The organism is Georgenia sp. Z2081 (genome assembly GCF_055326445.1).
Map to the genome: position 1 here is coordinate 1 of NZ_JBUZNK010000004.1, position 51,968 is coordinate 51,968.

Here is a 51,968-nt window from a genome sequence, read left to right on the forward strand (position 1 = left end):
GACCGTCCGCGATCTCCTTCTGCCGCCGTCTGCGTTCCGCACGCTCCGGACTCTCCTTGGTCATGGTCACAGCATGTTCTCCTTCGAACGCTGACCCCACCCCTTACACAAACCATCTGACACGCCCGCTCCGCCGGGTCGGCCCGAACCTTCCACGCCGCGACCAGGCGGGCGAAGTCCTGGGCGTGCATGACCTGGGCCTGACCGACCAGGAACCCCTCACCCATCACCGTATCCGCGAGCTGGGTGCGCAGCCGGCTGGTGGACAGGGTCTCGCGGACCAGGACCTGCACATGCTCGACACTGATCCGCCCCGCGGACAGCGCCCCATGCGCCAGGGGCAGATCGTCGCGCAGCGCGCGGGCCTGCCGGGCCTGCCGACCCGCCACCGCCACGCTGGTCCCGGTCCGGTCCCGCAACCAGGTCCGGAACGACCGCTGCCCCTCCAACGCCCACACACCATCGGCCTCGACCTTCGCGGTGGCGGCGGCCCGGAGCGCGGTCAGTCGTCGTTCGGCGGCCTCGATGCTCTCCAACACCTCGATCGCTTCCTGCCCCGACAGGCCCCCCACACGGGCACCGCTCAGCTCGTCGAGCTGAGCCACGATCTCCCGCACCCCACCGACCACACCCACCGACAACACAGGCTCACGAACGTGCCCGACGACGCCCCGCTCGACGGCACCCTCGCCCTCGCTGTCGGAGACGCTCTGCGCGCGCTCGTCAGCAACCGAAAGATCGGTCGACGGGTCGCGCTCCAGGACGTCGAGTTCAGCCACGTCGACGTCGACGTCAGTAGCCGTCCCGGCGCCCGTGCCGGTGGAGTGGGAACTGTCGAGCTCACGGTCGCCGACGTCCGCGAGGCCCGCATCGGCATCGGCGGCGCTGACAGCCTCAGCAGCGTCAGACTCGGCTTCGTTCTCGGCGTCGCATCCGACGGCGTCGCTGACCTCCCCGGCCCCGGCGACATCGGAATCAGGGTCGGTCTCAGAGGCGGCGTCGTTCTGGGTTGCCTTCGTGGCGAGCCAGGCCTCGACCTGCGCGGAGAGCAGCTCCTCCAGAGCCGACCACTCCTGGTCCACGCTCACGTCCTCAGCCACTGCCCCCGCACCTCCTCGTGCCACTCGAACCGACTACCCCGATTCTACTCGAACACATATTCGAGAACAAGCGAAATGCCCGAATCTGTGGACAACTACGCCACATCCACCACCCACCCTGACCTGGGGAAAAACCGCGCCCCCGACGACCACCACCCGCACGCACCGCGTCACGGAAGCTCGCCGGACCGCAGCCTCTCGAGCCCGTCGAGGACGATCGCGAGCCCGACGTCGAACGAGTCCCCGAAGTCGTACCCCGGCTGCAGAACGTGCTCCCGAGCGAGCTCCGCCATCCGAGGAACCCGTTCGAGCGGAATGCCGGCGAGCGTCTGCTCCGCCTCCCCCAGGCCGGCCGCTGCGAGCTCGGCCTCCTGCAGGGCGAAGCCGTAGACGAAAGCGTCCACCACCGCATAGGCGTGCGCCGTCGCCACCACCGAGAAGCCCGCTGAGCGCAGCGTCTCAAGCACGTTCTCGTGGTGCTCGAGCGTGGCGGGCCCCGGACTGCTGCGCGTCTCCATGAGCGCAAGCGCCCACGGGTGCCGCCCCAGCGCGGCCCGCAGCGAGCGACACCGTTCCGTCAGCTCCGCGCGCCACGCGCCATCCGGGTCCATGAGCACGACCTCGTCGAAGACCGAGTCCACGAGCGAGTCGAGCAGCTCCTCCTTGTTCGCCACGTGCCGGTAGAGGGCCATCGGTCGCACCCGGAGGTCGTCGGCGAGCGATCGCATGGTCAGCGCTGCCAGCCCGTCGCGATCCGCCAGCGAGACGCCGGCACTCACCACACGCTCCCGGGTCAGGCGCGCCCGGGGGCGCCCCTCGGACCGCCGTTCGCTCATCTCACCCTCCTTCACCACGCATCCCTTCATCCTGTGCACACCACGCCGCGCACGTGCCTCTTGTCGCCGACCTCCGACTAGTGTACTAAGTACACATGCCCTCGCGCACCCCGCCTCCGCCGGCGTTCGAGCCCCTCGTCTCGATCGAGCCGTCGCTCTCCCACGCACCCGACCACGCCGTCGCTCCCGCGCGCACGGCACCGACCACGCCCACGGCGCCCACCACACGCACCGCAACGGCCGCCACGGCCGCACGCACGGCGCGGGCGGCTCTCACCGCCGCCGCGGCACTCACCGCGATGGCCGTGCTCGCGCCGCTCGCCGCGTTCGTGGCGCTGCCGGACGGCCGCACCACCACCGCGGGTGCGATCATGCTCGCCGTCGCCGTCCTGGACGTCGTCGTCGCACTCGCGCTCCTGCCCGTGCTCGCTCCCGCCGGTCGCACGCTCTCCCGTACGGCCGCCGCCCTGCGTCTCGGGTACGGGATCGCGCTCGGCATCGCCGCGGTCCAGCTCGCTGTCACCGCCGACGCCGGCCGGTTCGACCGGACCTGGGAAGCCGCCCTCGGCGTGTTCGGGCTCTCCCTCGTGGCGGTCGGTGTCCTGCTCTGGCGCCTCGCCGGGGCGCCGCGCTGGTTGGGCGCGCTCGTCGTCGTCGCGGGCGTGGGTTACGTCGTCGACGCCGTCGTCGCACAGGCGGGCCCGCCGGACGCCTTCGAGGTCAGCACCGTCTCCTTCGTCGGGGAGGTCGCCCTCATCGTCTGGCTCGTCGTGCGCGGGCTGCGCGGGCTGCGCGACCTGCGCGGCGGGCGCACTCGTCACGGGCACGCGGGCACCGACGTCGAGCCGGAGGAACGACGCGCGTCCACTCGACGCTCCAACGTACCCTCGACGCCGTGACCACTCCCGACACGACACCCCACCAGGACCCGGCACGGGACGACGCGGAACGGGACACGACGGCGCAGAGCTCCTCCGACGTCGCCGCCGAGGTGCTCGCCGGAGACGATCGCACGAGCCGTCAGCGGATGCTCGCGGGCGACCTCTACATCGCCGACGACCCCGAGCTCGACCAGCTCCAGGAGCAGGCCCGTACGCTCCAGGACGCCTACCTGCGCGCCCACCTCGCGGCGGACGGGACCGCGCCCGATCTTCTGCGCCGGCTGCTCGGGCACGTCGGGGACGGCGTCGAGGTGCGCCCGCCGCTATACGTCGACTACGGCACGAACATCTCCGTCGGCCCCGGCACGTTCATCAACTACAACCTCGTGGCCCTCGACGTCGCCGCGGTGACGATCGGGGCCGACTGCCAGATCGGCCCCGGGGTCCAGCTGCTGACGCCCACCCACCCGATCGACCCCCGGCCGCGCCGGGCGAAGCTCGAGGCGGCACGACCCGTGACGATCGGTGACAACGTGTGGCTCGGCGGCGGCGTCATCGTGTGCCCGGGCGTGACGATCGGAGACAACACGGTCGTCGGCGCGGGCGCGGTCGTCACCAAGGACCTCCCCTCCGACGTCGTCGCCGTCGGCAACCCTGCCCGGGTCACCCGCCGGATCTGACCGGCGCGCCCCGAAACGGGCGCATGCTGCTCACCATGTCCACACTCCCCACGGGCCCAGGCGTCCGGGACCGCCTCCCGGGCCTCGCCGTCGCGGTGGCGATCGCCGTCGTCGCCACGCTCGTCGGGCGCGCTGTGCCGGTGCTCGGCTCCGCGGTCGCGGGCGTCGTCATCGGCGTCGTCCTCGGCCAGGTGCGGCGCCCCGGTCCCGTGCTCGCCCCGGGCCTGAGCTTCTCGGCCAAGCGCGTCCTGCAGCTCGCCGTCGTGCTCCTGGGTGTGGGCATGTCCCTCGGGCGCGTGTGGGAGGTGGGCGTGGACACCCTGCCCGTCATGCTCGGGACGCTCGCGGCCTGCTTCCTCGCCGCCGTCCCGCTCGGCCGGCTCCTCGGGGTCGACGGCGAGCTGCGCACGCTCATCACGGTCGGCACCGGCATCTGCGGCGCGTCGGCGATCGCCGCGACGGCCCCGGTCATCCGGGCCAAGGGCGCGAGCATCGCCTACGCCGTGTCGACCATCTTCCTGTTCAACGTGGCCGCCGTCCTGCTCTTCCCGCCACTGGGTCGAGCTCTGGGCATGTCCGACGACGCGTTCGGGCTCTTCGCGGGCACGGCGGTCAACGACACGTCCTCCGTCGTCGCGGCAGCGAGCGTCTTCGGCGCGGCCGCGACCGGGTACGCGGTCGTCGTCAAGCTCGCCCGCACGCTGATGATCATCCCCGTCTCCGTCACGCTCGCCGTCCGGGAGCAGGTCCGGGAACGACGTGCCGCCGGACGCGCCGGCGTCGAGGTCCAGCGCCTGACCGTGCGCAGCGTCGTCGGGCTCGTCCCGTGGTTCCTCGTCGGGTTCCTCCTCATGGCCGCGCTCACGACGATCGGTGCGGTCCCGGAGTCCGTGCAGCCGTACGCGGGCCACGTCGCCACGTTCCTCATCACCATGGCGCTCGCGGCGATCGGACTGCAGACGGACATCCAGGCGTTCCGCCGGGCGGGCTGGCGCCCGCTCGCGTTCGGTGGCCTGCTGTGGGTCGTCGTCGCGGTGTCCAGCCTCGCGATCATGCGGGTGACCGGCGCGTTCTGACGGCTCTCGCGGGCGACCGGGGTCCCAGGACCGAGGGCCGGCGCTGGTGTGACCTCGGACGTGGAGGAGCCCGGCGGGCCCGGGCGGGCGTCGGCCGGCCCCGGCAGGCCCGGCGGTAGGCTCGTCCGCGGCCCGCGGGAGACCCCGCGCGCGTCGACCTCGGCGGTCGGGAGGGTGGAGCTGGTGCCTCGTCCCGTCGATCTCGACCGCGTCCGCCGGCTCATCCGCTCCCGGGAGCTGACGTCCCTCGCCGAGGAGGTGAGCCCACTTCCCACGCACGACGCCACCGAGCTCGTCGACTCGCTCCCGGGCCGCGAGGCGGCCGTGGTGTTCCGGCTGCTCGCCAAGGACACGGCCGTCACGGTCTTCGACCGCCTGAGCACGGGCGTTCAGGCCGAGCTCGTCGGCGAGCTCGGAGAGGCGTCGACGGCCGAGGTGTTCACGTCGCTCGACCCGGACGATCTCGCGCGGCTGCTCGACGAGCTCCCGGCGCGGGTCGCCAGGCGGATCCTCGCCGCGGTCCACGACGACCGCGTCGGCGCGGCGATGCTGCTGCTCGGGTACGACCCGGGCTCGGTGGGACGGCACATGTCGCCGGTGGTGCTGCGCGCGCAGGAGGGCGAGACGGTCGGCGCCGTCCTCGAGCGGCTGCGGTCCGCCGACCTCGACGTCGGCGCCGTCGCCACGATCCCCGTGCTCTCCTCGGAGCGGGTGCTGCGCGGCGTCGTCGACCCGCTGGCGCTGCTGCGGCGGCCGGCCGACGAGGCGGTCGACGCCGTCATGGACACCACGCCACGCTTCGCGAGCACAGACGACGACGCGGAGCGGGTGGCGCGCGGCGTGCTCGACCGTGGCGAGGTCCTCCTGCCGGTCCTCGACAGCGAGCAGCGCCTCGTCGGCATGCTGGAGATCGCCGACGCCGCTCTCATCGACCGCTCGGCCGCGGCCGAGGACCACGCCCGGGCCGGTGCCCGGGAGCCGCTGCGCCGGAGCTACCTGCTCACGCCGGTGCGGACGATCACGCGCTCCCGGATCGTGTGGCTCCTCGTGCTCGCGATCTCCGCGGTGCTCACGGTGCAGGTGCTGGAGATGTTCGAGGCCACGCTCGAGCAGCAGGTGGCCCTCGCCCTGTTCATCCCGCTGCTCACCGGTATCGGGGGCAACACGGGCTCCCAGGCCGCCACCACGGTCACCCGCGCGCTCGCGGTCGGCGACGTGGGGCCGCGGGACATCCTGCGCGTGGCCGCGAAGGAGGTGCGCACGGGCCTGCTGCTCGGACTGCTACTCGGCGCGGTCGCCCTCGGGGTGGGCTCGCTGATCTACGGCGCCGGGATCGGCACGGTCCTCGGCCTCACCCTGCTGCTCAACTGCCCCGTCGCCGCGACGGTCGGGGGCGTCGTCCCGCTCGTCGCCCGCGTGTGCCGCGTCGACCCGGCGGTCTTCTCGACCCCGTTCATCTCCACGTTCTGCGACGCCAGCGGCCTGCTCCTGTACTTCACCGTGGCGATCTCCGTGCTGGGGCTGTGAGCAGGCACCGCCGGCGGCGTCGCGTCGTCGCGCGGCCCCGGGCGTCCTCGCGAGGGCCGTGGGGTCATCGCGAGGGCCCGAGCATTCGCGCGTCCGGGCCGGACGCGCGTCCGGACCGCCCGCGCGTCCGGGCCGCCCGCGCGTCCGCGCGTCCGGGCATGGGACGACGCCCCGGCGGACAATGGCGGAAATCCGCCGGGGCGTCGCGTTCGTGCGGCGAGGCTCTGGACGGGAACGGACCGTCCGGGCACCTGGCCGCGGTCGGGAGGGGGCGATGAGGCCCTCCCGGGCTGGGGTCAGGCGCGGGGGTTCCACTCCCCGCGCGCGACGGCGGGCACGTAGTCCGTCAGCTCGAACGGGAAGCGCACCGTCTGGCCGGTCTCGGCCGAGTGGTAGGCCGCCATGAGCAGGCGGACGACGTCGAGGCCCGTGCGGAGGTTCTCCACCGGCTGGCGACCCGCGAGGAAGTCCGACGCGAACGTGGCGTTCTCCCCGGTGTAGCCGTAGGTCATCGACTCGTCGGAGACGATCGGCATGAGGCCCTGCTCGGCGTTCTGCTTCTCGACCATGTCCTCGCCCTCGGCCTGGATCAGCGCGCGGGAGAGGAAGATCTCCGACTCGGTCGACAGGGTGTCGGACTTCATCGAGTACTCCGGGCCGAGCAGCTCGAACGACAGCCGCAGCCCGGCGCCGACGTAGCTCCACGACGTCGTGGCCTCGACGACCACCGGCTCGCCGTCGCCGTTGACGAACTCGAAGACGGCGTGCGCGTAGTCCTCGCTGGGGCTCTTCGTGTAGTCGACGACCCCCGGGTACGTCTCGGAGAGCTGCTTGGCGTAGCCGGGGCGGCCCCACTTGAGCGAGGCGATCGTCGCGGTCACGGAGACCGGCGTCAGCCACTCGGCGGAGTCCTTGCCCGGGGGCGTGAGCAGGAAGCGGCCCGACTCGACCGAGTGGCACATCATGTCGTTGAGGACGCCGCCGCCCTCATCGGCGCCGTTCCAGAACCACGTGTTGTGGGGTCCGGAGTGCTCCTCTGCGGCCCGGGCGAGATAGGGCGTGCCGGCCACCGAGGCGCCGCGCGACCAGAGCAGCTCGTGCGCCCGGGTGATGCTCGGGGAGAAGACCTGGTTCTCGAGGTAGCCGTGCAGCAGGTTCGCGCCCTCGACGAGCTCGAGGACCTGCACGGCCTCCTCGATGGTGCGGCCGAGCGGCTTCTCGATGGCGATGGCCTTGAGCTCGGCCCGCCCCGAGGTCACCTCCTCGGTGATGGCACGGACGACCTCGAGCCGGGTGAAGTTGGGCGTGAGCACCCACACCGCGTCGACGCGGGGGTCGCGCACGAGGGCGGCCACGTCGTCGTGCACCGCGACGTCGGAGCCGACCCCGGTGGCCTCCGCCTTGTCGGCGAGGGCCTGCGCGGAGGAGCGCGTGCGCGAGGTGACGGCGACGATGTCGGCGTCACGGACTCCCTGCCAGGAGTCGACGTGGAAGTTGCCGATGAATCCCGCCCCGACGATTCCGACGCCGAGGGTGGTGCGCTGGGACATGGTGGGTCTCCCTTGTGAGGTCGTGTACGTGGATCAGGAACGGAGCCGGCGTTGGCGTCCGAACAGAGCGAGGATGGAGAGCAGGACGAGGCCCGTGATGATGGTCCGCCAGGACTGCGGGATGGCCACCGTCCTGAGGAAGCTGTCGAGGAACTGCAGGACCACCGCACCGATGGCGGTTCCCGCGTAGCCGCCCACGCCGCCGGCGGCGAGCGTGCCACCGATGATGACGGCGGCCACCGTGGTCAGCGTGTAGCTGTCCGCGAGGTTGAGCAGCACGGACTCGTTGTAGCCGAGGAGCATGAGCCCGCCGACGACCGCGAACGCGCCGGAGGCGGCGTAGGCACCGACGACGGTCCGGCCGACCGGCAGGCCCGAGAGCCGTGCGGCACGCCGGTTCGTCCCCACCGCGTAGAGGTTCCAGCCGTAGGACGTCCGCCGCAGGAGGAGCGTGACGATGACGATGAGCGCGATCCACACGTAGACGACGCCGGGCACGCCGAGGAACCAGCGCGTGTTGACGAGGCTCGTGAGGAACGGGGCGCTGCGGCCGGCCGCCACGCCCTGGGTGTAGGCCAGCGAGAGCCCGCCCGCGACGCCCATCATGCCGAGCGTCATGACGAACGGTGGCAGGCGCAGGAACACGATGCCCAGCCCGTTGATCGCCCCGAGGCCCGCACCGAGGAGGACCGGGATGAGGATGCCGAGGAAGAGGTTGGAGTTGTCCCCGTCCATCACCCGCGCCCCGACGATCGCGCCGAACGTGGCGACCGCGCCGATGGACAGGTCGATGCCGGTGTTGCCGGACAGGATGACGATGGTCTGGCCGATCGCCATGATTCCCAGGAAGCTCGCCACGCGGAGCATGGAGACGATCTGCCCGTAGCCGGCGAAGCCCGGCGAGACGATCTGCCCGACGACGAGGATGGCGACCGCGGCGAGAGCGGCGATGACGATCGGCTGACGGACGACCGTCGCGAGCCTCGCCCGCAGGTCGCCGTCCGAGGTCAGGTCCGTCGACGTGCTCATGCGGACTCCCTCCGGTTGGTGAGGACCGACAGCGCGAAGGCGGCGATGATGACCAGACCGCTCGTCAGGGGCCGCCAGAAGGTCGGGACGCCGAGCGGCCCGAGCACGTTGTCGATGATCGTGAGGATGATGGCCCCGGCCACGGCGCCGATCGCGGTCCCGCGACCGCCGGACAGCGCGATGCCCCCGAGGACGACGGCGGCGATCGAGTCGAGCACGAAGGCCTCACCGATGAACGGGTCGCCCGATCCCGAGTTGGCCAGGATGGTCAGCGAGGCGGCACCGACGAACGCGCCGGCGAGGGTGTAGGTCCAGGCGCGGGACCTGACCACCGGGACCAGGGACGTGTACGCCGACTGCTCGTTGCCGCCCACGGCCCGGATGTGCCGCAGGAGCCTCGTGCGGTCCAGCGCGAGCCACACGCCCATGCAGGCGAGCACGATGAGGGCCGCGACGGGCAGGCCGGCGACCGTGTCGCGGTAGGTGCTCACCATGTCACCGGGGACGCTGCCGCCCGGGGACGGGAGCACCACGAGGGCGGCTCCGGCGAACACCGACCCGGTCGCGTACGTGGCGATGAGCGGCTGGAGCCGGACGACCGCGATGACGACCCCGTTGAGCAGCCCGCAGAGCGCACCGGTGGCGACGCCCGCCGCCATGCCGAGCAGGATCCTGCTGTCGTCGCCGTCCATGACGCGCAGGGAGACGACGCTGGAGACCGCGAGGTTCGAGCCGACCGAGAGGTCCAGGCCGCCGCCGATGACGACGATCGCCTGTCCGACCGCGACGAGCACGAGCGGGGCGAAGGTGGCGAAGTTGCTCGTGATCGAGTACTCGGTGAAGAACGTGGGCTGGAGCGACGCGTTGAGCGCGATCACCCCGACCAGGAGGCCGAGCGTCACCCATCCCGACAGGGAGAAGTTCAGGCGCCGCTGCCAGCTGCCGTCGCGCAGAATGTCGCCGACCGTGCGGGTGGTGGAGCTCGAGGTCGAGCTCTCGGTGGTCTGCGTCATGAGGGCATGGCCTCCTCCTCGTCGTCGACCCGCAGCGCGCTCGCCACGAGCGCGGAGTGGGTGATCTCGTCGCCCTCGAGCTCGCTGACGACCCCGCCCTCGAACAGGACGAGCACGCGGTCGGCGAGCTCCTCGAGCTCGGTGTCGTCGCTCGAGTTGAGGACGACCGCGACCCCGTCGGCGGTCAGCGCGCGGATGATCGTGTAGATCTCGGCCTTCGCCCCGACGTCGACGCCCTTGGTCGGGTCGTCGAGCAGGACGATGCGGGGGTTGGCCGGGAGCCACTTCCCGATGACGACCTTCTGCTGGTTGCCGCCGGACAGGCTGCTCACCGGGTCGTCGAGCGAGCCGATCTTGATGCTCATCGCCTTGACCTGCTCGCGGGCGACCGAGCGCTCCTTACGCATGGAGATGGCGCCGAGGAGGCTACGGGCCCGCAGCGAGACGGTGGAGATGTTCTCCTGGATCGAGCGCTTGTCGTAGAGCCCCTCCTTGCCGCGGTCGCCGGGGACCAGAGCGATGCCGGCGCGGATCGCGGTGCGGGGGCGACCGAGGCGCCGCGGACGGCCACCGACGGAGATCTCGCCGGCGCCGGCCGGGTTCGCGCCGAACAGCGAGAGCAGGAGCTCGGACTGGCCCTGGCCCTGCAGACCACCGAGGCCGAGGACCTCTCCGGGGCGCACCTGGAGCGTCACCCTGTCGACCCCGTCGGCGACGAGGTCGGTCGTCGCGATGACGGGGTCCTGGTCCGGTCGTCGGTTGGTCTCCGTCGCCGCACCGACCCGGGCGGCGAGATCGTCACCGACCATGAGGCGGACGATCTCCTTGTCGGTGGTCTCGGCGACCTCCACGGTCGCGACATTGAGCCCGTTGCGCAGGATGGTCGCGCGCTGGCACAGCGCGAGCACCTCCTCCATCCGGTGGGACACGAAGACGACGCCGACGCCGTCCGCGGTCAGCTCCCGGACCACGGAGAACAGGAGCTCGACCTGGTCGCGGTGCAGGGAGGCGGTGGCCTCGTCGAGGACGAGGAAGCGCGGGTCCCGCAGCCAGGCCTTGCCGAGCTCGAGGATCTGGCTCTGCCCGGGACCGAGGCGGCCGGCGCGGGTGTCGGGGCGCACCCTCGGCCCGAGCCCGGGCGCGAGCCGCTCGAGCACCTCGTCGATGCGCTTCCGCTGCCGCCCGGGGGCGAGGAAGCCCGCCCGGGTGGCCTCGGTGCCGAGGACGAGATTCTCCGCCACGGTGAGGTGGGGAACGATGGAGAGGTGCTGGTAGACCGACGCGATGCCGTGGCGCTGGGCGTCGAGCGGCCGGTCGATCGAGATCTCGGTGCCGTCGACGCGGATCCGGGCGCGGTCGGGCTTGACGGCGCCGGACATCACCTTGTTGAGCGTCGACTTCCCGGAGCCGTTCGGCCCGAGCAGCCCGTGCACCTCGCCGGCGCGGAGCTCGAGCGACGCATCCTTGAGCGCCTGGACGCCGCCGTATCGCTTGTCGACCTGGTCGATCGCGAGGGTGGTCACGAGGGCACCTCCTTGGGGCGAGTGTCGTGGGGCGGTAGTGGGTCGGGCCGGGACGTGTCCCCGGACATGGTGTGAGGCTCGCCCGGCCCCGCCGCGTCGCGTGGTGCGGCGAGCGGGACCCGGGCGAGCGGGAGGGGCGGCGCCACCTGGCGGTGGCGCCGCCCGCGTTCAGCCGGCGAAGTACTGGTCGACGTCCTCGGCGGTGAGGACCGAGTCGAGGACGTAGGTGTCGGGCTGGTCGGAGACCTCGGCCCACTGCTCCTCGAAGTTCTCGTTCGTCACGGGGTCGGCGAGCTCGAGGACGACGGTGTTGCCGTTCTCCAGCTGCGACTCGTCGAGCTCCTCGCCCTGGAGCATCCGGATGGCGATGTGCATCGCCGCGGCGCCGGTCCCCGGGGGGTTGATGACACCGATGCTGGAGAAGTCCGTGCCCTCCTCGAGCATGGTGCTCCACATCGACATGAAGCCGACCCGCGCCTCACCACCGATGACGAGGTCCTCCACGGCGTCGGCCGCCTGGACGGCGCGCAGCACACCCTGGGCCATGCCGTCGTAGGTCCAGATGCCGTCGATGTCGGGGTTCGTCGAGATGAGGTCCGTCGCCGTGGTCTGGCCCACGGACTGGTCCCAGCCGCCGTCGCCGCGGGCGACGACCTCGATGCCGGCCTCCTCGAAGACCGGCTCGGCACCGGCCCAGCGGGCGTCGGTCGCCGGGTTGCCGGACGCGCCCTCGACGGTGACGATGCTGGCGCCCTCGCCGACCTCGGCGGCGAACCACTCGGCGCTGGCTCGACCGAGGTCCTCCTGGGAGATGCCGACGTTGATGACGTCCTCGGACTCCACGGCCTGGTCGATCGCGAACACGGCGATGTCCTGGCCGATGGCCTCCTGGAACACGGCGTCGAGGGCCGTGGCGGAGTTCGGGTCGACGATGATGACGTCGACGTCCTGGTTGATGAGGTTGCGGATCTGCTGGATCTGGCCGTTGACGTCCGCGTCCGCGTTCTCCATGACGAGCTCGTCGACGACGCCCTGCTCCTCGTACTCGGCGAACGTCTCCTCGATGACCTCGATCATCTGGGTGCGGTACTCGCTGCCGACGAACGCGTTGCTGACGCCGATGGTGAAGGGACCCTCCTGGGCCTCCCCCTCACCGCCGCCGCCACCGTCGCCGCCGTCGTCGCCCGACCCGCAGGCCGCGACGAGCAACGCGAACGACAGTCCTGCTGCTGCCGTAGCTCCTGTGCGCTTGCGCATGACAGTTCCTCCTTGAACCGGTGGCCGACTTATTTTCGGGGTGATTTGAAGTCGTGCCGCGAAACTACCTCCGGCGGTTCGCCGGCGTCAAGCGCATTGGATCACACGGAGTGTCGCGTGTCGGCGCGCCGTGCCGTGGGACACAGCCAGGCCGCCCCGGCGGGCGTGCCGGTCGGCCGGGACGGGCCCTGTGGAGGGCGCTCCGCACAGGAGGTGCCGTCAGGGCTCGATGAGCGAGCCGAGGCCGCCGCGTTCCTCGAACGCCCGCAGCCCGGCCCCCGTCATCGCCCCGGATGGACCGATGGAGGGCCGCTCGAGCCGCGGCATGGTGATGACCTGGCCGGCCATGCGCGAGGCGATGAGCGGGATCACCAGGTCGCCCCAGCGGTCGAACAGTCCCGACATGACGACGACGTCGGGCTCGAGCAGGGCGCAGATGTTGACCAGCGCGAACGCGTAGTCGTCGAGCAGCTCGCCCAGGAGCGCCCGCGCACGGGGCTCGCCGGCGGCGGCGAGCTCGAGGACGACGTCGGCGTCGCGCGGGTCGCCGACGGGGACGAGCCCTCGGCGGGCACCGCGGGCGACGATGCCGACCCGCCCCAGGTGCAGCTCGAGGTCGCCGAAGCCCTCGAACGTGGTGCCCAGCGCGTCCGGCGTGAAGAGCATCCGTCCGACCTGGCCGGCAGCACCGGTGGCACCGCGCCACACCCTGCCGCCCTCGACGATGCCCATGCCGACGCCGTCGAACACGGCGATCGTCACCAGTGTCTGCACGTTCTCCCACGGTCCGCGGGAGTACTCGGCGAGCGCGATGAGGTTGGCGTCGTTCTCGACGACGACGCTGAGTCCGGTGGCCTCCACCAGGAGGCGTCCGAGCGGGACCTCGTGCCAGTCGAGGGAGGGGGCGAAGAGCACGGTGCCCCGCTTGTCCACCGGGCCGGGGACCGAGACGCCGATGGCGAGCACGGGCGGGGAGTCCTCCGCCTGCACGGCGGCCAGGATGTGCCCCAGGACCTCGTCGAGCCGCTGGTCCCCGGTCGCCCCCGACGTCGGGATGCGCTCGGTGCTCACCGCCGCTCCGTTGAGGTCGAGCTGGGCGAGGTCGAGGTGCCGGTCGGCGACGTCGACGGCGAGGACGACCCCGTGGCGCTCGTCGAGCTCGACGAGCACCGAGGGGCGTCCGCCGGTCCCCAGGTCCGCACCGACGTCCCGGACGAGGCCCGAGCGCATCATCCGCGCGACCCACCGGTTGACCGTGGCGGGGGCGAGGCCCGTCTCGCGGGCGACGTCGACCCGGGAGATCGGACCCATCGCCCGGATGCACTCGACCACACGTCGGCCAGGCGGCGTCTCCTCCGGCACGTCGCCTCCCTCGTCCCTCGTCGCACCCGTCGGTGTGCCGGCGTCCGAGCGACGCGGCGGCGTCGATGGACCTTACCCCTGGTCGAGTGGCTGCCGTGGGGATGCGGCGGGGCGTTCCTCCCCGGTCCGGTCGCCGTCGTCCGTCCCGGCGAACGGGCCGGCGGTGCCGAACGCGTACTCCGCGAACCTCGTCCCGATGAGCTCGTGGGCGGCCGTGTCGGGGTGCAGGGCGTCGGCCAGGGGGTGGTCCGCCTCGTCCTTCGCGCCGTAGAGCGCGGTGCCGTCGAGGTGGTGCAGGTGGGGGTCGTCGCGACCCGCGACGACCTCGGCGAGCACCTCGCGGACCACCGTCAGGGTGAGGCGGCCGAGCTCGGTGTCACCGGGCCGCCCCGTGGCGGCGAACCTCACCTGCCCGGTCGTGAGGCTCGCGGGTTCGAACGCCCCTGGACCGGGCGTGGACTCGTGGATCGCGCAGTGCGTCGAGGACACGAGGACCAGCGGCGCGGTCGGGTGGCCCTCGCGGATCGTGTCGAGAAACCCGTGCACGGCCGGCACGAAGGTGCGCACGCGCATCGCGTCGGCGTTGACGACGTTGATGCCGAGCTTGACGCTGAGCAGGTCCGCCGGGGTGTCGCGCATGACGCGCGCGACGCCGGGATCCACCAGCGCGTTCCCGCCCAGTCCCAGGTTGCGCAGCTCGACGCCGCCGAGGCGGGCGGAGAGAGCGGGCCAGGTGCGGGCCGGCGACGTCGCGTTCGAGCCCTGGCTGATGGAGCTGCCGTGGTGGAGCCACCTCCGACCCGCCGGCGGTGCGGGGGCCACCGGTGCGTCGGTGCGCAGCTCGAGGAGCTCGACCGACTCGTTGTGCGGCAGCCACAGCTCGACGAGCGTGTCGCCCGGGTCCAGCTCGAAGCGGGCCACGTGCGGCGGGCCCTCGGACCGAGTCGTCAGCCCGGTCCTCGGGTCGGTCTCGATCGTGTCGCCGCCCGTGAGCACGTCGCTGGTGACGAGCCGGTTCTCGACGACGAGGTCGACGGCGCCGCGCGGCCGGTCGAAGCCGAGGAGGGTCAGCCGGGTCGGGTGGACGGTGAGCTCGACGGTCCGCGCCGTCGTGCGCATCGCGACCCGTACGCCCGAGGGTTGGGCCTCCATCGCCGCCATCCGCGGGTCCGGCACCTGGTCGAGGACCCAGCCGGGCAGGCGGTGCGGGCGCCGGCCTCGCGGGGTGTGCTCGAGCATCTCGTGGCCGCGCAGCAGCTCGTCGGTCAGCGGTGTACTGATCATGAGTCGCCGTCCTTCCTCGTCGTCGGTGCTCACGGTGAGCCCGTCGGCGTGCCCGACGCCGGGACGACCACCAGGGTGAGGGCCACGGCCAGGGCCACGAGCAGGACGACCACGGTCGCATGCAGGCGCAGGTGGTCGCGCGTGAGCGCGGCGAACTCTCGCAGCATCGCACTGGCGACGTAGTACCAGGCGGTGCGCGACCCGAGCACGCGCGCCCGCATGCCGAGGTCGCGAGTCAGCAGTGCGGCTCGGAACACGTGGTAGCTGCTGGTGACGACCTCCACCGGGGCGTCAGCGGCGGTCAGAAGTCGCCGTGAGAACCGGAGGTTCTCCGAGGTGTTCCTCGACTCCGTCTCGGCGACCACCCGGTCCGGCTCGGTGCCGCGTTCGAGCAGGTACTCGCGCATCGCGACGCCCTCGGAACGAGGCTCGTCCGGGCCCTGTCCGCCACTGGTAATGATCACGGGACGACCGTCGTGCTCCTGCTGCGCGCGGAGTCCTCGCTCGAGACGGCCGGATAGCAGGGGTGGCACCTCGCCGTCGCGCAGTCCCGAGCCGAGGACGATGACCGCCTCGGGCACGACCCGGGTCCTGCGCCACCGGTAGAGCACGGAGGCGCCGAGGAACGCCGCGAAGGAGAAGGCGAGCTCGGCCACGATCAGAACGAGCGCCAGGTGCACCGCGTACCGGACCATGTAACCGGCATCAGGCTGCGCGGTCCCGGACGGCTCCAGCAGGCCCAGCGTGCCAGGCAGCAGCACCAGCCCGACGCCGGCCACCAGGGCCAGCGCGTTGCCGAGAGTGCGGCTCTCCCGCCGCAGGACGGTGACGCCGCTCCACAGGAGGAAGAGCACCAGCAGCGGATAGCCGAGTACGTTCCCGAGCACCACCACGACGAGTGCCGCGATGCCGACCGTGAGGAGCATCCCCTCGTGCCCCCATGAGTAGAGCAGGAGAGCGACGGCGAGGACGGCGGTGCCTAGCCCGAGGACGGCACGAACCAGCGTGCTGATCCGCCTGCCGTCGCGAACGATCCCGACGACGCCGGCCGCCGTCGCCGACAGGCCCAGCAGGGCGACGACTACGAGGATCCAGGTCGTGTCCATACGCGCAACCTAACGCCTGACCTGCGGCGATCCTTCGATCGTCGCGGCCCCGGAGGTCACTGCAGGGACCAGCCCGTGTAGGTCACTCCGTTGCCGAACGACATCGATCGGTCGAGGCGGGCGTCGACAGCGGGGAGATCGTCCGGGAACAGCCGTCGGCCTCGGCCCTGGATCACGGGGTAGGTGAACAGCCGGACCTCGTCCACGAGCCCGGCCGAGAGGAGGGCGTGGCACAGGGTGATGCTGCCGGTGCACACGATGTCCTGCCCCGGTCGGCGCTTGAGGTCGCGGATCGCCGCGAGCGGGTCCTGGCCGATGATCGTGGAGCGCTGCCATCCGGGGTCGGCCAACGTCGTCGAGACGACGTACTTGGCCACGGTGCCCAGCTGGTCGGCGATGCCGGTCCGGTCGTCCGTCTGCTCCGGCCAGTAGCCGCGAAGGTCGAGAAAGGTCCGGCGGCCGAGCAGCAGCGCGTCGCAGGTCGCATCCTGCCGGTGGATCTCCGCGAGGAGCTCCTCGTCCTGCGCGGCCGGGTCGAACCAGTCCCCCAGCATCTCGACCCGGCCGTCGACGGTGATGTTCTGGGTGATCGCGAGCGTACGGGCGCTCGTGCCGTCGGGCGACCCTGGGTGCTCGTGCGCTGCTGGTTCCTCGTGCGTGCTCATGTCTCCCCCGTCGGTTGGTCGGCACCGGTGCCGTGCGGACACGGTACGGACCGTGGTGCTCCGTGCGCGGACCGGCCGGCCCCGTTCCTCCGGCGTCGTGCGTGTCGTGATCCGTTGCACGCCCGGGCGGAGGCGACCCAGACTGGGCCGATGACCGAGCTGACCGCCGTGCTGGGCGACCTCACACGGCAGGACGTCGATGCCCTCGTCAACGCCGCCAACAACCGGGTGCGCGGAGGCGGCGGCGTCGACGGTGCGATCCACCGCGTGGGTGGACCATCCGTCCTGGCGGACTGCGTCGCGCGGTTCCCCGACGGGCTCGCCACCGGTGACGCCGGCTGGACCACGGCGGGCGACATGCCGGCACGCTGGGTGATCCACACCGTGGGACCGAACTACGGCGCCGGGCAGCGCGACCGGTCGCTGCTCGAGTCCTGCTACCGCCGCTCGCTCCAGGTCGCCGACGAGCTCGGGGCGAGCACGGTGGCGTTCCCGCTCATCAGCGCAGGGGTGTACGCCTGGCCGCTCGACGACGCCGTCAGGGCAGCGGTGACGACGATCCTCACTACCCCCACCGACGTGCAGCGGGTGCGCATCGTCGCCCTCGACCCCGGCGTGCGAGACCGGGTCGAGACAGAGATCGCTCGGTCGGACGTGGCAGAGTGATGGTGTGATCCTGCCGCACGACGACGTCGACCCCGATGGCCTCCTCGAGTACTCGGTGGTCTTCACCGACCGCTCCCTCAACCACATGTCGCGGCGCTTCGTCGGGGTGCTGCAGGAGGTCCTCCACATCCTGTGCACGACGTACAGCGCCCGCAGCGCAGCGGTCGTGCCCGGCGGCGGCACCTACGCGATGGAGGCGGTCGCCCGCCAGCTGGCCACCGGGCGCCGCGTGCTCGTCGTGCGCAACGGCCTCTTCTCCTACCGATGGACGCAGATCCTCGAGGCCGGGTCGATCACGGACGACGTGACGGTGTGCGCCGCACGGCCGACGACGACGGAGCCACAGGCTGCGTGGGCGCCCGCGCCGGTCGAGGACGTCGTCGCGGCAATCCGCGAGAGGCGGCCGGAGGTCGTGTTCGCGCCGCACGTCGAGACCGCGGCCGGCATGGTCCTGCCCGACGACTACCTGCGCACCGTGGCGGACGCGGTGCACGAGGTCGGCGGGCTGTTCGTCCTCGACTGCGTGGCCTCCGGGGCGCTGTGGGTGGACATGTCCGACACCGGCGTGGACGTGCTGCTCACCGCGCCGCAGAAGGGCTGGAGCGGCTCTCCCGGCGCCGGCTACGTCATGCTCGGCGAGGCGGGTCGCGAGGCGGTCCTCTCGACCACGAGCACGAGCTTCGCGGCCGACCTGAGGAAGTGGCTCTCGATAGCCGACGACTACCGCGAGGGACGCGCGCCGTACCACGCAACCATGCCCACCGACACGCTCACCCACAACCTCGACCTCATGCGCGAGACCGTGGAGCGCGGGCTGGAGACGCAGCGCGCGGCACAGATCGAGCTGGGCGCCCGCGTGCGGGACCTCCTGGCCTCCCGCGGGCTGCCGTCGGTCGCGGCCCCCGACTTCGCCGCGCCCACCGTGGTCGTCGTGCACACCGACGACCCGGAGCTGCGCAGCGGCGCGGCGTTCAAGGAGGCCCGCGTGCAGGTGGCGGCCGGCGTGCCGCTGCAGTGCGGTGAGGGCGAGGACTTCTCCACCTTCCGGATCGGTCTGTTCGGGCTGGACAAGCTCGCCGACGTCGACGCCGCCGTGGGCCGCCTCGAACGGGCGCTGGACCAGATCAGGGCGCGCTGAGGCGGCGCGGTTTCCTGCAGCACCAAGTACCGCGAGCGGAGTGTGAGCGCGTCTCACCGACCGCGACTACCGACCCCGAACATGACGAGGGCCCGAACCCACGTCCGTGAGTTCGGGCCCTCGAGATGCCTTCAGACATCACATGGTCGGGCTGACAGGATTTGAACCTGCGACCCCTTGACCCCCAGTCAAGTGCGCTACCAAGCTGCGCCACAGCCCGTCTCCGCGGAGCACCGCGGGACCGCACGAGATTACACCGCGGGGACGCCGCTTCTCCAATCCGCCGAGCGTCGCGCACGTCACGTCACCAGCGAGCATGGGGCCGGGGTACCCCTGTCCATTCGCGCGCACGGTCAGACATTGACCTGCCATTGACCCCCGGGCACAGTGAGGCGATGGCCCGCCCCCCGGAGTTCTCCCCTCATCAACCGTCTCCTCGTCACTACGGCCCGCACCAGCACGGCCCCCCGCAGCCGCACGGGCATCAGCCGTGGCCGGAACAGCCGCACCCTACCCGGACGCACGGCTACCAGCCCGGGCCGGAGCATTCCTACCCGCCCCAGCAGGACGGCGATCAGGCCTGGCCGCAGCAGGCACATCCCCAGCAGCAGTACGCCGCCCAACCTCACGCCCCCGCTGCTCCCCCACGCCGCCACCTCGTCCCGATCGGCGTCGGGCTGCTGGTCGTCGGGACCGCCGTCGGCGTCGGGGTGGGCTGGTTGATCGGGGGTGGCGAGCCCGGCGAGCTCTCGGCGGCCGAGGCGGACGCCGCGCATGCCTGCGCGGTCTCCCGCGACCTTGAGTCCGACTGGGACTACGGCGCCACCAGCGGCTCGGACGATCCCGGCTACATACTCGCGCTGTCCGTCCACGAGCTGGCCGCTGCCGCGGACGCGGACGCGGACGACGAGCGCTACGCCGCGCTCCTCGAGCACGCAGCCACGCTGCATCGGAGCATCGTCAACTTCGACGAACCGGGCGTGAACGCCGCGCTGGGCGACCTGAGCGCCGAGTGCGACCGTCTCGAGGAGGACGCGTGATGAGTACCCACCACGGGGGTCCGCCCGCACGGTCCTCCGCCACCGCGCTCCCGTCGGACCGTGGGCGCGGCGCAGGCCCGGTCCGAGCGATCGTCGCCGTTCTCGCGCTCGCCGTCGGGGTCGGGCTCGGTCTCCTGCTGCACCGCCTCCTCCTCGTCGACGACGACGCCTCCGAGAGCCTGCAGCCCCGCGAACATGCGGCGCACGCCTGCCGCATCGCCGGCGAGCTTCCGGACGACCTCTCGAACGAGATGATCGCCGACCACGACGATCCGCTCTTCTACCGGTTGGGCGCGCTGATGGTCCTTCCCTCGGCCGCAGCGGCGGCCGACGCCACGTTCGTCCCGCTCCAGGAGCTCGGCGGCGAGATCAGGTCGGCCCAACAGCGGGCGTTCGACATCGCCGCAGCCACCGAGCCACTGGCTCAGTTCCGGGAGGAGTGTGAGCGCCTTGACCTGGCATGGGACGCCGACGCCTGATCGTCGGGGGGAGGGACCCGCTCCGCACGCGTCGCAGCCACCGACGTGGCAGGGACACCAACCGCCGTGGGATGCCGGACCCCCGGTGGGCCCCACGCGCCCCCGCGCAGGGGCCGCGGTCTGCTGGTCGCTGTCGCGGTCGTCGCGCTCGTCGTCGGTGGTGGTGTGGGAGCGGCGGCCGGGTGGTTCCTCCGCGACGACGAGGCCCCCGAGGTCTCGTCCGCGGAGGCCGACGCCGCCTATGCGTGCGGCGTGGCGGACCGGCTGCCGAGCGAGGTCGACCTGGAGAGCCTCGGCGATCTCGAGCAGGACCCGACGTGGGGACTGCTGCACTCGATAGCCGATCTCGGTGCGGCCGCCAGCCTGGTCGATCCCACCTACGAGCCGATCCGGGACAGCGGAACCGAGATCCGCGAGGCGACCCTGTTCTTCGACAGCACCAGGGTCACCCAGGGACTCGACGCGCTCCGCACCACCTGCACGGACCTCGGTCTGACGGAGGGCACATCATGACCGCGCACACCGCCTCCGGACGACCGGAGCGCCGCTCAGGGCCGCAGGTCCTTGCCGCCCTCGTTGCCGTGCTCGTCGGCGCGGGACTGGGGTTCCTCGTCGTGTGGCTCGTCCTGCCGAGCGCGGGCTCCGCCGACGAGGCTGCTCCGGGCCCCGCATCCGACGCCGCTCACGTGTGCTCGGTCGTCGACCAGCTGCCGGAACCGCTGGACCTCATGTCACTCGGCGGGATCGACGACGACCCGGTCCATGCGCGGCTCGGCATCATCGTCCAGCTCGCGTCCGCCGCATCGGTCGCCGACCCGACCTACGACGAGCTCGAGGAGCACGGCACGGACCTCGTGTCCGCGCAACAGTTCCTCGACCAGCAGGCCGCCGACGACGCGGTCAGCGGTCTGCGCACGGAGTGCGATGCGCTCGGCCTGAGTCCGCAGGACGACTGACAACGCCGCTACGCGAGGCGGTCGTCCTCGATCGCCGCGAGCGCGAGCGCGGCGAGCCCCCACGGATGGTCGCGCCCCGGGCGCACCGCAAGATAGCCCGCGCGCGGCAGGACGGGCAGCGGGATCGTCGGGCCCGAGACCTCGGGCAACGACCATCGGCCATGACGCCGGTCGACCGCGCCGACCACCGCGGCCAGCGCGCGCCGGGCGGGCACCACGTAGGACTCCTCGAGGAGCCCGAGCCGAACGGCCCGCAACCAGCCGCCGGCCACGAGCGCGGTGGCGGAGAGCTCGCGGTAGCCTCCGGACGGCTCCAGGAGCGTCGGCCAGGTGCCGTCGGGCCGTTGACGACGCCGGGTCGCCGCGCTGGTCGACCCGAGCACGTCCACGGCTCGCGCGAGCTCGACGGGGCGCGACGCCCCGTCGGCCACCGGGTCCGGCCGGCCCGCCGGCGAACCCGGCCCGGCAGGAGGTCCGGACCCCACGACCTCGAGGATCGCCGGGAGTGCCGCGACGACCCAGGCGTTCCCCCGCGCCCAGGCCACGCGCGGGTACCGCCGCCCGTGCGCGCCGCCGAACCGCCCCGGCGCCCACCACGAGTGCGCCCACAGCCCGGTGACCGGATCCTGCAGCAGGTCGGCGAAGGCGCCCGGCATCGCGGCGGCCGTGGCGGTCAGCCGTTCGTCCCCCCGGGCCGCGCCCTCGCGGGCCGCGAGCACGCCGACCATCATCAGCGAGTCCACCCACACCGACCGGGGGTAGAACCTCGAGTAGCCCGACGTACCGAGGTGGTTCGCCGCTCCCCCGCCCGGCGGGCCGCCGAGCGGCTCCTCCGCACGCACGGCGGCCAGGGCGCGGTCGGTGGCCCGGGCGTAGCGCGACTCGCCGGTGCGGCGGGCCAGCTCGGCGGTGACCAGCGCGGGGGCGATCGTGTCCGCACTGACCGGCAGCGCGCCCCGTTCGAGGTGGTGGTCGGCGAACCGGGCGAGCCATGCCTCGTAGCCGCGGTCGCCGACGGCGGTCTCCACCTCGGCGAGCGCGAGCCCGAGCAGGGCCGGTCCCCACATCCACGGCCGGACGGGCCGCGTGGCGTCCGAGGCGACGACATCGTCGAGCAGCTCGACCGTGCGCGCAAGGGCGAACCTCATCACCGCTGCTCCTGCCGACCACGGGGCGTGAGGACGAGCTCGTGACCGTCGTGCCGGACCGTGAGGCGGTCCGGGAACCGCTCCACGTGGGTGTCCCCGAACGAGAGCCGCGGGTGCTCACGCGTCAGGGCCGCGCCGTCGCGGTACATCCCCCGACGCCAGGTGAGGCGCCACTCGCCGACGGGCACCCGCCCGTCCCGGCCTGGCACGGACGCCGGGTCGCCGGCACCGGTCGCGGTCCCGCCGGGCACCCGGGCGTCGTCGCCGGCGATCCGGAGCACGAGGGTGCGGCCGGCGTCGTCGATCTGCAGCGTCGAGCGCCGGATCCGCTCACGGAAGGACGGGAACCCCTCGCCGGCGTCCGCCACGACCACCGCCCATCCGGTGACGTCGCCGGCCTGCACGAGCTCCCCGGGCTCGCCGGTGCGCATCGGACGCAGGGACCGCACGCCGACCAGGCCGTCGCCCGCCTGCGCGACCACCCAGTCGTCGCCCCGGTCCTGCCGGTCGAACCGGTCCTCCCGCCACAGCAGGTGCGTCCACCGGTGCCGCTCGCGCTCGAGATACCCGTGCCGCCCCCCGAGGCGGTGCAGCGCGAGGAGCACCTGACCGTCCTGGCCGACGTCGGGGTTGCGCCCGTTGCCGGTCCACGCCGACGGGGAGAAGTTCCGCGCGACGTCGTCGAACATCGCCCGCCCCGGATGCGTGGCGAGGACCGGGACTCCCCCGGGCAGGGTCGCCTGCCACAGGTGCTGCTGGTCGCCGTACCCACCCGGCTCGTGGTGCTGGACCGACGACAGCGCGAGCCCGCTCCGCCGCCAGGTCGTCACGTCCGCACGACGGATCGTCACTCCCCGCGTGGCCGGGTCCACGGCGTGCACGAGGGCGGGCAGGATCGCGCGCGGGACGTGCCGGAACGCGGCCAGCGGTGAGAGGAACCGGTTGCGCCACAGTCCCCACCGCGCCACGAGGGCCATCGTGATGCGCACCGACTCGGGGTCCGTGAACGACTCCATCGACCACAGCAGCAACCCCCTGCGCTCGAGGTCGTCCGGGTCGGCGACGTATCCGGCGACCTCGCCGATGTCGAGGCCGAAGCTCTCCCGCACCAGCATCGGCGAGGTGTCCGCGACGATCGACCGCGCCACCGCCGGCGCACGGTAGGAGGACACGCGCAGCAGGCCGCCGAGGCGGTCGGCACCGCGGGCTCGCACCGCGTCGTCGTCCCGGTGCACCGGCGCGCGCCCTGACCGGTCGTTGAGCAGCCACGCGAGGACCGGGGCGACCTCCTGGGTCGACGGCGCCACCTTCTGCGCGCCGTAGGCCCGGCCCGCGCTGCCGACGAGCACCCCGCCGGCGGAGTGCAGGGCGAGGTCGATCGTCAGCAGGTCGAGGGCCCCGCGCGCCCGCTCGCGCAGATCCTCGTCGTCGGTCACGTCGATGAGGACGGCCAGCGCGGCTGCGTCCTCCTCGTAGTACGTGGGCGAGAGCCACTCGACGAACCCGATCCGGAACCGGTCCGCCAGCCACGTCCGGAGCCGGTCGGCGGCGAGATCGGCGTGCTCACGGCCGGTCGCCCCGGACGCGGAGAAGCGCCGGGTCGGGTACGCGAGCCCCGCCGCGTGCTCCGCGACCGCCGCCACGACCTGGTGGTTCTCCGACCACAGGCACATCGAGTCGTCGCCCGGCACGTCGAGGGAGTACCTAAAACCTGTGAGGGTGTCGCGGAGCCGGTCCCGGACCTCGGCCGGCAGGCGCCACGGCGCACGCGCCTCGCGCCACGGCGCACGGGCCCCGGTCCCTGCGGCGAGCTCCGCGTTCGCGCGCTCCCCGGACCCCGACGTGACCTCCGCGTTCGCGACCTCCGCGTTCGCGAGGTCCGCGTGCACCACGCGCGCGAGCGTGAGCGCCCGGAAGTCGGCGCAGTCGATGCGCAGGTCGACGAAGCGCGCCCGGTCGAGCAGCGGCGCCACGTCGACCGGTCGTCCCGCCACGAGATCGGGCAGGGCGGCGAACCCGGAGGGGCCCATCTTCTCGCCCATGCCGGGGTCGTCGGTGGGCGGCGGCGCGTCGTGGCCGAGCCGCCGCAGGCGTCGCGCGCTCATGCCGGCCCCCCGGCCGCCCCACGTCGCTCCGCGAGCGTCCGCGCCGTCACCAGCGCGCGGTCGCGCGTGATCGGGTAGCCGCGCGAGACCCGCCGGCCGAGCAGGAGCATGGCCCCGACCCCCACGCCGAGCACGAGCCGGATCCCCCACCGGGTAGCCTCCGACTGCTCGACGACCTCGGTGCCGACGGGCGCGACGTAGCCGGTGAGCTCGAGCACGAGCCCGATGAGCTGGACGACGACGGCGGTCGCCAGCCCGCGCACGAACGTCATGAGACCGCTGAAGGAGCCCGCGTCCCTGCGGCCGGTGGCGAGCTCGGCGTCGTCGACGACGTCCCCGAACATCACCCACGGCATGAGCTGGGCGCCGGCCATGCCGACGGCCAGCGCGAGCGCGACGCCGTACAGGCCCCACACGGGCCACGTCCCCGGGTACAGGGCGACGCCGGCCGCCGCGGCGATCCCCAGCGGCAGCAGGGTGCGGTAGACGGTCGCCTTCGACACGCGCCCGACGAGCGCGGTGACGATCGGGTAGGCCACGACGTTGACGGCGATGAAGAGGCCGAGCACCACCTGGGAGCTCGCGCCGGACACCACGTACAGCGTGTAGTACAGGAGCGAGGCCGTGATGATGTCGAGCGCCAGGGAGTGGCCGAGGTACATGCCCAGGAGGCGCCGGAACGTGGGGATCCGCAGCGGCGCGACGAACGCGCGCGGGGTCACGGGCTCGATCGTCTCCGGCAGCGGCGTCCGCTCCCTCGAGACGAGGGCCGAGGTCAGCACGCAGGCCGCGAGGACGACACCGAGTCCGAGGACGATCCCCGTGTAGAGCCCGCCGACGGTCAGGTCGCCCCCGCGGTAGGCCTCGAACAGGAAGGTCGCGAGCAGCGAGCAGACCGCCGAGGACACGGTGGAGAGCAGGAGCCTGAGTGTGTTGACGCGGTTGCGGACGTCGTAGTCCGTGGCGATCTCGGTCGACAACGACGCGTACGGCACCGCCATGACCGTCTGCACGGTGGCGTACAGCAGGTAGGAGGCCACCGCCCACGCGAACATCGACAGCTGGCCGGAGACGGGCAGCTGCGGCAGCCAGAGCAGCGCCATCGCCGGCACGAGCAGCAGCGCGCCGACGATCATGTACGGCCGGCGGCGCCCCCACCGCGTGCGGGTGCGGTCCGACAGGGCACCCATGAGCGGGTCGTTGACGGCGTCCCACACCTTGGCCACGAGCACCACCGAGCCGGCGAGGCCGGGCCTGAGGCCGACGACGTCGGTGAGGAAGATGAGGTAGACGACGGAGATGAGCGAGCTGGCCCCGCCCATGAAGACGTCGCCGACGGCGAACCCCAGCCGTTCGCCCCGCCCGGGCTGCGCGCGTCCGCCGACCGACCGGTCCTGACCGTCCGGGTCGGCGACGCGCGCGGCGTCAGGCACGGCGTCGCTCGCGGACCCGGACCGAGATCTCGATGGGGGTGCCGACGAAGCCGAAGGCCGCCCGCAGTCGGTTCTCGATGAACCGCCGGTAGCCGGCCTCGATGAATCCCGAGGCGAACAGCACGAACCGGGGAGGGCGCGCGGACACCTGGGTGGCGAAGAGGATCCGGGGCTGCTTGCCGCTGCGGACCGGGTGCGGGTGCGCGGCCGCGAGCTCGCCGATGAACGCGTTGAGCCGGCCCGTCGGCACGCGCGTGGACCACGAGTCCAGCGCGGCGTCGAGCGCGCGGGCGAGGCGGTTGGTGTGCCAGCCCGTCATGGCCGCGAGGTTGATGCGGGGCGCCCACGTCACCTGGACGAGGTCCCGCTCGATCTCGCGCTCGAGCATGTGGCGGCGCTCGTCGTCGACGAGGTCCCACTTGTTCATGACGACGACCAGGGCACGCCCGGCGTCGACCACCTGCTGGACGACGCGCAGGTCCTGCTCGGCCAGCGGTTCGGAGGCGTCCATGAGGACCACCCCGACCTCGGCGCGCTCGATGGCGGCCTGGGTGCGGATCGACGCGTAGTAGTCCGCGCCGCTCGACTGGTGGACGCGGCGCCGGATGCCCGCGGTGTCGACGAACCACCAGGCGCGCCCGTCGAGGTGGACGACCTCGTCGACCGGGTCCCGGGTGGTGCCGGCGATCTCGCTGACGACGACCCGCTCGCTGCCGGCGAGCGAGTTGAGCAGGGAGGACTTGCCGACGTTCGGCCGTCCCACGAGGGCGACCCGCCGGGGGCCGCCGGGCGGGAGCGGGGCGGCGACGGCGGAGACCTCGGGCAGGACCGCCATCGCGGCGTCGAGAGCGTCGCCGCTGCCCCGGCCGTGCATGGCCGAGACCGGGTGGGGCTCGCCGAGGCCGAGCGACCAGAGCATCGCGGCGTCAGGCTCCTGGTAGGCGGAGTCGACCTTGTTGGCCACGAGGACCACCGGCTTGCCGGAACGGCGCAGGAGCTGGACGACCCGTTCGTCGGTGTCGGTGGGACCGACGACGGCGTCGACCACGAGCAGCACGGCGTCGGCGAGATCGATCGCGGTCTCGGCGGCCTGGGCGACCTGGGCGTCCAGGCCGCGGGCGTCGACCTCCCAACCACCGGTGTCGACGAGCGTGAACCGGCGGCCGGCCCACTCCGCCGGGTAGCTCACGCGGTCCCGGGTGACTCCGGGCGTGTCCTGGACGACGGCCTCCCGCCGGCCCAGGATCCGGTTGACGAGGGTCGACTTGCCCACGTTGGGTCGGCCGACGACGGCCAGCACGGGCAGGCCGGCCTCGATCTCCGTGTCGTCGTCGAGCTGTCCCTCGCCGTCGAGCACGGCGAGGTCCTCGTCGCCGAGGTCGTACTGCTGCAGGCCGGCCAGGAGCGCCTCGGCGCGGCGGGCCTCGTCGTCGTCGTCGGCCTCGGGCACGTCGGGGCGCTCCGGCGGGGCGTCGGAGTCCCAGTCCCCGACGACGAAGCCCGGCTCGGTGGCCGGCGTGCCGTCGCCGCCGGGCGTCGAGGCGGCCGGCCGCTGGTCGGCGGCCGGGGCGTCGGTGGGGCCTGTGGTGGGGTCGGTGGGCTCGCTCATCGGGGGTCCTCGTCGTCGGGCAGGGGGATGCCGGTCCGTTCCACGGAGTCGGCGACGTGCGCGGACAGCGCCCGGCCGATCTGCTCCATCGCGGCGGTGATGGCGGTGCGGCCCGACGCGCCCGCGGGCACCTCGACGGCCACCGGCTCGCCGATGACGACCGTGAGCCTCGAGCGCGGCGGGGAGACGTAGGACCGGGGGGTACCGGGCGGGCGGGTGCCGAGGATCGCGACGGGCACGACCGGCGCGCCCGACTGGACGGCCAGCCACGCCACGCCCGCGTGGACCTGGCTCGCGTCGCCGCGGCCGCGGGAGCCCTCGGGGAAGATCCCGACGAGCCGGCCCTCGGACAGGAACTGCTTGGCGATCTGCAGGGCGTTGCGACCGGCACGGCGGTCGACCGGGATCTGGCCGGCGAGCGTCATGAGGAACCCGAGCGGGCTGTCCCAGAACTCCTGCTTGATGATCATGTGCGAGCCGCGCGGGAGGGCGCCGTGCAGGAGCGGGCCGTCGACGATGCCGGTGTGGTTGGAGGCCACGATGCCCTGTCCCGTCGCCGGCACGTTCTCCGCACCGACGATCCTCGTGCGCCACCATCCGTGGGCGAGCACCTGCCCGACCCTGCGGGACCACACGGGGCCCCAGCGCAGGATGTCGTCCGCCGACGTGCGCCGGCCGCGCGAGCGGGTGTCCTTGTCCGTCATCGGTGTCCCTTCGTCGACGCCACCAGCTCGCGGACCGCGGCGACGACCTCGGGCAGGTCGAGGTCGGAGGTGTCCAGCGTGGTCACCCCGTCCGCGGCGGTGAGGAAGCTCGTGGTGGCGGAGTCGGTCGTGTCCCGGTCGAGGACCTCGGCGCGCGTCGCGGCGACCGCCTCGGCGTCGCTGGAGCCGCGGACCTCGCGGGCGCGGCGGGCGAGCCGGGCCTCCTCGCTGGCGGTGAGCAGCAGCCGCACGTCGGCGTCCGTGGCGAGCACGGTCGTCACGTCGCGCCCCTCGGCGACCACCCCGCGGCCCGCAGAGACCGAGGCCCGGCCCGGCGTGGTCTCGTCGACGACGATCGCACGCTGGCGGCGTAGGAGGTCGGCGCGCACGTCGAGGTTCGAGGCGACGGCGGCCACGCGGCGGGTGAGCTCCGGGGTGCGGATGGCCTGCGAGACGTCCTCGCCGTCGAGCAGCGTGCGGGGCCGCTCGGGATCCAGGACCATCGTCAGCGGCATCGTGGCCACCCGGGCCGTCACGGCGGCCGGGTCGGGCTCGGCGAGGTCGAGCCCGCCGGACAGGCACCAGCGGGTCGCCGCCCGGTACATCGCCCCGGTGTCCAGGTAGGCGAGCCCGAGCGAGCCGGCGACCCGCCGCGCGACGGTCGACTTGCCGGAGCCGGCGGGTCCGTCGATCGCGAGGAGCAGGCCCGCGCCGCGGCCGGGCAGGTCGGGCCAGCGCTGTGCCGGTGTCGTCGGTATGTCGTCCGTGGTCATGAGGCGACCACCCTCCAGCCTCTGCGGTCGAGCTCGATCTCCAGGTCGGCGGCGGCCGACGGCACCACCGACAGTCGCACGAGACCGACGCGTTGTCCCGCCGAGTGCTCGATGCCGAGGTCCTCGATGCTCACGCCGGCGTCGCCGACCTCGCTGAACAGGCGGCCGAGCTGGCCGGGCGCGTCGGGGACGAGCACGGTGACCTCGGCGTAGCGGCGGGGCGCTCCCCCGTGCTTGCCGGGGATGCGGGCGGCCCCCTCGTTGCCGCCGCGGATCGCGTCGGCGAGCGGGCGGACCGCGCCGGCGGCGAGCGGGTCGGCGACGCCGAGATCCAGTGCGCCCAGCACCTCGTCGAGCGAGTCGCGCACGGACCGCAGCTCGGCGGCGAGCGCGGCCGCGTTCCCGGTGAGGATCGCGCTCCACAGCCGGGGGTCGGCAGCGGCGATCCGCGTGGTGTCGCGCAGCCCCTGGCCGGCGAGCCCGAGTGCGGCCTCGTCGGCGTGGTTGAGTCGCGCGGCGAGCAACGAGGACAGCACCTGGGGCAGGTGGGACACGACGGCGACGGCGCGGTCGTGCTCGGCAGCCGCCATGTCGACGGCGAACGAGCCGACGTCCTGCGCGAGCGCCCGCACGGTCCGCACCGCGTCCGCCGACGAGCGCTCGGTGGGGACCACGACCCAGGGCCGGCCGGCGAAGAGGTCCGCGTCCGCGCCGGTGGCGCCGGAGCGCTCGCGCCCGGCCATGGGGTGGGAGCCGACGTAGCGCGGCGCGGCCTCGCCCGCGCCGAGGAGGATGTCCCGGGCGACGACGTCCTTGACGGAGGCGACGTCGGTGACGACGGCACCCGGGTGGTGGGCGAGCTCGCGCAGCACGACCTCGGCGGCGACGTCGGGCGGCGTGGCCACGACGACGATCGCGGGCGTCGCGGGCTCCCGGGACCCGGGCTCGTCGGTCGGGGGTCCGCCCCCGACGGCGCTGCTCCCGGCCGCGATGTCTCCCGCGCCGAGGTCGCGCGCGAGGGCGAGCGAGACCGGGGAGGTGTCGGCCAGCCGGACCTCGACGCCGAGGGAGCGCAGGGCGAGCCCGAGGCTCGCGCCGAGCAGACCGGTGCCGACGATCCGCACCGGTCCCGCGGTGGCCGCGGCGCGGCGGGGAAGATCGTCGGTCACCGGGGAAGGCTAGCCCAGGCGGCGGGCCCGGCCGTGGTCACGCGCCGTGGGCGCACCCGCTACCGGCCGCCGCCCCGGGGGTCGCCGCGCGGATCTGCGCGCTGGGCACGTGCAGCGCCTCGGCGGCGCTCCGCCCGGTCCGGGCGAGGTAGGCGTCGACGAGACGGTTGCCGGCCGCGTACCCGCCGCCGGTGGGCACGCCCACCCCGGTACCACCGAACCGTTCGGCGATCGGGTCCCCGAGCACCCATGCGGTGACGTTCTGCATGCCTGTCACGTCCAGGCCGGTGAGGACGTGCGCGAACACCTCGTCGTCCTCCAGGTGCGGGATGCCGATCGGGGTGTGTCCGAGCTCGTTCCCGAACAGCTGCCGCGCGAAGGCGTCGGCCAGGCCCTCGGAGACGACGTGCTCGCCGACGTCGACGGTGGCCGGGTCCCACACCACGCCGCCGGGCGCGTAGCGGAGGTTGTGGTGCAGCTCGTGGACGGCGGCCGCCTCGAGGCGGGCGAGGTTCTCCTCGGTCGGCCACAGGGTGACCTGGATGTAGCCGGTCATCGCACCGTTGCCGTTGAGGCCGCGCGCCGGGCCCATGAACGTCTCGTCATCGGGATCCCCGAGCACGAGCAGGACGGTGATGTCCGGGACCTCGAGCCCGGGGACGGCACCGGTCAGGAGCTCGACCGCATCGGTCAGCGCGGCGCTGACCCTCGTCCACGCGTCCGCGGCCTCGAGGCGGTCCAGGGCCGCCAGCACGTCCTCGGTGCTCCGGTCGAGCGGGAAGCCCTGGCACATCGCGTGCAGGGCGACGAGGTCGACCTCGCCGGGAACGTAGCGATACATGTCCGCCATCGGCGCGAGCAGGTCGCGCAGGAGGTCGGGCCGGCCGGCCGGCGGCGCGGTGAGCACCTCCCGCATGCCGGACGCGGTGTCGAGCACGGTGATCGGCATGCCCATCACGGTAGGGACCGCAGGCGGGGACGTGCACGCGGTGTGCCCGATACGGCACTCCCGGATCACGTGCCGAGATCAACTCGACGTAGCTGGCGGGCGACCGGGCGGCACCGGCATCGCCCGTGCCAGGTGGTCAGACGTCCGGCTCGTCCGTACCGGTCCCGGCCGCCTCGCGCGCGAGCTCCTCCCCCATCGCCCGGGCCGCCTGCAGGGCGGCGGCTCGCTCCTCCTGCGCGCGCTGCCGCAAGGGAGCCATCGCCGGCACGAGGTCGGCGAGCGTGGCGTCGGCTCCGAGGAAGGTCAGCTGCATGCCCATCGCGTCCCCGAGCACGGCCTGCAGCACCGGGCGGCCGTGGTCCTCCGGTCCGTCGGCGTCGTCGTACACGGCCCCGCGGCTGGAGACGACGATCGCAGGCCGGCCGGCGAGCGGCTGGGTCTGGTGCTCGAGGAACGGCGCCGTCATGCCGAGCACGTGGACGTGGTCGAGCCAGGCCTTGAGCGTGGAGGGCAGCGAGTAGTTGTACAGCGGCGCTCCCACGAGCAGGACGTCGGCGGCGAGGAGCTCGCCGACGACCTGCAGCTGGTGCTGCTCGACGCGATGGCTGATCGTCGCGCCCCTCGGGCGCAGCGGTGGCGCGCAGTGCAGGTCGGCGTGCGGCAGGTGCGGCAGCGGGTCGGCGTGCAGGTTGCGCCACCGGACGGTCGCCCCGGGCACGGACGCCCAGGCGTCGGCGAACGCGCCGGTGATCTCGCGGGAGACGGAGCCGTCGGGCCGGGCGGAGGAGTCGAGTCGCAGCAGGTGAGCCATGCCACTGCACGGTACCGGTGTCGCACGCGGCCGGCGCGACGTCAGCTCTCCACGGTCGTCCGCGCACGACGCAGGCGTGCCGACACCGTCACGATCGCGACCACGGCCGCCGCGGCGATCGCCGCGTAGGCGGCAGGCCCGGAGAGCAGATCGCCGGTCAGTCGGGCGACGCCGACCCAGGCGAGCCCCCAGCAGATGGCCACGCTCGGGGCGAGACGCCCGCGGCTCCACAGGGCGAGCGCGGAACCGACCAGTCCGGCGACGGCGAGCACGGCGACCGCCCACGAGCCGGGGCTGCTCACCGACTCGCGCAAGCCGGCCTCCGCGAGCACGGCAGCCACGTTCGCGACCGTGGCCACGACGATCCACCCGAGGTAGAGCCCCGCGGTTCCGTCCGTGACGATCGTGTCGACGACGCCGGTGGACGGACGGCTCCGCAGCTCGACGAGAACGATGACGAGGACGACGAGGAGCACCGCCATGACGGCAAGGCTCAGCCAGAGGAGCGCCGCCTGCACGACGAGGAGCCATACGGCGTTGAGCAGCATCGACGCGGCGATCCAGAAGCCCACCCGCCGGTGCCGTTCGGCGGCCGCCGGGGCCGGCAGCCACTGCCACACCGCGTAGGCCACCAGTCCGATGTAGATCACCGACCAGATCGAGAACGCCGGTCCCGCGGGGGCCACGTGGGTGGCGTCGGCGGCGAACGCCCCACCTGCGGCCTCGGGCATCGACTCGCCGCCGAGCGCGCCGGAGCCGACCATGGCGCCGAGGATCGCCAGGACCGCGCTCACGGAGACGACCACGTGGCGGACGCGGTCGGCGCCCGTGGGACGGGTGTCCGACTCAGGCCTGCGGTGCGATCCCTGTGCGGGGTGTGCCATGCGATGTCCTCTCGTCGTTGGTGCTCTGCCGCTCCCACGTCGCCACCGGCCCGGGCACCTCGACGAGCGACGGGTGCGGATCAGGGTGCTCGACGCCGGCGAGGCGGGCGTGGACGTCGGGGCTGCGCCGCTGAAGCTTTCCGAGCAGGTGCTGCCACTCGAGCGCGAGCTGTCCGGTCGTCACGGTCATGGCTGGCGGACCGGACGCGTCACCGGGCGGGGTGCGGATCTTCGCGGCGTCGAACCGGTACCCGCGGGCATGTGCCTCGTCGGCGATACCGGCGAGGTACTCGCCCAGGGCGGCCAGGGGGTCGGCCTGCGAACGGAAGCGCTCGACCTGGGGATGGTTCGCGTACCCTCCGCCGCCCTTGATGACGACGGACTGCGCGAGCAGCGCCTCGCGCCAGGCGGCCGTCAGACCCTGCCGGTCGAGGTAGCGCGGATGCAGGGACCAGAGCCGCATCAGCCACCCACCTGCTCGTCGACGTCGTCGGACCGGGCGTCGGCGTCGCTCGCTCCGGCGGTCGCCAGGAGGGCGTCGGCCTCGGCGGCCTCCGCGGCTGCCGTGATCCGCTCCGTCATCCCCCCGAAGATCACCGCGTGGAAGGGCTGGAGGAGCAGCCAGTACAGGCGGCCCGTGAGCCCGCGCGGAAGGTAGACGGCGCGCTGACGGTAGACGGCACCCTCGCCGTCCGGGCCCGGTTCGATCCCCAGCTCGAGCCACGCCCGGCCCGGCATCCGCATCTCGGCGCGCAGCCGGAGCAGCCGCTCCGGCTCGAGCGCCTCGACCCGCCAGAAGTCCAGCGCATCGCCGACGTGCAGGTGGACCGTGTCGCGCCGACCCCGGCGCAGGCCCGCCCCGCCCACGAGCTTGTCGAGCACGCCGCGCACCGCCCAGGCGAGGGGGAACGAGTACCACCCGTTCTCCCCGCCGATGCCCTCCACGAAGGACCACAGCGTGCGTGGCGAGGCGCAGGTGGCGCGTGCCCGGTCGTCGGTGAGCACCCGCTGTCCGGCCCAGTCCGGGTCGGTGGGCAACGGATCGCTCGGGGCGCCCGCCGGTGTCGAGCCGCGCCAGCTGGTCGGCACGTTGCGCTCGTTCGTCCGAGCCAGGGCGAGGCGGACCGCCCGGCGGTAGGGCACCAGCCCCTCGGCCGGCGGCGGGATCAGGGCGTCGATGTCGCGCTCGGTGACGACGCACGAGTGGCGCAGCGATCCGACGATCGGCACCGCGAGGTCACGCGGGATCGGTGTGACGAGGTTGATCCACTGCGAGGCCAACCAGGGCGTGAGTACCGGCAGGGCGATGATCGTCCGCCGCGGCAGTCCTCTCTCGCGCGCGAACCCGTTGAGCATCTCCGCGTAGGTCAACGCGTCCGGGCCACCGATGTCGAACGCCCGGTCGATGTCGCCCTTCGCCGAGGCGGCCTCGACGAGGTAGTGCAGCACGTCACGGACGGCGATCGGCTGGACCCGGTTGCGCACCCACCTCGGCGCCGGCATGAGCGGCAGCACGTCGGCGAGGTGGCGCACCATCTCGAACGAGGCCGAGCCGGAGCCGATGACGGTGCCGGCCTGGAGCACGATCGCCGGCACCGAGCTGCCGAGGAAGACCTCACCGACAGCCACCCGGGAGCGCAGGTGCACGGTGAGCTGCTCGTCGCGCGGGTGCAGGCCGCCCAGATACACGATGCGCTCCACGCCCGCCGCCTCGGCCGCGCGGACGAACGCCCGAGCGGCACGCAGCTCGTCCACCTCGAAGTCCCGGCTCGCGGACAGTCCGTGGACGAGGTAGAACGCGACCTCGACCCCGTCCATCACCTCGTCCAGGGACGACTCGCTCAACAGGTCACCCTGCCGGACGTCGACGTCCCCGGCCCAGGGGACGTCCCGCAGCTTGTCCGGGGTGCGGACGAGCGCCCGGACGGCGTGTCCCGCCTCGAGCAGCTCGGGCACCAGGCGTCCACCGATGTAGCCGGTGGCACCGGTGACGAGCACGGTGCGGGGACGCTCGGCCCTGCGCACGGTGCGCGGTGGGATCGTCACCATGGTCAGACTCCTGTCCTCGCGGCGTGGATGAGGATCATCGTGGCGACGAACCCGCAGGCGTAGTTGATGACGAGGAAGTGCTTCCAGCCCCGGTTCGTGCGCGGGGAGTCGGCGTCGGCGACCGTGACGTACGGCAGCGCGGTCACGAGGTAGGGCACCGCGATCAGCGCTCCGAGGGGGCCGGGCCACGGCACGGCCAGCATGAGCAGCCCGGCCGCCGCCCAGAGCAGCATCGCGAGGCGGACCGTCCACCGGGCGCCGAGCACCGTGGCGACGGACGACAGCCCGCCGGCCCGGTCGGGCACGACGTCCTGCACGGCACCGAACGCGTGGCTCGCCATCCCCCACAGGAAGAACGCCACGAGCACGAGGGCAAGGGCGGGCGAGATCGCCTGGCCAGTGAGGACCGCGCCGTACAGCGCGGGGGTGGTGAAGTGTGCGCTGGAGGTTGCCGAGTCGAGGAACGGGACCTCCTTGAGTCGCAGCCCGGGAGCCGAGTAGGCGACGACGGCACACAGGCTCAGCCCCAGCACCAGCCAGGACACCGGGTCGCCCATGGCCACGAGCACGACGACGAACGGCACGACGGCGACGACCACGGCGACCAGCACCGCTCGGTGCTGGTCCGGTGCGAGCAGCGCGCCCTCCGCGCCCCCCTTGCGCGGGTTGAGGAGGTCGGAGGCGTGGTCGAAGACGTCGTTGATCCCGTACATGGCGAGGTTGTAGGGAACGAGGAAGAACAGCGTCCCGACGACGAGCGCGGCATCGACGTGCCCGCCGGTGAGGAGGTAGGCGGCGGCGAAGGGGTACGCCGTGTTGATCCAGCTCACCGGCCGGGACGCGAGGAGCAGCGCGGCGCCGAGGGGGCGGCGCGCCGCTGCGGTCGCGGTGGCCCGCCGGACGCTCGGTCCGCTCGGTCCGTTCGGTCCGCTCATTGGTCCTCCTCGGTGTCGTCCCCCGACCCGCCCCGCGGGGCGAGCAGCAGCCAGACGCCCGGCAGCAGGATCAGCGCGCCGAGGGGGTAGGCGAAGTCCTCCACCGGGACCCGTCCCACGCGCACCCCGGTCAGGCCGTCCCAGTCGTACTCGAACAGCCCGGCCGCGATCATGAGGTTGTCGAACGTCGCGGTGAGCACGGCAAGAAGCACCGCGGTGACGACCGCCGGGAGCCACCAGGTCCGCAGGACTGCCCGGGCACGTCCGGAACGGGCGAGGCCCGCAGCGAGGACCAGCGCCGCGAGCGGGAGGAAGATCGCGCAGAGCACGAGGTAGGTCATGTGCGACCGCCGCCCGTCCGGCCCTGGGCCTCCGCTCCGCCGGATCGGCCCGGCGTGCCAGGACGCGCCGGTGTCGCCGTGCCCGGCCCCGGTCGCTGCGTCCGCCCGAGGGCGCGCCCCGCGGCCATGAGCAGCACCATGGTGAGGTAGGACAGGAAGACGAGGAAGACGATCTCCTCGACGGGCATGTGTGGGGCCAGCAGGAGGCCGGTGGCGAACCGGGAGTCGAGGTGGCGGAACAGGCCGGTGACGATGCCGGCGGCGTCCCACGCGAGGAAGTAGGCGGTGCCCACGAGGACGACGAGCAGCGCCCGGCGCGGGGCCCGCCACAGGAAGAGCCGGTGACGGGCGTCGATCGTCGCCATGCCGGCCGTCGAGACCAGCAGCGCCGTGAGGTAGGCCCAGCTCATCGGGCACCGCCCGCCCCGGTGGCCGCGGCCTCCCGCGCCTCGGGGGCGCCGTCGTCCCCGGCGGAGGCCGCCGCGCCGGACGAGGCACCCGTGCCGCTCCCCCGGGCGTGCGGGGGCTCGGCCAGCGGGCCGGCCGTGCGATCGTCGCGCACGTGCTTGAGGACGAGCTCGGCGCTGATGAGGCACATCGGCACCCCGATGCCGGGAATCGTCGTCGCCCCCGCGGAGACCAGTCCGGCCACCCGCCGGGAGGCGGTGCGCCCGCGGAGGAAGGCGCTCTGCCGGAGCGTGTGGGCAGGGCCGAGCGCGCTGCCGCGGTAGGAGGAGAAGTCGCGCTCGAAGTCCCGGGGGCCCACGGTGCGGCGCACCACCACCCGCTCCGCCAGGTCGGGGATGCCGAGCCAGCGCGCGATCTGCTCGATCGCGATGTCGGCGACCCGTTCGACCCCCTCGTCACCGTCCCCGTCGATGCCGCCCGAGCCGATGGTCGTCCGCGCGGGCACCGGCACGAGGACGAAGAGGTTCTCGTGGCCGTCGGGAGCGACGGCCGGATCGGTGGCGCTCGGTCGGCAGACGTACAGGGACGGGGGGTCGGGGACCCGCGCGTGCGGGCCGAAGATCTGGGCGAAGCTCGCCCGCCACTCCTCGGCGAGCAGGAGGGTGTGGTGCTCGAGCCCCGGAAGCGCGCCGGTCACTCCGAGCATGACGAGGACGGCGCTCGGGCCCGGGTCGAGCCGCTCCCAGTGTCGACGCGAACGGTCCCCAGCCCCCGGGCCGAGCAGCGCGGTCTCCGTGTGGTGCAGATCGGCGGTGGTCACGACGAGGTCCGCGGCCAGGCGTCGCTCGCCCGGGCCACCGGCTGCCGGGTCGCCTGCGGTGCCGCCGTGGGGGGCGGACGCGTCAGCGGCGTCGTCGGAGCCGCCGGCTCCTCCGCCCCGCCAGCGCACGCCCGTCGCACGACCCGCGTGCGTGTCGATGCCCGTGACCTCCGCGCCGGTGACCACGGTGACGCCGTGCGCCCGGGCGAGGCGCTCGATCGAGGAGACGACGGCGGAGAAGCCCCCGCGCGGGTGGAACACGCCGACGTCGAGATCGAGGTGGCTCATCAGGTGGTACATCGCCGGGGCGGCGAACGGCGACGTCCCGAGAAGCACCGCGGGGTAGTCCAGCACGCGGTGCAGCCGGGTGTCGCTGACGACGCGACCGGCATGGCGGTGCATCGACGTGGAGAGCAGGCGCAGGAGCCCGGGAAGGCGCCCGAGCACGGGCCACGACAGCAGCGTCCGGGCGTCCGTGAAGGGGTTGTAGAGGAAGGTCTCCATGGCCGTGGCGTACGTCCGCGCGGCCGAGCGGAGGTAGCGCGCCACGCGTTCGCCGGACCCGGGCTCGAGGCGTTCGAACGTGGCGACGGTCGCCCCGAGGTCCGAGCGGAGGAGGAGCTGGTCGGCGGGTCTGCCGGGCGCGGGCTCGTAGACCACGCGGTAGGCGGGGTCGAGGCGCACGAGGTCGTACTGCTCGGCCGTCGTCGTGCCGAGGAGCCGGAAGAAGTGCTCGAACACCTCCGGCATGAGGTACCAGGACGGACCGGTGTCGAAGACGAACCCGTCCCGCTCCCACCGGCCGGCGCGGCCGCCGAGCGAGTCGTGCCGTTCGAGCAGCGTGACCTCGTGCCCGTCGCGCGCGAGCAGCGCGGCGGACGCGAGCCCGGCGACGCCGCCGCCCACCACGGCCACCGTCAACGGCCGACCCGACGCTGCCTGCGACGCCCGACGTCCGTGCGACTCCGGACGCGGGTGAGACTGCGGACGACTCCCGCTCATACCGACCGCCTCCCCGTACGGACCGCACCGGCGACGATGCATGCCTTGACCGCGGCGGGCACGCGTACCCGCCGCCGGGCGACGACCGAGGCCGGCACCCGCTCGATCCGGCGGTTGAGCTCGGCGAAGAGGCGCAGGGCCGCGGTCACCGCGGGACGCGCACCCGACGGCAGGTCGGGCAGCGAGTCGCGGGCCACGTCGAGGTCCCGGCGGATCGACGTGGTGATCTCGCCCTTGCGCTCGTCGCCGAGGACGCCGTCCGACGTCCCCGGGAAGTAGGTGCGGCCCAGCTCGTCGTGGTCCTCGGCGAGGTCGCGCAGGAAGTTGACCTTCTGGAAGGCGGCGCCGAGCCTGCGCGCGCCGTGCTCGAGGCGGGCGCGCCGGGCCGGAGAGACCTCGTCGTCACCGAGGAAGACCTCAAGACACATGAGGCCGACGACCTCCGCGGAACCGTAGACGTAGGCGTCGAGCATCTCCTGCGTGTAGGTCACCGTCGTGAGGTCGGCGCGCATGGACGCGAAGAAGGCCGCGGTGAGGTCCTCGCCGATACCGAACCGCCGGGCGGTGGCGACGAAGCTGTGCACGACCGGGTTGGCGCTGTAGCCCACCGCGCGTGCGCTGCGGAGCTCGTCCTCGAGGCGGTCGAGCACCTCGCCCCGCGCCGCGACGTCCAGGCCGGCGGCGTGGGCGGGACCGTCCACGATCTCGTCGGCGACCCGGACGAGCCCGTAGATGTTCGCGATGTGCGGTCGCATCTCGCGCGCCAGGAGCGCGCTGGCCAGGCCGAACGACGTCGAGTACTCGCGCAGCACAAGCCGGGACACCTTCGCCGAGGCGCGGTCGTAGCGCTCGAGCGCGGCGGACGCGCTCACGCCGCACGCTCCGCGCTGCGGTCGAGGACGTCGAGGAGGAGCTCGTCGAGCTCGTCGACGAAGCCGGCTCCGGCGACGATCGCCCGGACCGCGTCGCTCTCGGCGTCGATGGTGCGCTCGACCCGCTCGAGCGCCCCACAGTCCCGGATCACGGTCCGGAGCTGCTCGGCACCGGCGTCGGTCAGCGCCGGGGAGCCGAACAGGTGGCTGACCCGCGCCCAGTCGGGCGTGGTCCGGGCGAACGCCACGAGAAGGGTCTGCTTGCCCTCGCGCAGGTCGCCCTGGGCCGACTTCCCTGTGACGTCCGGCCGACCGAACACGCCGAGCACGTCGTCGCGCAGCTGGTAGACGACGCCGAGGCGGCGACCGATCTCGTCCAGGGCTGCACGGACGGCGTCGTCCGCACCGGCGAGGATCGACGCCGCCCTCAACGGGGCCTGGAAGGAGTAGCGGGCCGTCTTGAGCTCGATGGTGCGCAGCACGCGCGACCAGTCCGACTCCTCGAGGCCGAGGCCGAACCAGGCATCGGCGTGCTCGCCGGCGGCTGCGGCGACGACCGCGTCGTCGATGACCTGGACAAGCTCGAGCCGGACATCGCCGGGGGCGTCGCAGGAGGAGACGAGGCGGTGCGCGGAGCTGAGGAGGAGGTCACCGGCGATGATGCCCGAGGCCACGCCGAAACCGACGGCGCCTCCGGCGGTCGCGCCCCGGTCGACGACGTCTGCCGTGGCGCGTCCCGCGACGTTCGGCTGGCCCCGACGGCGGTCGTCGTTGTCGATGACGTCGTCGTGGGCGAGCAGCGCGTTGTGCAGGAGCTCGAACGCGCAGGCGACGTCGAGCGCGGGCCCGAGGTTCAGGTCGCTGTCGGACATGGTGCGCCACGCAGACATCACCAGCAGCGAGCGCAGCCGTTTGCCGCCGAGCACGAGATCGGCGAGGTGGTCGACCATGTCGCCGAAGGCGTGGTGGTGGCCGACGCCGCGCGTCCGCAGCTCGCGCGTGACCGCTCGGAGCCGCGCGTCGACGCGCGCCTCGTCCCGGTCTACGGTGCGTGCACGCTGCGCGATCTGCGTCATGCCCGGCCCCCGTCCGAGCCCGTGACCGCAGGACGAGCACCGTCAGGGCCGTCGCCCGGGTCGTCGTCCAGCCGGCCGGCGAGGTCCAGGAGGAAGTGCGTGACCGCGCGTCGCTCGACCGAGCTCAGACGTGCTGCCGCGGCGAACCTGCGGGCATGCTGCACCCCGACGTGCCCGCGCGCACTCTGCCGCGTGTGCGGGGTGACGGTCAGCACGACCCCTCGGCGGTCGGTCGGGTGCGGGGCGCGGACGACGTGGCCGCCGGACTGGAGCCTGTCCAGCAGCTTCGTCACCGCGGCACTGGTCAGACCCAGGTACTCGGCCACCATCGCGGGCGTGACCACGGCACCGATGCGGGCGCCGCCCATGATGAGACGCAGAGCCTGCATGTCCCGCTCGGACAGCGCCATGTAGTCGCTGGAGGCCTTGGCCTGCCGCGCCTCCTCGCCCTTCCACGCCTGCAGCGCCCGCATCACCTGGCCGATCTCGGCGAGGTCGGTCTCGCTCAGCCCGTCCAGGTCGAGGAGCCCGCCGTCGGGGTCCATCGAGGCGTGGTCGTGGAAGGAGTGGACGATCCGCCGGACCGGTTCGGAGAGCACCCGACAATACTAACTCGGTAAGATACTTTCGCAAGACGCGACTTTCCGCCCTGCGCCGTCCTCTCCGTGCCGGGGTCGCTACATCCCCACCGACGCCATGAGTGAGCCGAGCTCGGGTCCCGCGATGACCCGTGTGCGGCCCGGTCGCAGGTCGCCGAGCGCGATCGAGCCGATGCGCGTGCGCAGGAGCCGGGTCACGGGGTGGCCGACCTGCTCGAACATGCGGCGCACGATGTGGTTGCGGCCCTCGTGCAGGACGACCTCGACCAGGGTCGCGTCGGGCGCCGTGTCCTTGATGGTCACCTCGGTGGGCCGGACGAAGCCGTCCTCGAGCTCGAGGCCCTCGCGCAGCTGCCCGGAGACCGCCTTGGCGATACGGCCCTCGACGGTGGCGAGGTAGGTCTTCGGTACCTCGTAGGAGGGGTGGGTGAGCCGGTGCGCGAGCTCGCCGTCGTTGCTCAGCAGGATGAGTCCCTCGGAGTCGGCGTCGAGCCGGCCCACGTGGAACAGGCGCTCGGTCCGGCCCTCGACGTACTGCGCGAGCGACGCGCGGCCGTCGGGGTCGTCCATCGTGGAGACCACCCCGCGCGGCTTGTTGAGGGCGAGGGTGAGCAGCGTGTCGTCGAGCTGGACGCGCGAGCCGTCGACGTGGATGACCGCGGTCGCGGGGTCCACGCGGGTGCCGAGCTCGCGGACGACCGTGCCGTCCACGCTCACCCGGCCGGCGGCGATGAGCTCCTCCGAGGCGCGACGGGAGGCCACGCCGGCGCCGGCGAGGACCTTCTGGAGGCGGACGCCCTCGGGCGTGTGCGGATCGGTCATGTCGCTCCCTGGGTCGGGTCGACGCCGAGGTCGGCGTCCAGATCGGGCAGGTAGGGGGCGAGCGGCGGCAGCTCGTCGAGCGAGCTCAGCCCCATCCGCTCGAGGAAGGTCGTGGTCGTGCGGAAGGTCATGGCTCCGCCCTCCTCCGCGACGCCGGCCTCCTCGACCAGCCCGCGCGCGAGCAGCGTGCGGACGACGCCGTCGACGTTGACGCCGCGCACGGCCGCCACCCTCCCGCGCGTGACGGGCTGGCGGTAGGCGATGACGGCGAGCGTCTCCAGCGAGGCCTGGGTGAGCCGCGCGGTCTGTCCGTCGACGACGAACCGCCCGACGACGTCGGCCACAGACGGCGAGGAGTAGATCCGCCAGCCGCCACCGACCTCGCGAAGCTCGAAGCCACGGCGCCGGCCCCCGCGCTCGCCGCGGTACTCGGCCGCGAGCTCGCCGAGCGCCTCGGTGACCAGGTCCGTCGGGACGCCGAGGACACCGGCGAGGTCGAGTGCTGGCACGGGGTCGTCGACGATCATGAGGACGCCCTCGATCGCGGCGTGCAGCTCGTCCGCCCCGGGGCGGGCGTGGACCTCGTCGAGCGTGTCCTGCACCGCCGGGCCGTTGGGCGCCGTGTCGTCGGTCGGCGCTGCGTCGCCGGTGGGCTCGGGGCTCACGTCTCGCTCCTGGTGTCGTGCGGGCCGTCGTCGGCTGCATCGTCGTCGACGTCGGCAACGTCTTCGGCGGTGGTGTCCGCGACGTGGGGGCCTGCGTCCTGCCCGGGCTCGGGCTCGGCGAGGTCGGTGGGGTCCCCGACGACGACGTCGCCCTGATCGGGGCCGGTCCAGCGAACGCTGAGCTCGGCGAGGGCCTCGGCCTGCTCGAACGCGACGGCGCCCTGGCGGAAGAGCTCGAGCAGCGCGAGGAAGCGGGAGACCACGTGCCCCGTGGTGGGGACGTCGGCGACGAGCTGCCGGAAGGTCAGCGTCCGGCGCTCGCGCAGCCGGTCGACGAGGATCGCGGCCTGTCCCGGCACGGGCACCAGCGGGTCGTGCAGATGGTCGACGCCGACGCCGGGCGGCGCCGGCCGGCCGGTCTCCGCGTGCGCGGCGAGCCGCGCGAGGTCGTGCGGACCGGTCGACCAGACGAGCTCGGGCAGGAGCGCGGCCAGGTGCGGCTCGAGCGGCGCCGACCTCGGCCAGGACCGCGCGCCGCGCTCCCACGCCTCGGCGAGGTCCTCGGAGACGGACTTGTAGGCCCGGTACTGGAGCAGGCGGGCGAAGAGCAGGTCGCGGGCCTCCAGCAGAGCGAGGTCCTCCGCGTCCTCGACCTCACCGCGCGGCAGGAGCCGGGCCGCCTTGAGGTCGAGCAGCGTGGCGGCGACGACGACGAACTCGCTCGCCTCGTCGAGGTCCCAGACGTCGGCGGCCGCGAGGTAGGAGATGAACTCGTCGGTCACGGTCGCGAGCGCGACCTCGGTGACGTCGAGCCGATGCTTGGAGATGAGCGAGAGCAGCAGGTCGAACGGCCCGGAGAAGTTGTCCAGGACCACCGAGAAGCCGCCGTCCCCGGGGGGCGCGACCTCGTCCGCGGCTAGCCCCGGAGCCGCCCCGGTCACGTCCGTGTCAGGCTGCATCGCCGCGGGCGACGAGCTCGCGGGCGAGGCGCCGGTAGGCGTCCGCCCCCGGGTGCGTGGGTGCGTAGCTGGTGATGGGCTCCGCGGCGACCGAGGCGTCCGGGAACTTCACCGTGCGCGAGATGACGGTGCGGAACACCTTGTCGCCGAAGGCCTCCCGCACGCGGTCGAGGACCTCGCGCGAGTGCAGGGTCCGCAGGTCGACCATCGTGGCGAGGATCCCGTCGATCCGCAGCCGCGGGTTGAGCCGGTCGGTGACCTTCTCGATGGTCTCCACCAGCAGGGCGACGCCGCGCAGCGCGAAGAACTCGGCCTCGAGCGGGATGAGCACCCCGTGGGCCGCCGTGAGCGCGTTGACCGTGAGCAGCCCCAGTGAGGGCTGGCAGTCGATGATGATGACGTCGTAGTCGTCGAGCACCGGCGCGAGCACCCGGGCGAGCGCCTGCTCGCGCGCGACCTCGCCGACCAGCTGGACCTCCGCCGCGGAGAGGTCGATGTTCGCGGGCAGGACGTCGAGGTTGGCGACCGGGCTGGTGAGGATCGCCGACCGCACGTCGGGCCGGCGCTCCATGATGAGCTGGTAGACGGTGCGCTCGATCTCGTTGGCGTTGATCCCGAGTCCCGCGGAGGCCGCGCCCTGCGGGTCGAAGTCGACGATGAGCACGCGCCGGCCGTACTCGGCGAGCGCGGCACCGAGGTTGATCGTCGTCGTCGTCTTGCCGACCCCGCCCTTCTGGTTGCACATGGCGATGACCCGGGCGGGTCCGTGGCTCGGCAACGGGTCCGGCGCCGGGAAGTCCTCGTCGCCCCAGGAGATCGGCGCGGCCGGCTCGGTGCCGGCGGCGTCCAGGGTCGGCTGCTCGTTGCTCATCGGCTCAAGGTTAGTCGAGGTGTCGGGCCCGGGGAGCGACGGCCGTTCAGCCGCCGGCCACCGACCGGTTGCGCTCCATGGCGTGGCCGAGCCAGCGGGTCAGCCCGTCCTCGTCGTCGATCGCCGAGGCGTCGACCCGGATCCACCCCGGGCCCATGCTCCGGCCCTCGCCCATCTCGGCCCGGCTCGCGCCGGCGAGGTCGACCAGGCCCGGGTCCGCCGCACGGTCGACACGGACCAGCAGCGACCCGTCGCCGGACGCGGAGACCACCATCTGCTCGCGCACCATGAATGCCACGCCGCCGAACATCCGCTTCTCGAGCGTCGTGGGCTCCCCGACCAGGAGCGCGCGGAGCCTCTCGACGAGACGGTCGCGCTCGGCCGTCACCGTGGCGGCCCGCCCGCCGGTGCCCTCGTCGAGATACCCACCGGTCAGCCCCGGCGCGCTGTCCGGTAGCGGCGGATGAGCTCGGAGGTCGAGGAGTCGTGGGCGTCGGCCGCCGGCGCCTCGTCGGCGGTCAGCTCGGAGGCGATGCGGGTCGCGAGGACCTTGCCCAGCTCGACGCCCCACTGGTCGAAGGAGTTGATGCCCCAGACGACGCCCTGGACGAACACCTCGTGCTCGTACAGCGCGACGAGCTGGCCGAGCACCGACGGGGTGAGGCGCGGGGCGAGGATCGTCGTCGTCGGCCGGTTTCCCGGGAACGTCTTGTGCGCGACGAGCTCCTCGGGCACGTCGTCGGCCCGCACCTCCTCGGCTGTCTTGCCGAAGGCGAGGGCCTCGGACTGCGCGAGGAGGTTCGCGGTGAGCAGGTCGTGATGGAGCTCGACCTCTTCGTGCGCGGGTCGCACGAACCCGATCATGTCCGCGGGGATCAGCTCGGTGCCCTGGTGGATGAGCTGGTAGAAGGCGTGCTGGCCGTTCGTGCCGGGCTCGCCCCAGACGACCGGCCCGGTGTCGGTCGACACCGGCTCGCCGTCGCGGGTCACGCGCTTGCCGTTGGACTCCATGTCCAGCTGCTGCAGGTAGGCGGCGAACCGGCCCAGGTCCTGGGCGTAGGGCAGGACCGCACTCGTCGAGGCGCCCAGGAGGTTCCGGTTCCACACCTTGATCATCGCGAGCAGGGCGGGCACGTTCCGCTCGAACGGCGCGGTGCGGAAGTGCTCGTCGACCGTGTGGAAGCCCGCGAGCATGTCCCGGTAGGCGTCGGGCCCGATCGAGATCATCAGTGCCAGGCCCACCGCGGAGGTGAACGAGTAGCGGCCGCCGACCCAGTCCCAGAACCCGAACATGTTCTCGGTGTCGATACCGAACTCGGCGACCTTCTCGGCGTTGGTGGAGACCGCGACGAAGTGCTTCGCCACGGCGGCCTCGTCCCCGAGCACGTCGACGAGCCACGAACGCGCCGACCGTGCGTTCGTCAGGGTCTCGATCGTGCCGAAGGTCTTCGACGCGACGACGACGAGCGTCTCCTCGGGGTCGATGCCCTGGAGCACGGCGCTGAGGTCGTCGCCGTCGATGTTGGAGACGAACCGCACGTCGATCCGCGGGTCGGCGTAGGCGGACAGCGCGCGCTGAGCCATCGCGGGGCCGAGGTCCGAGCCGCCGATGCCGATGTTGACGACGGTGGTGATGGCCTTGCCCGTGTACCCGGTCCACTCCCCCGACCGCACCTGGTCGGCGAAGGCCGCCATGCGGTCCAGCACCTCGTGGACGTCGGCGACGACGTCCTGGCCGTCGACGACGAGCTCCGCGTCGCGCGGCAGGCGCAGCGCCGTGTGCAGGACCGCGCGGTCCTCGGTGGTGTTGATGTGCTCGCCGGCGAACATGGCGGCCGTACGCCCGGCGAGGTCCACCTCGTCGGCCAGGTCCCGGAGCAGCTCCAGCGTGCGGGCCGTCACGCGGTTCTTCGAGTAGTCGACGTAGAGGTCGCCGACCTGGGCGGCGAGGCTCGTCCCCCGCGCGGGGTCCTCCGCGAAGAGCTCCCGCAGGTGCGTCTCGCCGATCTCGGCGTGGTGGGCGGCCAGCGCCCGCCAGGCGGGCGTGTCCGGGACGTGCGCGGCCATGGTCTCCTCCGAGGGGTCGACGTCGATGGCCCCATCGTGGCTCACTTCACGTCCCGCGTGCCAGCCCGTCCGCCGCGCCGCGCGCGGGGGTGGCTCGTCGCGTAGACCTCGCGCAGCGCCTGGACGGTGACCTGCGTGTAGATCTGGGTGGTCGTCACGCTCGCGTGCCCCAGCAGCTCCTGGACCACGCGGACGTCCGCACCGCCGGCGAGGAGGTGGGTGGCGAACGAGTGGCGCAGCGTGTGCGGCGAGAGGTGGTCGACCTGGAGCCCGGCGCGCTCCCCCGCGGCCCGCAGCACGCCCCATGCGCTCTGGCGCGACAACGGCCGGCCGAGCGTGTTGAGGAACAGGCTCGCGTTGCCCCGCCCGCGCGCCGCGAGCGCGGGACGCCCGCGGACGAGGTACGCGCCGACGGCGTCGGCCGCGGGCCCGCCCAGGGGGACGACGCGCTCCTTGCGCCCCTTGCCGAACAGCCGGACGGCGCGCTCGGCCACGTCCACGTCGTCGATCGCGAGGCCCACGGCCTCCGAGATGCGCGCGCCGGTGCCGTAGAGGACCTCCACCAGGGCGGCGTCGCGCACGCCGAGCGGCTCCTCGGCCGCCGCGGCGGCGGCGATGAGCGCCTCGACGTCCGCCACCGGCACGGCCTTGGGCAGGCGGCGTCCCTGGGCGGGCGGACGCACGCGGGCGGAGACGTCGTCGGGGACCAGTCCCTCCGCGAGGGCGAAGCGGTGCCAGCCCCGGGCCGCGGTGACGGCCCGGGCGGCGGAGGAGGCGGCGAGCGGCCGGCCCCCGTCGGAGCCGTCCGCGAGCGCGGCGGCGAAGCCGGCGACGTCGTCGACGGTGACGCCCGCGAGGTCGCGCCGACCGAGGGTGCGCAGGTGCTCCGCGTACCGGGAGAGGTCGCGGCGGTAGGCGGCGACGGTGTGGGCGGACAGCCCGCGCTCGACGGCGACGTGCGCCAGGTACTGCTCGAGCGCGGCCGCCAGGCCGTCCGGGCTCACGGGTGGGGCGCCCGGACGACGCCGGTGGCGAGAGCCCGGGCGGTGGCCGCTCGGCCCGCCCGGGTCACGGGACGAACGGGTCGATCGCGACGGCGAGGAACAGGACCGACAGGTAGGTGATCGATCCGTGGAAGACCGTCATCGCATGCTTGCGGCCCCGGCGCGGGTCCCCCGACAGGCGCACGAGCTGCACGCACTGCAGCAGGAACCAGCCGCCGGAGACCACCGCGGCGACCGTGTAGAACCAGCCCATGCCGGCCACCGGGACGAGCGCGAGCGACGTGGCGACGGTGAGGACGGCGTAGACGAGTCCGTGGGTCGCCACCGTGGGCGCCCCGGCCACGGCGCCGAGCATCGGCACGCCCGCCCGCTGGTAGTCCTTGGTGAACTTCATCGACAGCGGCCAGTAGTGCGGCGGGGTCCAGAAGAAGACGATGAGGAACAGCAGCAGCGCCGGCCAGTCGAGCGAGCCCGTGACGACGGACCAGCCGATGACCACCGGCATGCAGCCAGCGACCCCGCCCCACACGATGTTCTGGCTCGTGCGGCGCTTGAGGATCATCGTGTAGAAGACGACGTAGAGCAGGATGGCGGCGAGCGTGAGCGCCGAGGCCACGAGGTTGGCCAGGAGGGCGAACCACGCAACGGACACGACGCCGAGGACGAACGCGAAGATCAGCGCGTTGCGCGGCCGGATCTCGCCGGTGACCAGCGGGCGCTCCCGGGTCCGGTTCATCAGGGCGTCGATGTCCCGGTCGAGGACCATGTTGAAGGCGTTGGCCGACCCGGCGGCGACGGTCCCGCCCACGAGCGCGACGACGACCTTCCACCAGCCCGGCCAGCCGTCGGCGGCCAGGACCATCGTCGGCAGCGTGGTGACGAGCAGGAGCTCGATGATGCGCGGCTTCGTCAGCGCGACGTAGGCGGCGAGCCGGGACCGGCGACGTCCGGGGTGCAGCGGGCCCGGGTGCTGACCGCCCGCGCCGGCGCCGCCGTGCGCGGCGGCTCCCGTGCCGGCGTCGGACGACGCGCCGTGGGCACCCGTGGCGCGGCCACCCGCGTCCGCAGCATCGGCCGGGCCGGATCCGCGCGCGTCGACCTCGTGCTCGTGAGCAGTGTCCTCGGTCGGGCTCGCCAGGTCGCGCTCGTGCACGCGCACCACCTCTCTCGCCGTTCCCACCTCCCCGGGGCGCGCAACGGGGCGGCGCGCGGGAGGCAGGTCCCGCCCATGCTACCCGCGCACCGTCCGGGCTCCGTGGCCGTACTGAGAGGCACGTGCCACTCGCCTTGCCGCGGACTAGGCTCGGAGAAGATCCGCAGCGCCCTGGCGCACCCGACGAACTGGAGGACACGTGAACGACCACGCACCGGTGCTCGACGAGCTCGACCTCAAGGCGGTGGACACCGCACGCCTGCTCGCGCTGGACGCCGTGCAGAAGCGGGGCAACGGGCACCCCGGCACGGCGATGGCACTCGCGCCGCTCGCCTACCTCCTGTACCAGAAGGTCCTGCGCCACGACCCGGCCGACAGCCGCTGGATCGGCCGCGACCGGTTCGTCCTGTCGGCGGGCCACTCCTCGCTCACCCAGTACGTCCAGCTCTACCTCGCCGGGTTCGGCCTCGAGATCGAGGACCTCCAGGCGTTGCGCGAGTGGGGCTCGAAGACCCCCGGTCACCCGGAGTACCACCACACCGACGGCGTCGAGGTGACCACCGGCCCGCTGGGCCAGGGCCTCGCGAACGCGGTCGGCATGGCGATGGCCACCCGTCGCGAGCGCGGCATCTTCGACCCGGACGCCGCCCCCGGGACCTCCCCGTTCGACCACCACGTCTACGTCATCGCCTCCGACGGCGACATGCAGGAGGGCGTGACCTCCGAGGCCAGCTCGCTCGCCGGGACGCAGAACCTGGACAACCTCATCGTCTTCTGGGACGACAACAAGATCTCCATCGAGGACGACACCTCGATCGCGTTCTCCGAGGACACGGTCGCCCGCTACGAGGCCTACGGCTGGCACGTCCAGGTCGTCGACTTCACCCAGGGCGGCACGGGCTACACCGAGGACGCCGACGCGCTGCTCGCCGCCATCGAGGCCGCCAAGGCCGAGACCGGGCGCCCGTCCTTCATCGCGCTGAGGACCGTCATCGGCTGGCCCGCCCCGACCCTCCAGGGCACCGGCACCGCCCACGGCGCCGCGCTCGGCGCCGACGAGGTCGCCGCCACCAAGGAGGTCCTCGGGTTCGACCCGGCCGAGGACTTCGCCGTCGCGGACGAGGTCATCAACCACACGCGCACGCAGGCCGCCGAGCGCGCCGCCGCCGAGCGCGCCGAGTGGCAGAAGTCCTACGACGCGTGGCGCACGGCCGCCCCGGAGCGCGCCGCGCTGCTCGACCGCCTCGTCGCCAAGGAGCTCCCGGACGGCTGGACCGACTCGCTCCCGGAGTTCGAGGCCGGCAAGGCCGTCTCGACCCGGTCCGCGTCCGGCAAGGTCCTCACGGCCCTCGCGCCCGTGCTGCCCGAGCTGTGGGGCGGCTCGGCCGACCTCGCCGGCTCGAACAACACGACGATGGACGGCGAGCCGTCGTTCCTGCCCGTGGAGCGCGCGTCCAAGAAGTTCCCGGGCAACAAGTACGGCCGCACGCTGCACTTCGGCATCCGCGAGCACGCCATGGGCTCGATCCTCAACGGCATCTCCGCCTCCAGCGTGACGCGCCCCTACGGCGGCACGTTCCTCGTGTTCTCCGACTACATGCGGGCCGCGGTGCGCGTCGCCGCCATCATGGGCACGCCGTCGATCTACGTGTGGACGCACGACTCGGTCGGCGTCGGCGAGGACGGCCCCACCCACCAGCCGATCGAGCAGCTCACCGCGCTGCGCGCGATCCCGGACCTCGACGTCGTCCGCCCGGCGGACGCCGCGGAGACCGCCGTCGCGTGGCGCGGCATCCTCGAGCGGACCGAGCGCCCGGTGGGCCTCATCCTCTCGCGCCAGAACCTGCCCAACCCGGAGCGCGGCGGGGACACGGGTCTCGCCCCGGCCGAGGGCGCCCTGCGCGGCGGCTACGTGCTCGCCGACTCGCCCACCGGTTCGATCGACGTCCTGCTGATCGCCACCGGCTCCGAGGTGCAGCACGCGCTCGCGGCGCGCGAGACGCTCCAGCAGGACGGGATCGGCGCCCGCGTCGTGTCCCTGCCCAGCGTCGAGTGGTTCGCCGACCAGGACGAGGCCTACCGCGAGGAGGTCCTCCCCTCGGGCGTCAGGGCCCGGGTGAGCGTCGAGGCCGGGCTGGCCATGCCCTGGCGCGACCTCGTCGGCGACGCCGGACGGTCCGTGTCGATCGAGGGCTTCGGCGCCTCCGCGCCCGGCGACGTCGTCATGGAGAAGCTCGGCATCACGGCGGACGCCGTCGTGGCTGCCGCGAAGGAGACCATCGAGGCCGCCTCGGCCTGACGACCCACGTGACACCCTCGACGGGCCGCGGACGGTACGCCGGCCGCGGCCCGTCGCACTTCCACCACCGGAGGACGGCATGACCGATCAGACCAGCCCCCTGTCCGAGCTCTCCGCCCACGGCGTGTCCGTGTGGCTCGACGACCTCTCCCGCGAGCGGCTCGACGACGGCTCGCTGCAGCAGCTCATCGACGACCGGAACGTCGTCGGCGTGACGACCAACCCGACGATCTTCGCCGGTGCGCTGTCGAAGGGCTCCGCCTACGACGCCCAGGTGGCCGAGCTCGCACGTGCGGGCAGCGACGTCGAGCAGGCCGTCACCGCGATCACGACCGACGACGTCCGCGCGGCCTGCGACGTCTTCGCCCCGGTCTTCGAGGCGACCGGCGGCAAGGACGGCCGCGTCTCGATCGAGGTCGACCCGCGCCTCGCGCGCGACACGGGAGCCACGATCGCGGAGGCACGGACGCTCTGGCAGGTCGTCGACCGGCCCAACGTCATGATCAAGATCCCCGCCACCGAGGAGGGCCTGCCCGCGATCGCCGACGCGATCGCCGAGGGCATCAGCGTCAACGTCACGCTCATCTTCTCCCTCGACCGCTACCGCGCCGTCGCCACCGCCTACCTCGACGGGCTCGAGCGTGCCCAGGACAACGGTATCGACCTGTCGACCATCCGCTCGGTCGCCTCGTTCTTCGTCTCCCGGGTCGACGCCGAGGTGGACAAGCGCCTCGACGCGCTCGGCTCGTCCGAGGCGAGCGCGCTGCGCGGCGCCACGGCGATCGCCAACGCCCGCCTGGCCTACGCCCGGTTCGAGGAGATCTTCGGTTCTCCGCGGTTCACCGAGCTGGCCGCATCGGGTGCCCACGTCCAGCGGCCGCTGTGGGCGTCGACCGGCGTGAAGGACGAGGCGTACAGGGACACGATGTACGTCGAGGAGCTCGTCGCGGACGACACCGTCAACACGATGCCGGAGAAGACCCTGCTCGCCACCGCTGAGCACGGCGAGATCCGCGGGGACACGGTCTCCGGCCGAGCCGACCAGGCCCAGCAGGTCCTGGAGTCGCTCGCCGCGCTGGGCATCGACATCGACGAGGTCACCGCCCAGCTCGAGGACGAGGGCGTGTCGAAGTTCGAGGTGTCGTGGGAGGAGCTCCTGCAGACCGTCCGTTCGGCGCTCGACTCGGCGTCGGCCTGACAGCCGGTCGGCACGAACCGGACGGACGCGGGGCGGAGGGGAGGAGAGGAAACAGTGGAGAAGGAGAAACGGCGG

50 protein-coding genes and 1 tRNA gene are annotated in these 51,968 nt (G+C 73.3%); 12 read left to right on the plus strand and 39 right to left on the minus strand.

From position 1 onward, the window contains the following. Together ACZLKG_RS07045 and ACZLKG_RS07050 are read right to left on the minus strand one after the other, a co-directional pair. The coding region (locus ACZLKG_RS07045) for a DUF222 domain-containing protein (protein WP_463648331.1) at window positions 1-1,100 on the minus strand (1,100 nt) is incomplete at its 3' end. Between the two features lie 170 nt (window positions 1,101-1,270). Continuing rightward, window positions 1,271-1,936 carry a TetR/AcrR family transcriptional regulator C-terminal domain-containing protein gene (locus tag ACZLKG_RS07050; protein WP_463648332.1) on the minus strand — a complete coding sequence of 222 codons (666 nt, stop codon included), beginning with the start codon at window positions 1,934-1,936 and terminating at the stop codon, window positions 1,271-1,273. Between the two features lie 95 nt (window positions 1,937-2,031). On the opposite strand from ACZLKG_RS07050, the gene ACZLKG_RS07055 reads away from it, so the two are divergent. The 4 genes from ACZLKG_RS07055 (at window position 2,032) to mgtE (ending at window position 6,100) form a co-directional block, all read left to right on the plus strand. Beyond that, the gene (locus tag ACZLKG_RS07055; RefSeq protein WP_463648334.1) at window positions 2,032-2,835 is read left to right on the plus strand and encodes a DUF4386 domain-containing protein; all 804 of its coding nucleotides are present in this window, start codon (window positions 2,032-2,034) and stop codon (window positions 2,833-2,835) included. Window positions 2,836-2,963: 128 nt separating this feature from the next. Then, window positions 2,964-3,497, plus strand: a complete 534-nt coding sequence (locus ACZLKG_RS07060) for a sugar O-acetyltransferase (protein ID WP_425709912.1) — start codon at window positions 2,964-2,966, stop codon at window positions 3,495-3,497. Between the two features lie 35 nt (window positions 3,498-3,532). Continuing rightward, window positions 3,533-4,573, plus strand: a complete 1,041-nt coding sequence (locus tag ACZLKG_RS07065) for a YeiH family protein (protein ID WP_425709907.1) — start codon at window positions 3,533-3,535, stop codon at window positions 4,571-4,573. A 183-nt stretch (window positions 4,574-4,756) separates the two neighbouring features. Beyond that, window positions 4,757-6,100 (plus strand): magnesium transporter, encoded by a 1,344-nt coding sequence (gene mgtE, locus ACZLKG_RS07070; RefSeq protein WP_425709906.1) that lies wholly within the window; start codon window positions 4,757-4,759, stop codon window positions 6,098-6,100. A gap of 296 nt (window positions 6,101-6,396) precedes the next feature. Here the strand turns inward: mgtE and ACZLKG_RS07075 are convergent, their stop codons facing one another. The 9 genes from ACZLKG_RS07075 to ACZLKG_RS07115 all read right to left on the minus strand — a co-directional run bounded on the left by ACZLKG_RS07075 (window position 6,397) and on the right by ACZLKG_RS07115 (window position 16,889). After that, window positions 6,397-7,650, minus strand: a complete 1,254-nt coding sequence (locus ACZLKG_RS07075; RefSeq protein WP_463648336.1) for a Gfo/Idh/MocA family protein — start codon at window positions 7,648-7,650, stop codon at window positions 6,397-6,399. Between the two features lie 33 nt (window positions 7,651-7,683). Further along, entirely contained in the window at window positions 7,684-8,679 is a 996-nt protein-coding gene (locus tag ACZLKG_RS07080; protein ID WP_425709904.1) for an ABC transporter permease, read from the minus strand. Next, a complete protein-coding gene (locus ACZLKG_RS07085) occupies window positions 8,676-9,692 on the minus strand; it encodes an ABC transporter permease (protein WP_425709903.1) in 1,017 nt (338 codons plus the stop codon). The genes ACZLKG_RS07080 and ACZLKG_RS07085 overlap by 4 nt, the downstream gene beginning before the upstream one ends. Then, complete coding sequence (locus ACZLKG_RS07090; protein WP_463648338.1) at window positions 9,689-11,215, minus strand: sugar ABC transporter ATP-binding protein; 1,527 nt, start codon at window positions 11,213-11,215, stop codon at window positions 9,689-9,691. Before ACZLKG_RS07090 ends, ACZLKG_RS07085 begins: the two co-directional genes overlap by 4 nt. Window positions 11,216-11,383: 168 nt before the next feature. After that, window positions 11,384-12,472: a substrate-binding domain-containing protein gene (locus tag ACZLKG_RS07095; RefSeq protein ID WP_425709901.1), complete on the minus strand. Its 1,089-nt coding sequence runs from the start codon at window positions 12,470-12,472 to the stop codon at window positions 11,384-11,386. Window positions 12,473-12,691: 219 nt separating this feature from the next. Next, window positions 12,692-13,834, minus strand: a complete 1,143-nt coding sequence (locus tag ACZLKG_RS07100) for an ROK family protein (protein WP_425709900.1) — start codon at window positions 13,832-13,834, stop codon at window positions 12,692-12,694. A 72-nt stretch (window positions 13,835-13,906) separates the two neighbouring features. Beyond that, a complete protein-coding gene (locus ACZLKG_RS07105) occupies window positions 13,907-15,118 on the minus strand; it encodes a GDSL-type esterase/lipase family protein (protein WP_463648340.1) in 1,212 nt (403 codons plus the stop codon). 29 nt (window positions 15,119-15,147) lie between these two features. Next, window positions 15,148-16,224: a YdcF family protein gene (locus ACZLKG_RS07110; RefSeq protein WP_425709898.1), complete on the minus strand. Its 1,077-nt coding sequence runs from the start codon at window positions 16,222-16,224 to the stop codon at window positions 15,148-15,150. Window positions 16,225-16,280: 56 nt separating this feature from the next. Then, the gene (locus ACZLKG_RS07115) at window positions 16,281-16,889 is read right to left on the minus strand and encodes a dihydrofolate reductase family protein (RefSeq protein WP_425709897.1); all 609 of its coding nucleotides are present in this window, start codon (window positions 16,887-16,889) and stop codon (window positions 16,281-16,283) included. Between the two features lie 150 nt (window positions 16,890-17,039). On the opposite strand from ACZLKG_RS07115, the gene ACZLKG_RS07120 reads away from it, so the two are divergent. Then, on the plus strand, window positions 17,040-17,555 hold the full coding sequence (locus ACZLKG_RS07120; protein ID WP_425709896.1) for an O-acetyl-ADP-ribose deacetylase: 516 nt from the start codon (window positions 17,040-17,042) through the stop codon (window positions 17,553-17,555). A gap of 4 nt (window positions 17,556-17,559) precedes the next feature. Next, window positions 17,560-18,693 (plus strand): aminotransferase class V-fold PLP-dependent enzyme, encoded by a 1,134-nt coding sequence (locus tag ACZLKG_RS07125; RefSeq protein ID WP_425709895.1) that lies wholly within the window; start codon window positions 17,560-17,562, stop codon window positions 18,691-18,693. Window positions 18,694-18,836: 143 nt separating this feature from the next. On the opposite strand, the gene ACZLKG_RS07130 is transcribed toward ACZLKG_RS07125, so the two are convergent. Next, window positions 18,837-18,913, minus strand: a tRNA-Pro gene (locus ACZLKG_RS07130). A 175-nt stretch (window positions 18,914-19,088) separates the two neighbouring features. Here ACZLKG_RS07130 and ACZLKG_RS07135 point away from each other — a divergent pair. The 4 genes from ACZLKG_RS07135 (at window position 19,089) to ACZLKG_RS07150 (ending at window position 21,168) form a co-directional block, all read left to right on the plus strand. Continuing rightward, window positions 19,089-19,733: a hypothetical protein gene (locus ACZLKG_RS07135; RefSeq protein WP_463648341.1), complete on the plus strand. Its 645-nt coding sequence runs from the start codon at window positions 19,089-19,091 to the stop codon at window positions 19,731-19,733. Further along, window positions 19,733-20,212, plus strand: a complete 480-nt coding sequence (locus ACZLKG_RS07140; RefSeq protein WP_463648342.1) for a hypothetical protein — start codon at window positions 19,733-19,735, stop codon at window positions 20,210-20,212. Before ACZLKG_RS07135 ends, ACZLKG_RS07140 begins: the two co-directional genes overlap by 1 nt. A 66-nt stretch (window positions 20,213-20,278) precedes the next feature. Continuing rightward, window positions 20,279-20,725: a hypothetical protein gene (locus ACZLKG_RS07145; protein WP_425709892.1), complete on the plus strand. Its 447-nt coding sequence runs from the start codon at window positions 20,279-20,281 to the stop codon at window positions 20,723-20,725. Continuing rightward, the gene (locus ACZLKG_RS07150; protein WP_425709891.1) at window positions 20,722-21,168 is read left to right on the plus strand and encodes a hypothetical protein; all 447 of its coding nucleotides are present in this window, start codon (window positions 20,722-20,724) and stop codon (window positions 21,166-21,168) included. The genes ACZLKG_RS07145 and ACZLKG_RS07150 overlap by 4 nt, the downstream gene beginning before the upstream one ends. 8 nt (window positions 21,169-21,176) lie before the next feature. On the opposite strand, the gene ACZLKG_RS07155 is transcribed toward ACZLKG_RS07150, so the two are convergent. The 27 genes from ACZLKG_RS07155 to ACZLKG_RS07285 form a co-directional block, all read right to left on the minus strand. Next, window positions 21,177-22,316 (minus strand): glycoside hydrolase family 88 protein, encoded by a 1,140-nt coding sequence (locus tag ACZLKG_RS07155; protein WP_463648343.1) that lies wholly within the window; start codon window positions 22,314-22,316, stop codon window positions 21,177-21,179. Then, window positions 22,316-24,421 (minus strand): hypothetical protein, encoded by a 2,106-nt coding sequence (locus ACZLKG_RS07160; protein ID WP_463648344.1) that lies wholly within the window; start codon window positions 24,419-24,421, stop codon window positions 22,316-22,318. The genes ACZLKG_RS07155 and ACZLKG_RS07160 overlap by 1 nt, the downstream gene beginning before the upstream one ends. Next, entirely contained in the window at window positions 24,418-25,854 is a 1,437-nt protein-coding gene (locus tag ACZLKG_RS07165) for an MFS transporter (RefSeq protein WP_425709888.1), read from the minus strand. Before ACZLKG_RS07165 ends, ACZLKG_RS07160 begins: the two co-directional genes overlap by 4 nt. Then, a complete protein-coding gene (der, locus tag ACZLKG_RS07170) occupies window positions 25,847-27,463 on the minus strand; it encodes a ribosome biogenesis GTPase Der (protein WP_425709887.1) in 1,617 nt (538 codons plus the stop codon). Before der ends, ACZLKG_RS07165 begins: the two co-directional genes overlap by 8 nt. Next, window positions 27,460-28,167, minus strand: coding sequence for a lysophospholipid acyltransferase family protein (locus ACZLKG_RS07175; RefSeq protein ID WP_463648345.1), 708 nt, complete (start codon window positions 28,165-28,167; stop codon window positions 27,460-27,462). The genes der and ACZLKG_RS07175 overlap by 4 nt, the downstream gene beginning before the upstream one ends. Next, complete coding sequence (cmk, locus tag ACZLKG_RS07180) at window positions 28,164-28,940, minus strand: (d)CMP kinase (protein ID WP_425709885.1); 777 nt, start codon at window positions 28,938-28,940, stop codon at window positions 28,164-28,166. Before cmk ends, ACZLKG_RS07175 begins: the two co-directional genes overlap by 4 nt. After that, window positions 28,937-30,109 (minus strand): prephenate dehydrogenase, encoded by a 1,173-nt coding sequence (locus ACZLKG_RS07185; protein WP_425709884.1) that lies wholly within the window; start codon window positions 30,107-30,109, stop codon window positions 28,937-28,939. The genes cmk and ACZLKG_RS07185 overlap by 4 nt, the downstream gene beginning before the upstream one ends. Before the next feature lie 37 nt (window positions 30,110-30,146). Further along, on the minus strand, window positions 30,147-31,058 hold the full coding sequence (locus ACZLKG_RS07190) for a DUF2268 domain-containing putative Zn-dependent protease (protein ID WP_425709883.1): 912 nt from the start codon (window positions 31,056-31,058) through the stop codon (window positions 30,147-30,149). A gap of 136 nt (window positions 31,059-31,194) precedes the next feature. Continuing rightward, window positions 31,195-31,869 carry an FMN-dependent NADH-azoreductase gene (locus ACZLKG_RS07195; RefSeq protein ID WP_425709882.1) on the minus strand — a complete coding sequence of 225 codons (675 nt, stop codon included), beginning with the start codon at window positions 31,867-31,869 and terminating at the stop codon, window positions 31,195-31,197. Window positions 31,870-31,910: 41 nt separating this feature from the next. Further along, complete coding sequence (locus ACZLKG_RS07200; protein ID WP_463648346.1) at window positions 31,911-32,753, minus strand: tryptophan-rich sensory protein; 843 nt, start codon at window positions 32,751-32,753, stop codon at window positions 31,911-31,913. Further along, on the minus strand, window positions 32,716-33,216 hold the full coding sequence (locus ACZLKG_RS07205) for a pyrimidine dimer DNA glycosylase/endonuclease V (RefSeq protein WP_425709880.1): 501 nt from the start codon (window positions 33,214-33,216) through the stop codon (window positions 32,716-32,718). Before ACZLKG_RS07205 ends, ACZLKG_RS07200 begins: the two co-directional genes overlap by 38 nt. Further along, the gene (locus tag ACZLKG_RS07210; RefSeq protein WP_463648347.1) at window positions 33,216-34,802 is read right to left on the minus strand and encodes an SDR family oxidoreductase; all 1,587 of its coding nucleotides are present in this window, start codon (window positions 34,800-34,802) and stop codon (window positions 33,216-33,218) included. Before ACZLKG_RS07210 ends, ACZLKG_RS07205 begins: the two co-directional genes overlap by 1 nt. A gap of 2 nt (window positions 34,803-34,804) precedes the next feature. Next, window positions 34,805-35,737, minus strand: coding sequence for a prenyltransferase (locus ACZLKG_RS07215; protein ID WP_463648348.1), 933 nt, complete (start codon window positions 35,735-35,737; stop codon window positions 34,805-34,807). Beyond that, window positions 35,734-36,078, minus strand: coding sequence for a lycopene cyclase domain-containing protein (locus ACZLKG_RS07220; RefSeq protein WP_463648349.1), 345 nt, complete (start codon window positions 36,076-36,078; stop codon window positions 35,734-35,736). The genes ACZLKG_RS07215 and ACZLKG_RS07220 overlap by 4 nt, the downstream gene beginning before the upstream one ends. Beyond that, window positions 36,075-36,488, minus strand: a complete 414-nt coding sequence (locus tag ACZLKG_RS07225) for a lycopene cyclase domain-containing protein (RefSeq protein ID WP_463648350.1) — start codon at window positions 36,486-36,488, stop codon at window positions 36,075-36,077. Before ACZLKG_RS07225 ends, ACZLKG_RS07220 begins: the two co-directional genes overlap by 4 nt. Further along, window positions 36,485-38,308 (minus strand): phytoene desaturase family protein, encoded by a 1,824-nt coding sequence (crtI, locus tag ACZLKG_RS07230; RefSeq protein ID WP_463648351.1) that lies wholly within the window; start codon window positions 38,306-38,308, stop codon window positions 36,485-36,487. Before crtI ends, ACZLKG_RS07225 begins: the two co-directional genes overlap by 4 nt. Further along, complete coding sequence (locus ACZLKG_RS07235) at window positions 38,305-39,180, minus strand: phytoene/squalene synthase family protein (RefSeq protein ID WP_463648352.1); 876 nt, start codon at window positions 39,178-39,180, stop codon at window positions 38,305-38,307. Before ACZLKG_RS07235 ends, crtI begins: the two co-directional genes overlap by 4 nt. After that, the gene (locus tag ACZLKG_RS07240; protein ID WP_463648353.1) at window positions 39,177-40,256 is read right to left on the minus strand and encodes a polyprenyl synthetase family protein; all 1,080 of its coding nucleotides are present in this window, start codon (window positions 40,254-40,256) and stop codon (window positions 39,177-39,179) included. Before ACZLKG_RS07240 ends, ACZLKG_RS07235 begins: the two co-directional genes overlap by 4 nt. Further along, on the minus strand, window positions 40,253-40,855 hold the full coding sequence (locus ACZLKG_RS07245) for a MarR family winged helix-turn-helix transcriptional regulator (protein WP_463648354.1): 603 nt from the start codon (window positions 40,853-40,855) through the stop codon (window positions 40,253-40,255). Before ACZLKG_RS07245 ends, ACZLKG_RS07240 begins: the two co-directional genes overlap by 4 nt. A gap of 78 nt (window positions 40,856-40,933) precedes the next feature. Beyond that, window positions 40,934-41,677, minus strand: a complete 744-nt coding sequence (locus ACZLKG_RS07250) for a pseudouridine synthase (RefSeq protein WP_463648355.1) — start codon at window positions 41,675-41,677, stop codon at window positions 40,934-40,936. After that, window positions 41,674-42,342: an SMC-Scp complex subunit ScpB gene (gene scpB / locus ACZLKG_RS07255; RefSeq protein WP_463648356.1), complete on the minus strand. Its 669-nt coding sequence runs from the start codon at window positions 42,340-42,342 to the stop codon at window positions 41,674-41,676. Before scpB ends, ACZLKG_RS07250 begins: the two co-directional genes overlap by 4 nt. After that, window positions 42,339-43,283 carry a segregation and condensation protein A gene (locus ACZLKG_RS07260; protein ID WP_463648357.1) on the minus strand — a complete coding sequence of 315 codons (945 nt, stop codon included), beginning with the start codon at window positions 43,281-43,283 and terminating at the stop codon, window positions 42,339-42,341. Before ACZLKG_RS07260 ends, scpB begins: the two co-directional genes overlap by 4 nt. A gap of 7 nt (window positions 43,284-43,290) precedes the next feature. Then, entirely contained in the window at window positions 43,291-44,172 is an 882-nt protein-coding gene (locus ACZLKG_RS07265) for a ParA family protein (RefSeq protein WP_425709868.1), read from the minus strand. Between the two features lie 46 nt (window positions 44,173-44,218). Beyond that, window positions 44,219-44,560 carry a TfoX/Sxy family protein gene (locus ACZLKG_RS07270; protein ID WP_463648358.1) on the minus strand — a complete coding sequence of 114 codons (342 nt, stop codon included), beginning with the start codon at window positions 44,558-44,560 and terminating at the stop codon, window positions 44,219-44,221. 44 nt (window positions 44,561-44,604) lie between these two features. After that, window positions 44,605-46,239, minus strand: coding sequence for a glucose-6-phosphate isomerase (gene pgi, locus ACZLKG_RS07275; protein WP_463648470.1), 1,635 nt, complete (start codon window positions 46,237-46,239; stop codon window positions 44,605-44,607). A gap of 41 nt (window positions 46,240-46,280) precedes the next feature. Further along, window positions 46,281-47,243, minus strand: coding sequence for a site-specific tyrosine recombinase XerD (locus ACZLKG_RS07280; RefSeq protein WP_463648359.1), 963 nt, complete (start codon window positions 47,241-47,243; stop codon window positions 46,281-46,283). A gap of 64 nt (window positions 47,244-47,307) precedes the next feature. Beyond that, on the minus strand, window positions 47,308-48,201 hold the full coding sequence (locus ACZLKG_RS07285; RefSeq protein ID WP_463648471.1) for a heme o synthase: 894 nt from the start codon (window positions 48,199-48,201) through the stop codon (window positions 47,308-47,310). Window positions 48,202-48,595: 394 nt separating this feature from the next. On the opposite strand from ACZLKG_RS07285, the gene tkt reads away from it, so the two are divergent. Together tkt and tal are read left to right on the plus strand one after the other, a co-directional pair. After that, window positions 48,596-50,695, plus strand: a complete 2,100-nt coding sequence (tkt, locus tag ACZLKG_RS07290) for a transketolase (RefSeq protein WP_463648360.1) — start codon at window positions 48,596-48,598, stop codon at window positions 50,693-50,695. A 79-nt stretch (window positions 50,696-50,774) separates the two neighbouring features. Continuing rightward, window positions 50,775-51,893, plus strand: a complete 1,119-nt coding sequence (gene tal / locus ACZLKG_RS07295; protein WP_425709864.1) for a transaldolase — start codon at window positions 50,775-50,777, stop codon at window positions 51,891-51,893. Window positions 51,894-51,968: the final 75 nt, after the last annotated feature.

Excerpts from the sequence above, each read along its gene's own strand:
- ACZLKG_RS07050 (WP_463648332.1), bottom strand. The coding sequence starts at position 1,936 with ATGAGCGAACGGCGGTCCGAGGGGCGCCCCCGGGCGCGCCTGACCCGG.
- ACZLKG_RS07055 (WP_463648334.1), top strand. The coding sequence starts at position 2,032 with ATGCCCTCGCGCACCCCGCCTCCGCCGGCGTTCGAGCCCCTCGTCTCG.
- ACZLKG_RS07060 (WP_425709912.1), top strand. The coding sequence starts at position 2,964 with ATGCTCGCGGGCGACCTCTACATCGCCGACGACCCCGAGCTCGACCAG.
- ACZLKG_RS07065 (WP_425709907.1), top strand. The coding sequence starts at position 3,533 with ATGTCCACACTCCCCACGGGCCCAGGCGTCCGGGACCGCCTCCCGGGC.
- ACZLKG_RS07075 (WP_463648336.1), bottom strand. The coding sequence starts at position 7,650 with ATGTCCCAGCGCACCACCCTCGGCGTCGGAATCGTCGGGGCGGGATTC.
- ACZLKG_RS07080 (WP_425709904.1), bottom strand. The coding sequence starts at position 8,679 with ATGAGCACGTCGACGGACCTGACCTCGGACGGCGACCTGCGGGCGAGG.
- ACZLKG_RS07085 (WP_425709903.1), bottom strand. The coding sequence starts at position 9,692 with ATGACGCAGACCACCGAGAGCTCGACCTCGAGCTCCACCACCCGCACG.
- ACZLKG_RS07095 (WP_425709901.1), bottom strand. The coding sequence starts at position 12,472 with ATGCGCAAGCGCACAGGAGCTACGGCAGCAGCAGGACTGTCGTTCGCG.
- ACZLKG_RS07105 (WP_463648340.1), bottom strand. The coding sequence starts at position 15,118 with ATGATCAGTACACCGCTGACCGACGAGCTGCTGCGCGGCCACGAGATG.
- ACZLKG_RS07110 (WP_425709898.1), bottom strand. The coding sequence starts at position 16,224 with ATGGACACGACCTGGATCCTCGTAGTCGTCGCCCTGCTGGGCCTGTCG.
- ACZLKG_RS07115 (WP_425709897.1), bottom strand. The coding sequence starts at position 16,889 with ATGAGCACGCACGAGGAACCAGCAGCGCACGAGCACCCAGGGTCGCCC.
- ACZLKG_RS07120 (WP_425709896.1), top strand. The coding sequence starts at position 17,040 with ATGACCGAGCTGACCGCCGTGCTGGGCGACCTCACACGGCAGGACGTC.
- ACZLKG_RS07135 (WP_463648341.1), top strand. The coding sequence starts at position 19,089 with ATGGCCCGCCCCCCGGAGTTCTCCCCTCATCAACCGTCTCCTCGTCAC.
- ACZLKG_RS07140 (WP_463648342.1), top strand. The coding sequence starts at position 19,733 with ATGAGTACCCACCACGGGGGTCCGCCCGCACGGTCCTCCGCCACCGCG.
- ACZLKG_RS07150 (WP_425709891.1), top strand. The coding sequence starts at position 20,722 with ATGACCGCGCACACCGCCTCCGGACGACCGGAGCGCCGCTCAGGGCCG.
- ACZLKG_RS07155 (WP_463648343.1), bottom strand. The coding sequence starts at position 22,316 with ATGAGGTTCGCCCTTGCGCGCACGGTCGAGCTGCTCGACGATGTCGTC.
- ACZLKG_RS07160 (WP_463648344.1), bottom strand. The coding sequence starts at position 24,421 with ATGAGCGCGCGACGCCTGCGGCGGCTCGGCCACGACGCGCCGCCGCCC.
- der (WP_425709887.1), bottom strand. The coding sequence starts at position 27,463 with ATGAGCGAGCCCACCGACCCCACCACAGGCCCCACCGACGCCCCGGCC.
- ACZLKG_RS07175 (WP_463648345.1), bottom strand. The coding sequence starts at position 28,167 with ATGACGGACAAGGACACCCGCTCGCGCGGCCGGCGCACGTCGGCGGAC.
- cmk (WP_425709885.1), bottom strand. The coding sequence starts at position 28,940 with ATGACCACGGACGACATACCGACGACACCGGCACAGCGCTGGCCCGAC.
- ACZLKG_RS07190 (WP_425709883.1), bottom strand. The coding sequence starts at position 31,058 with ATGCCGATCACCGTGCTCGACACCGCGTCCGGCATGCGGGAGGTGCTC.
- ACZLKG_RS07195 (WP_425709882.1), bottom strand. The coding sequence starts at position 31,869 with ATGGCTCACCTGCTGCGACTCGACTCCTCCGCCCGGCCCGACGGCTCC.
- ACZLKG_RS07200 (WP_463648346.1), bottom strand. The coding sequence starts at position 32,753 with ATGGCACACCCCGCACAGGGATCGCACCGCAGGCCTGAGTCGGACACC.
- ACZLKG_RS07205 (WP_425709880.1), bottom strand. The coding sequence starts at position 33,216 with ATGCGGCTCTGGTCCCTGCATCCGCGCTACCTCGACCGGCAGGGTCTG.
- ACZLKG_RS07210 (WP_463648347.1), bottom strand. The coding sequence starts at position 34,802 with ATGGTGACGATCCCACCGCGCACCGTGCGCAGGGCCGAGCGTCCCCGC.
- ACZLKG_RS07215 (WP_463648348.1), bottom strand. The coding sequence starts at position 35,737 with ATGAGCGGACCGAACGGACCGAGCGGACCGAGCGTCCGGCGGGCCACC.
- ACZLKG_RS07220 (WP_463648349.1), bottom strand. The coding sequence starts at position 36,078 with ATGACCTACCTCGTGCTCTGCGCGATCTTCCTCCCGCTCGCGGCGCTG.
- ACZLKG_RS07225 (WP_463648350.1), bottom strand. The coding sequence starts at position 36,488 with ATGAGCTGGGCCTACCTCACGGCGCTGCTGGTCTCGACGGCCGGCATG.
- crtI (WP_463648351.1), bottom strand. The coding sequence starts at position 38,308 with ATGAGCGGGAGTCGTCCGCAGTCTCACCCGCGTCCGGAGTCGCACGGA.
- ACZLKG_RS07240 (WP_463648353.1), bottom strand. The coding sequence starts at position 40,256 with ATGACGCAGATCGCGCAGCGTGCACGCACCGTAGACCGGGACGAGGCG.
- ACZLKG_RS07250 (WP_463648355.1), bottom strand. The coding sequence starts at position 41,677 with ATGACCGATCCGCACACGCCCGAGGGCGTCCGCCTCCAGAAGGTCCTC.
- ACZLKG_RS07265 (WP_425709868.1), bottom strand. The coding sequence starts at position 44,172 with ATGAGCAACGAGCAGCCGACCCTGGACGCCGCCGGCACCGAGCCGGCC.
- pgi (WP_463648470.1), bottom strand. The coding sequence starts at position 46,239 with ATGGCCGCGCACGTCCCGGACACGCCCGCCTGGCGGGCGCTGGCCGCC.
- tal (WP_425709864.1), top strand. The coding sequence starts at position 50,775 with ATGACCGATCAGACCAGCCCCCTGTCCGAGCTCTCCGCCCACGGCGTG.